Source organism: Streptomyces prunicolor (assembly GCF_045162825.1).
In the GTDB taxonomy this organism is placed as follows: Bacteria; Actinomycetota; Actinomycetes; order Streptomycetales; family Streptomycetaceae; genus Streptomyces; species Streptomyces prunicolor.
Map to the genome: position 1 here is coordinate 2,672,857 of NZ_CP108676.1, position 56,796 is coordinate 2,729,652.

53 protein-coding genes and 1 tRNA gene (2 of these 54 cut by a window edge) are annotated in these 56,796 nt (G+C 69.5%); 26 read left to right on the forward strand and 28 right to left on the reverse strand.

All coding sequences use genetic code 11. From position 1 onward, the window contains the following. Positions 1-612: the 5' portion of a TIR domain-containing protein gene (locus tag OG588_RS12035; RefSeq protein WP_405947270.1), read on the reverse strand. It extends 1,299 nt beyond the left edge of the window; 612 of the gene's 1,911 nt are visible here — the first part of the coding sequence; it begins with the start codon at positions 610-612; the stop codon falls past the left edge of the window. Positions 613-650: 38 nt separating this feature from the next. On the opposite strand from OG588_RS12035, the gene OG588_RS12040 reads away from it, so the two are divergent. From OG588_RS12040 to OG588_RS12055, 4 genes are all read left to right on the forward strand, one after another. Continuing rightward, positions 651-1,328, forward strand: coding sequence for a hypothetical protein (locus tag OG588_RS12040; protein ID WP_405947271.1), 678 nt, complete (start codon positions 651-653; stop codon positions 1,326-1,328). Positions 1,329-1,415: 87 nt separating this feature from the next. Beyond that, the gene (locus OG588_RS12045; RefSeq protein ID WP_405947272.1) at positions 1,416-1,895 is read left to right on the forward strand and encodes a hypothetical protein; all 480 of its coding nucleotides are present in this window, start codon (positions 1,416-1,418) and stop codon (positions 1,893-1,895) included. A 127-nt stretch (positions 1,896-2,022) separates the two neighbouring features. Next, positions 2,023-2,463: a RidA family protein gene (locus OG588_RS12050; RefSeq protein ID WP_405947273.1), complete on the forward strand. Its 441-nt coding sequence runs from the start codon at positions 2,023-2,025 to the stop codon at positions 2,461-2,463. Further along, entirely contained in the window at positions 2,460-2,936 is a 477-nt protein-coding gene (locus OG588_RS12055) for a GNAT family N-acetyltransferase (RefSeq protein ID WP_405947274.1), read from the forward strand. The genes OG588_RS12050 and OG588_RS12055 overlap by 4 nt, the downstream gene beginning before the upstream one ends. Before the next feature lie 36 nt (positions 2,937-2,972). On the opposite strand, the gene OG588_RS12060 is transcribed toward OG588_RS12055, so the two are convergent. The 3 genes from OG588_RS12060 to OG588_RS12070 form a co-directional block, all read right to left on the reverse strand. Beyond that, complete coding sequence (locus OG588_RS12060) at positions 2,973-3,920, reverse strand: glycoside hydrolase family 6 protein (protein WP_405947275.1); 948 nt, start codon at positions 3,918-3,920, stop codon at positions 2,973-2,975. A 344-nt stretch (positions 3,921-4,264) separates the two neighbouring features. Then, positions 4,265-4,978 carry an aspartate/glutamate racemase family protein gene (locus OG588_RS12065; protein WP_405947276.1) on the reverse strand — a complete coding sequence of 238 codons (714 nt, stop codon included), beginning with the start codon at positions 4,976-4,978 and terminating at the stop codon, positions 4,265-4,267. 5 nt (positions 4,979-4,983) lie between these two features. Next, the gene (locus OG588_RS12070) at positions 4,984-6,456 is read right to left on the reverse strand and encodes an NCS1 family nucleobase:cation symporter-1 (protein WP_405947277.1); all 1,473 of its coding nucleotides are present in this window, start codon (positions 6,454-6,456) and stop codon (positions 4,984-4,986) included. 169 nt (positions 6,457-6,625) lie between these two features. On the opposite strand from OG588_RS12070, the gene OG588_RS12075 reads away from it, so the two are divergent. Further along, positions 6,626-7,294 (forward strand): GntR family transcriptional regulator, encoded by a 669-nt coding sequence (locus tag OG588_RS12075; RefSeq protein WP_405947278.1) that lies wholly within the window; start codon positions 6,626-6,628, stop codon positions 7,292-7,294. Positions 7,295-7,309: 15 nt separating this feature from the next. Then, positions 7,310-8,779 (forward strand): LamG domain-containing protein, encoded by a 1,470-nt coding sequence (locus OG588_RS12080; RefSeq protein ID WP_405947279.1) that lies wholly within the window; start codon positions 7,310-7,312, stop codon positions 8,777-8,779. 32 nt (positions 8,780-8,811) lie between these two features. Here OG588_RS12080 and pip read toward each other — a convergent pair whose 3' ends face one another. After that, positions 8,812-9,774 carry a prolyl aminopeptidase gene (gene pip, locus OG588_RS12085; protein WP_405947280.1) on the reverse strand — a complete coding sequence of 321 codons (963 nt, stop codon included), beginning with the start codon at positions 9,772-9,774 and terminating at the stop codon, positions 8,812-8,814. Between the two features lie 18 nt (positions 9,775-9,792). Then, positions 9,793-10,485 (reverse strand): uracil-DNA glycosylase, encoded by a 693-nt coding sequence (locus OG588_RS12090; RefSeq protein ID WP_405947281.1) that lies wholly within the window; start codon positions 10,483-10,485, stop codon positions 9,793-9,795. A gap of 144 nt (positions 10,486-10,629) precedes the next feature. Here OG588_RS12090 and OG588_RS12095 point away from each other — a divergent pair, with 144 nt between their 5' ends. Next, positions 10,630-11,253 (forward strand): RNA-binding S4 domain-containing protein, encoded by a 624-nt coding sequence (locus OG588_RS12095; protein WP_405947282.1) that lies wholly within the window; start codon positions 10,630-10,632, stop codon positions 11,251-11,253. A gap of 77 nt (positions 11,254-11,330) precedes the next feature. Here the strand turns inward: OG588_RS12095 and OG588_RS12100 are convergent, their stop codons facing one another. The 4 genes from OG588_RS12100 to OG588_RS12115 form a co-directional block, all read right to left on the reverse strand. Continuing rightward, on the reverse strand, positions 11,331-11,786 hold the full coding sequence (locus tag OG588_RS12100; RefSeq protein WP_405947283.1) for a DoxX family protein: 456 nt from the start codon (positions 11,784-11,786) through the stop codon (positions 11,331-11,333). 232 nt (positions 11,787-12,018) lie between these two features. Beyond that, positions 12,019-12,150, reverse strand: a complete 132-nt coding sequence (locus tag OG588_RS12105) for a hypothetical protein (protein WP_405947284.1) — start codon at positions 12,148-12,150, stop codon at positions 12,019-12,021. A gap of 153 nt (positions 12,151-12,303) precedes the next feature. Further along, positions 12,304-13,137 (reverse strand): SDR family NAD(P)-dependent oxidoreductase, encoded by an 834-nt coding sequence (locus tag OG588_RS12110; protein WP_405947285.1) that lies wholly within the window; start codon positions 13,135-13,137, stop codon positions 12,304-12,306. Then, the gene (locus OG588_RS12115; protein ID WP_405947286.1) at positions 13,137-13,766 is read right to left on the reverse strand and encodes a TetR/AcrR family transcriptional regulator; all 630 of its coding nucleotides are present in this window, start codon (positions 13,764-13,766) and stop codon (positions 13,137-13,139) included. Before OG588_RS12115 ends, OG588_RS12110 begins: the two co-directional genes overlap by 1 nt. Before the next feature lie 54 nt (positions 13,767-13,820). Here OG588_RS12115 and OG588_RS12120 point away from each other — a divergent pair, with 54 nt between their 5' ends. Next, complete coding sequence (locus OG588_RS12120) at positions 13,821-14,540, forward strand: SDR family oxidoreductase (RefSeq protein WP_405947287.1); 720 nt, start codon at positions 13,821-13,823, stop codon at positions 14,538-14,540. Positions 14,541-14,914: 374 nt separating this feature from the next. Here OG588_RS12120 and OG588_RS12125 read toward each other — a convergent pair whose 3' ends face one another. Both OG588_RS12125 and OG588_RS12130 read right to left on the reverse strand, forming a co-directional pair. Beyond that, positions 14,915-15,649, reverse strand: a complete 735-nt coding sequence (locus OG588_RS12125; protein WP_405947288.1) for a class I SAM-dependent methyltransferase — start codon at positions 15,647-15,649, stop codon at positions 14,915-14,917. A 122-nt stretch (positions 15,650-15,771) separates the two neighbouring features. After that, positions 15,772-16,716, reverse strand: coding sequence for an acyltransferase domain-containing protein (locus OG588_RS12130; RefSeq protein ID WP_405947289.1), 945 nt, complete (start codon positions 16,714-16,716; stop codon positions 15,772-15,774). Positions 16,717-16,786: 70 nt separating this feature from the next. On the opposite strand from OG588_RS12130, the gene OG588_RS12135 reads away from it, so the two are divergent. Continuing rightward, on the forward strand, positions 16,787-17,053 hold the full coding sequence (locus OG588_RS12135; protein ID WP_043259152.1) for a DUF6343 family protein: 267 nt from the start codon (positions 16,787-16,789) through the stop codon (positions 17,051-17,053). A 30-nt stretch (positions 17,054-17,083) separates the two neighbouring features. Here the strand turns inward: OG588_RS12135 and OG588_RS12140 are convergent, their stop codons facing one another. The 5 genes from OG588_RS12140 to rpsA all read right to left on the reverse strand — a co-directional run bounded on the left by OG588_RS12140 (position 17,084) and on the right by rpsA (position 22,657). Beyond that, positions 17,084-17,464, reverse strand: a complete 381-nt coding sequence (locus OG588_RS12140) for a tetratricopeptide repeat protein (RefSeq protein WP_019065290.1) — start codon at positions 17,462-17,464, stop codon at positions 17,084-17,086. Between the two features lie 50 nt (positions 17,465-17,514). After that, the gene (gene coaE / locus OG588_RS12145) at positions 17,515-18,135 is read right to left on the reverse strand and encodes a dephospho-CoA kinase (protein WP_405947290.1); all 621 of its coding nucleotides are present in this window, start codon (positions 18,133-18,135) and stop codon (positions 17,515-17,517) included. Positions 18,136-18,234: 99 nt separating this feature from the next. Next, complete coding sequence (locus OG588_RS12150; protein ID WP_019065292.1) at positions 18,235-19,173, reverse strand: PAC2 family protein; 939 nt, start codon at positions 19,171-19,173, stop codon at positions 18,235-18,237. 135 nt (positions 19,174-19,308) lie between these two features. Beyond that, on the reverse strand, positions 19,309-20,835 hold the full coding sequence (locus OG588_RS12155; protein ID WP_405953098.1) for a flavin monoamine oxidase family protein: 1,527 nt from the start codon (positions 20,833-20,835) through the stop codon (positions 19,309-19,311). Between the two features lie 313 nt (positions 20,836-21,148). After that, positions 21,149-22,657: a 30S ribosomal protein S1 gene (gene rpsA / locus OG588_RS12160; protein WP_405947291.1), complete on the reverse strand. Its 1,509-nt coding sequence runs from the start codon at positions 22,655-22,657 to the stop codon at positions 21,149-21,151. Positions 22,658-23,050: 393 nt separating this feature from the next. Between rpsA and OG588_RS12165 the strand changes: the two genes are divergently transcribed. After that, the gene (locus OG588_RS12165; RefSeq protein ID WP_405953099.1) at positions 23,051-23,875 is read left to right on the forward strand and encodes a class I SAM-dependent methyltransferase; all 825 of its coding nucleotides are present in this window, start codon (positions 23,051-23,053) and stop codon (positions 23,873-23,875) included. A gap of 103 nt (positions 23,876-23,978) precedes the next feature. Beyond that, entirely contained in the window at positions 23,979-26,537 is a 2,559-nt protein-coding gene (gene hrpB / locus OG588_RS12170) for an ATP-dependent helicase HrpB (RefSeq protein ID WP_405947292.1), read from the forward strand. Here the strand turns inward: hrpB and OG588_RS12175 are convergent. From OG588_RS12175 to OG588_RS12185, 3 genes are all read right to left on the reverse strand, one after another. After that, positions 26,527-27,519 (reverse strand): DUF3068 domain-containing protein, encoded by a 993-nt coding sequence (locus tag OG588_RS12175; RefSeq protein ID WP_405947293.1) that lies wholly within the window; start codon positions 27,517-27,519, stop codon positions 26,527-26,529. The genes hrpB and OG588_RS12175 overlap by 11 nt on opposite strands. Before the next feature lie 41 nt (positions 27,520-27,560). Further along, positions 27,561-27,695, reverse strand: coding sequence for an SPW_0924 family protein (locus OG588_RS12180; protein WP_106437209.1), 135 nt, complete (start codon positions 27,693-27,695; stop codon positions 27,561-27,563). A 178-nt stretch (positions 27,696-27,873) separates the two neighbouring features. Next, complete coding sequence (locus tag OG588_RS12185; RefSeq protein WP_405947294.1) at positions 27,874-29,628, reverse strand: lytic transglycosylase domain-containing protein; 1,755 nt, start codon at positions 29,626-29,628, stop codon at positions 27,874-27,876. Positions 29,629-29,890: 262 nt separating this feature from the next. Between OG588_RS12185 and OG588_RS12190 the strand changes: the two genes are divergently transcribed. Continuing rightward, entirely contained in the window at positions 29,891-30,754 is an 864-nt protein-coding gene (locus OG588_RS12190) for a DUF4184 family protein (RefSeq protein ID WP_405947295.1), read from the forward strand. Positions 30,755-30,760: 6 nt separating this feature from the next. Here the strand turns inward: OG588_RS12190 and OG588_RS12195 are convergent, their stop codons facing one another. Both OG588_RS12195 and polA read right to left on the reverse strand, forming a co-directional pair. Beyond that, a complete protein-coding gene (locus tag OG588_RS12195; RefSeq protein ID WP_405947296.1) occupies positions 30,761-31,162 on the reverse strand; it encodes a hypothetical protein in 402 nt (133 codons plus the stop codon). Positions 31,163-31,935: 773 nt separating this feature from the next. After that, on the reverse strand, positions 31,936-34,674 hold the full coding sequence (gene polA / locus OG588_RS12200) for a DNA polymerase I (RefSeq protein WP_405947297.1): 2,739 nt from the start codon (positions 34,672-34,674) through the stop codon (positions 31,936-31,938). A gap of 592 nt (positions 34,675-35,266) precedes the next feature. Between polA and OG588_RS12205 the strand changes: the two genes are divergently transcribed. The 8 genes from OG588_RS12205 (at position 35,267) to OG588_RS12240 (ending at position 44,741) form a co-directional block, all read left to right on the forward strand. Further along, a complete protein-coding gene (locus OG588_RS12205; protein WP_405947298.1) occupies positions 35,267-37,546 on the forward strand; it encodes an FdhF/YdeP family oxidoreductase in 2,280 nt (759 codons plus the stop codon). A 61-nt stretch (positions 37,547-37,607) separates the two neighbouring features. Beyond that, positions 37,608-38,096: a PaaI family thioesterase gene (locus OG588_RS12210; protein ID WP_405947299.1), complete on the forward strand. Its 489-nt coding sequence runs from the start codon at positions 37,608-37,610 to the stop codon at positions 38,094-38,096. A gap of 102 nt (positions 38,097-38,198) precedes the next feature. Next, positions 38,199-38,870 (forward strand): hypothetical protein, encoded by a 672-nt coding sequence (locus OG588_RS12215; protein WP_405947300.1) that lies wholly within the window; start codon positions 38,199-38,201, stop codon positions 38,868-38,870. Between the two features lie 225 nt (positions 38,871-39,095). Beyond that, positions 39,096-40,310: a branched-chain amino acid ABC transporter substrate-binding protein gene (locus tag OG588_RS12220; RefSeq protein WP_405953100.1), complete on the forward strand. Its 1,215-nt coding sequence runs from the start codon at positions 39,096-39,098 to the stop codon at positions 40,308-40,310. A gap of 141 nt (positions 40,311-40,451) precedes the next feature. Further along, on the forward strand, positions 40,452-41,381 hold the full coding sequence (locus OG588_RS12225; RefSeq protein WP_019062221.1) for a branched-chain amino acid ABC transporter permease: 930 nt from the start codon (positions 40,452-40,454) through the stop codon (positions 41,379-41,381). Positions 41,382-41,385: 4 nt separating this feature from the next. Further along, positions 41,386-43,185, forward strand: a complete 1,800-nt coding sequence (locus OG588_RS12230) for a branched-chain amino acid ABC transporter permease (protein WP_405947301.1) — start codon at positions 41,386-41,388, stop codon at positions 43,183-43,185. Positions 43,186-43,191: 6 nt separating this feature from the next. After that, positions 43,192-44,028, forward strand: coding sequence for an ABC transporter ATP-binding protein (locus OG588_RS12235; protein ID WP_405947302.1), 837 nt, complete (start codon positions 43,192-43,194; stop codon positions 44,026-44,028). Continuing rightward, complete coding sequence (locus OG588_RS12240; RefSeq protein WP_405947303.1) at positions 44,025-44,741, forward strand: ABC transporter ATP-binding protein; 717 nt, start codon at positions 44,025-44,027, stop codon at positions 44,739-44,741. The genes OG588_RS12235 and OG588_RS12240 overlap by 4 nt, the downstream gene beginning before the upstream one ends. A gap of 98 nt (positions 44,742-44,839) precedes the next feature. Here OG588_RS12240 and OG588_RS12245 read toward each other — a convergent pair whose 3' ends face one another. Continuing rightward, positions 44,840-45,496 (reverse strand): ANTAR domain-containing response regulator, encoded by a 657-nt coding sequence (locus OG588_RS12245; protein WP_019062225.1) that lies wholly within the window; start codon positions 45,494-45,496, stop codon positions 44,840-44,842. Positions 45,497-45,600: 104 nt separating this feature from the next. Here OG588_RS12245 and OG588_RS12250 point away from each other — a divergent pair. The 5 genes from OG588_RS12250 to OG588_RS12270 all read left to right on the forward strand — a co-directional run bounded on the left by OG588_RS12250 (position 45,601) and on the right by OG588_RS12270 (position 47,683). Next, positions 45,601-45,673 (forward strand) — tRNA-Leu (locus OG588_RS12250). A gap of 105 nt (positions 45,674-45,778) precedes the next feature. Further along, the gene (locus OG588_RS12255; protein ID WP_405947304.1) at positions 45,779-46,525 is read left to right on the forward strand and encodes a helix-turn-helix domain-containing protein; all 747 of its coding nucleotides are present in this window, start codon (positions 45,779-45,781) and stop codon (positions 46,523-46,525) included. Between the two features lie 177 nt (positions 46,526-46,702). Further along, entirely contained in the window at positions 46,703-47,026 is a 324-nt protein-coding gene (locus OG588_RS12260; RefSeq protein ID WP_405947305.1) for an MBL fold metallo-hydrolase, read from the forward strand. After that, a complete protein-coding gene (locus tag OG588_RS12265) occupies positions 46,986-47,390 on the forward strand; it encodes an alkyl sulfatase dimerization domain-containing protein (protein ID WP_405947306.1) in 405 nt (134 codons plus the stop codon). Before OG588_RS12260 ends, OG588_RS12265 begins: the two co-directional genes overlap by 41 nt. Beyond that, positions 47,387-47,683, forward strand: coding sequence for an alkyl sulfatase C-terminal domain-containing protein (locus OG588_RS12270; protein WP_405953101.1), 297 nt, complete (start codon positions 47,387-47,389; stop codon positions 47,681-47,683). Before OG588_RS12265 ends, OG588_RS12270 begins: the two co-directional genes overlap by 4 nt. Here the strand turns inward: OG588_RS12270 and pyk are convergent. Continuing rightward, positions 47,598-49,034, reverse strand: a complete 1,437-nt coding sequence (gene pyk / locus OG588_RS12275; protein ID WP_405947307.1) for a pyruvate kinase — start codon at positions 49,032-49,034, stop codon at positions 47,598-47,600. The genes OG588_RS12270 and pyk overlap by 86 nt on opposite strands. Before the next feature lie 145 nt (positions 49,035-49,179). Beyond that, on the reverse strand, positions 49,180-49,896 hold the full coding sequence (locus OG588_RS12280; protein WP_405947308.1) for an SIMPL domain-containing protein: 717 nt from the start codon (positions 49,894-49,896) through the stop codon (positions 49,180-49,182). 138 nt (positions 49,897-50,034) lie between these two features. On the opposite strand from OG588_RS12280, the gene OG588_RS12285 reads away from it, so the two are divergent. Further along, entirely contained in the window at positions 50,035-51,840 is a 1,806-nt protein-coding gene (locus OG588_RS12285; RefSeq protein WP_405947309.1) for a bifunctional metallophosphatase/5'-nucleotidase, read from the forward strand. A 74-nt stretch (positions 51,841-51,914) separates the two neighbouring features. Here OG588_RS12285 and OG588_RS12290 read toward each other — a convergent pair whose 3' ends face one another. The 3 genes from OG588_RS12290 to pepN form a co-directional block, all read right to left on the reverse strand. Further along, positions 51,915-53,366 carry a lysine N(6)-hydroxylase/L-ornithine N(5)-oxygenase family protein gene (locus tag OG588_RS12290; protein WP_405947310.1) on the reverse strand — a complete coding sequence of 484 codons (1,452 nt, stop codon included), beginning with the start codon at positions 53,364-53,366 and terminating at the stop codon, positions 51,915-51,917. Beyond that, entirely contained in the window at positions 53,363-54,730 is a 1,368-nt protein-coding gene (locus OG588_RS12295; protein WP_405947311.1) for a pyridoxal phosphate-dependent decarboxylase family protein, read from the reverse strand. Before OG588_RS12295 ends, OG588_RS12290 begins: the two co-directional genes overlap by 4 nt. Positions 54,731-55,043: 313 nt before the next feature. Continuing rightward, positions 55,044-56,796, reverse strand: partial view of an aminopeptidase N gene (gene pepN, locus OG588_RS12300; protein ID WP_405953102.1) — the 3' portion only. The gene runs 845 nt beyond the window's last position; the window shows 1,753 of its 2,598 coding nt (coding positions 846-2,598); the start codon falls outside the window, past its right edge; it ends in the stop codon at positions 55,044-55,046.

A 56,796-nucleotide genomic window follows, 5' to 3' on the forward strand; every position in this document is an offset into this window, starting at 1 on the left:
GGCGAGCGCGGACTTGCCGATGCCGGCCATGCCGCGGATCTGTACGGCACGCGGGGCGTCCCGGCCGGTGACGAGGGGCGCGGCATGGGCGTGCAGGGCGGAGTGCACCTGCCAGAGCTCGGAGAGGCGGCCCAGGAAGTCGGGGCACGGTTCCGGCGACCCGAACAGCCATCGTCGTACGGCACGTTCCTGGGTGGCCATGGGGCCGTCGAGACGGGCGACGTGCTCGCGTACGTCGGCCACCAGGGCGGCCGGGTCGTCGGCCGGGGCGTGCCGGGCGTCACGGAGTTCGACGGGGTGGATGTGGTCGGTGGTCGCCTCGGGATTGACGACCATGACGCGACCGCGCGGATCGCCCTCCCCCAGGCCCGCGAGGTAGGCCGTCGTCAACTCCCATTGGCAGGCCTCGCGTTCGGGGTAGCCGGTGGAGTAGTAGGCGAGCAGCGCCTTGGAGCGGGCCAGTTCGCGTCGGATGGTGTCGCTGATGCCGGCGAAGGAGGCGACCCCGGTCTCGTCGGTGAACACCGCCAGCCCGCCGTCGCGCAGCACCCGCGCGAGCGGTCGCACCCGCTCCACGTCGCCGCGGCTGTAGCTGAGGAAGACATCCCACACGACGGCTTACCCTACTGTGGGTACCGGGGAGGGCGATCATGAGACACAGACAGCGCAGGCGGCGGCGTCCGGGCGGTCCCTCGCAGATCACGGCCAGGCTGACGATCCCGTTCGTCGGCGAGATCTCGGGAACCTGGGAACCGGCCGACGCGGAGCGCAGCGCGGCCTGGGAGCTGTACCTGCAGCTTGTCACCCGCGTGTCGGTGGAGGAACTCGGCGACGACGAGGGCTTCCTGCGCGAGGCCCTGTCGTCCTTCTACACGTTCTTCGACACCACCCGCGACATCCTCCGTCGCCACGGGCCCGACATCGCCCCGCCCGTGCCCCCTGGTCACATCAGCTTCGCCGTCCTCGCGGTCACCGTCCTCAACCGCGTCCTGCGCCCGCTGCTCGCGTCCTGGCATCCCCGCCTCGCCGCCTACGAGTCCCAGCGGCCCGAAGGGCACGATCCGGTGGCGTGGGAGCGGGAGTGGGAACACGCGGACGCGCTGCGGGGTGCGATCGCGGAGGTGCGACGTGCGCTGAGGTTGCTGGCGCGGACATTGCAGGAGGTGGCCGGGGTCGGCGACCTCATCGACCTGCCCGCACCGCGCACGCCCGAGGACGCGCCGACAAGGGCGAATCGGGGCACCCCCCCCCGGCGGTTCAAACAGGTCCTGACGCTCCGAACCCTGCTCCGGACGCTTCCGAAGTCTGAGGTCGCTCTCGCCGCGTGAGGCCGGCCGCGTGCGGCCGTCGGGCCGATTGTCAGTGGCACGCGCTTCACTGGAGTGGTCACTGAGAGTCACCACGGGGAGCGGTCGATGGCAGCGCACGGGACGAACGAGAGTGGGCAGGGGCAGGGGCGGGAGCAAGGGCAGGCACAGGGATCGGAGGGCGACGGCGGCTCGGACACCGCCGCCCGTACGCATCTCTCCGTGGCCGGGTTGCGTGCGCGGGGATGGACGGCCGGGATGGTGCGTCAACTGCTCGGTGAACCCGATCGGTTCCGGGTCAATCCGCATGTCCGGGCGGCTCCGCGGATCCGGCTGTACTGCGTCGAACGGGTCGAGGCCGCCGAGCGGAGCGAAGAGTTCCGGGCCGTGTCGGCGGCTACCGCACGGCGGTCCGCCGCGGCGCGGATCGCGGCTCGGCGCAGGCGGCGGGAGGTGCTGGCACGGATCGCGGCCGAGGAGTTGCTCCGGCGGCGGGTCTACGCGGCCATCAACGAGGCGTACCCGCTCCTTGTGCAGGAGTGCGAACGCCAGCTGTCTGAAGGGGAGTTCGGTCCACCTCCCGAATGACATGGCTGGAGACGTCGGCGAGCGGGTGAGAAATTGGAGTGCGGGCGCCGTCGTCGACGTGATCGGGTGATGCCGGTAATGCGCCGCCCGCCGCGCCCACGCCGACGACCCATCCCCGGGAGACCCCGTGCTCGAACGCGTCACCGTCCCCACCCTCTTTCCGCCACCCACGTACTCCCACGTCACCGTCGTCGAAGCCGGTACGAAGCTCGCCTTCCTCGCCGGAGCCGTTCCGCTCGACGGCGACGGCAGGTTGGTCGGCGAGGGGGACGCGGTGCGGCAGGCCGAGCAGGTGCTGGTGAATCTGGGTGAGCAACTGCGGGCGGTCGGCAGCGACTTGGGGCAGGTCGTGGCGACGGACGTGTATGTAGTCAGCAGCGAACCCTCGGTGTTGTCCGCCGTGTGGGAGGTGGTCGAGGCCTCCGGTCTCAGCGCCGGGCCGCATTCGTCCACGCTCGTCGGCGTGGCCTGCCTCGGGTACACCGGGCAGCTCGTGGAGATCACGGCGACGGCCGTCGTACCGGATGAGGAAGAGGGAGAGCGAGAGGGGGAGGTGGCGCGGTCGTGAATCCCGGCTCTGAGGTCGTCGTCACGATCCGTCGGGCGGCCGGCCCCGATGCGCGCCCCGCGGCGGACGTATGGCTGCGTTCGTTCGCCGCCGCGCTGCCGACCGTCGTCAGTCCGCGGTCCGCCGACGACGTGCGGGACTACTTCCGGGACGTCGTCGTGCCGTTGCGGGAGATCTGGGTGGCCGACGCGGGGGACGGCGGCGGGATCGTGGGGCTGATGGTGGTCAACGGCGACGAGTTGTCCCAGCTGTACCTCGAACCGGACTGGCGCGGGCGCGGCCTCGGGGACCGCTTCGTCGCGCTCGCGAAGGAACGAAGTCCAGGGGGCCTGCAGTTGTGGACCTTCCAGGTGAACAAGCCCGCCCACCGGTTCTACGAGCGGCACGGCTTCGGCGCCGTCGAGTTCACGGACGGCAGCGGCAACGAGGAGCGGGAGCCGGACGTGCGGTACGTGTGGGAGCCCGAGTCGTAAGGCACGGGTTGTCGGCGATGGGCTCCAAGTCGTGTGTCAGGGACCGGCGTTGCGAGCCAGTTCCAAGGCGTACGACGGCCACCACTGGCCCGCCGCCGGGCCGCCCCGGCAGGTGCCGTCGGACTCGCCGGGGCGTTTGATCCACAGGTAGGCGTCGAGGAGGGGGTTGTCCGTGCGGGTCGTCGGCGGGGTGCCGAGGGCGCGGCCGGGTGGATTGCACCACGCGTCGGTGCCGGTGTAGGGGCCGTTGCCGTTGCGGCTGGTGTCGATGACGTAGTGCTTGCCGGCGAGGTCTTTGGAGAGCTGATCGCCGTACGTCGAACTCGCCTGGTTTGTTTGGTAGTTGGAGACGTTCAGGGCGACGCCGTCGGCGTGGGCGACCCCGGACGCCTTGAGCGCGGTGACCAGTCGCCAGGCCTCGGGGATCCAGCCGGAGTTGCCCGCGTCGAGGTAGACGTGGGTGTGCGGTTGGCGTTTGAGGCGGTCGACGGCGTGGGCGAGCAGGGCGTAGCGGTCGTTCGCCGCGACCCGGGTGCAGCCGGCGACCACCTGGGCGACCGCGTCGGGTTCGACGATCACGTAGGCGCCCCGGTCGCCGAGCGCGGTCGCGAACTCGTCGATCCAGGCGCGGTAGGCGGCCGCGGTGGGGGCACCGCCGAGGGAGTACTGGCCGCAGTCGCGGTTCGGGATGTAGTACGCCACGAGTACGGCGGTGCGGCCGGCCCGGGTGGCGGCGGCGGTGCGGGCGCGGACGAGTGGGCCGGGGTTGGGGCCGTTGAGCCACTCGGCCTCGGGTCTGGCGGCGATGCGGTCCATCAGCGCGGCGTCGGCTGTTCGGTCGGCCGCTCGCCAGGTGGCTGCCTGCTGTGCGGCTCGGGAGTCGGGGGCGGTCCAGAAGGGTTCCGGTACGTCGCGGGTGGCGCCGGCGCAGCAGAGTCCTGCGAGGAGGGTGGTGAGGAGGGCTCTCGGTACCGGGGTGGGCAAGGGGGGCTCCTTCTCGCCGGTGGTGACTCGTCCTTCCGGGAGTGTGCGGGGCGCTCGCGCTTGGCCTGGCGTGTGGGCTGGCAGGTCGCGGCAAGATCACCCCGACGGGGGGATACGCCGCGACAGGGGGGTGCCAGGTCTGTCGTTTGGCGGGTGCGGCGCCATCGTGACTGGTCGCGCCCACGCGGCGGAGCCGCATATCGATACAGCCCCACGCCCCTAAAAGCCACTACCTCGCCCCCCCTGAATGTCGGACCAGCAGAGGCGCCCTTAAGGGGCGCGGGGAACTGCGCGAGCAACCCCCACGCACCCGCACTCCGAACTCAACCCAGCAGCCCCCCTCCTCAGCGCCCCCACCCCCGCCTCTTCACCACCGGCCTCGCATAACTCCCCGCCCTGCTCGTCGTCAGCCCCAACCCCACCAGCGACTCCGCCAACTTCACCGCCGCCCCCACCCCGTCCACCACCGGCAACCCCAGCTTCTCCCCCACCACCCGCTGCAACCCCGTCATCCCGGCACACCCCAGCACCAACACCTCGGCCCCCGCCGCGCACACCCGTTCCGCCGCCGCGAGGAACGCCGCCTCCGTGCGGGCCTCGTCGCCGCCGAGGTCGAGGACGCTCAGGCCGGTGCCGACCACCGCCGCGCAGTTCCGGCCCACCCCCGCCAACTCCAGGCTGTCCTCGATCTGGCCGCAGGAGCGTTCCAGTGTGGTGACGACGCCGTACCGTCGGCCGAGCAGGCAGGCCAGGTGGGCGGCGGCCTCGGTGATGTCGACGACCGGTGTGTCCACCAACTCCCGGACGCCTTCCCGCCCGTGCTCCCCGAAGCCGGCCATGACGACGGCGTCGTACGCGGGACCCTCGTACGTCCGGAGCAGATCCATGACGGCCGTCGCCGAGAGGTAGCTGTCGAGCCAGCCCTCCGCCGACTCGGGGCCCCACGCCGGGGTCAGTCCGGTCACGGTGGTGCCCGGGCCTGCCGCGGCCCGGGCACCTCGTACGATCTCCTCGGTCATCTCCTGCGTGGTGTTGCAGTTGGTGACGACGATGCGCACGCCGGTCAGACCTCCAGCGGCTCGGGAGCGGGCTCGGCGGCGGCTCGGTCGGTGCGGCAGATCAGTACGTACAGGCCCGCGCCCAGTGCCGTACCGATGAACCACGAATACGGGGCCACGTCGCTGAACGTCTTCACCAGCGCGAGCACCGCCGCGACCGCCGCCGAGGGCAGGAACGCCCACAGCGCCTTGGGGTTGACGCCCTTCCGGTAGTAGTAGCGGGAGCCGGGGGTCGCGTCGAACAGTTCCTGTACGTCGACCCGGCCGCGCTTCACCCAGTAGTAGTCGACCATGATCACGCCGAACAGCGGGCCCAGGAAGGCGCCGAGGCCGCCGAGGAAGTAGTTGACGACGGTCGGGTTGGAGAAGAGGTTCCACGGGGTCACGACCAGCGCGGCGACCGTGCTGATCATGCCGCCGATCTTGAAGGTGATCTTCTGCGGCCAGACGTTGGCCAGGTCGTACGCCGGCGAGACGAAGTTGGCGACGATGTTGACGCCCATGGTGGCGACGGCGAAGGTCAGCGCGCCCAGCACCATCACCCAGGTGTTACCGACCTTGGCGACCAACTCGGCCGGATCCGTGATGGCTTGGCCCCAGACCTCCAGCGAGCCGGCCGTCACGATCACCGAAACGACCACGAACGCCGTGGAGTTGATGGGCAGGCCCCAGAAGTTGCCGCGGCGGACGGTCTTGTAGTCCGGCGCGAAGCGGGAGAAGTCGCAGAAGTTGAGCATCAGCGTGCCGTACGTCGCGAGGATCAGCCCGATCGCGCCGAACCACTGCCGCCACTGCTCCCCGAACGAGACCGGGTGCGGGGTCGAGGTGAGCGAGATCGACCAACCGGCCTTCGCCAGCACCCAGATGGCCAGCGCGATCATCACCAGCCAGATCGCGGGACCGCAGAAGTCCTGGAACTTCCTTACGGATTCCATGCCCTGACTGATGATCACCGCCTGGATCAGCCACAGCGACACGAAGGAAACCCAGCCGAGGGCGTCAAGTCCCAGGAAGGAGTGGTGAGTCCAGGATTCCAGCCCCGGCCAGGCCGCCAGCAGCATCACGTTGACGGCGACGGAGGCGAGGTAGGTCTGGATGCCGTACCACATGATGGCGATCACGGCCCGGATGAGGGCCGGGATGTTCGCGCCCCACACGCCGAAGCTGATCCGGCTGACGACCGGGAACGGGACGCCGTGCGCCTGCCCGATCTTCCCCATCCAGTTCATGCCGACGTAGATGAGCACGAAGCCGACGAGCAGGGAGGTGAAGACCTGCCAGACGTTCATGCCGAGGACCAACAGGCCTGCGGCGAACGTGTAGTTGCCGAGGTTGTGGACGTCCGACATCCACATGGCGAAGAGGTCGAAGACCTTCCAGTTGCGCTTGTCGGCGGGGGCGAGGTCTTCGTTGGTGAGCCGGGGATCGGGGACGAACGCTGGCGTGCCGGTGACTGCGGCACTGTCGGCGAGGGACACGGGGCCTCCAGGGCGAGGGGACGGGAGGGATGAGTGGGATGGGCAGGACGGCTTCCGGTGTCGTTTGGTATACCAAACTGCCGTCATAGTCCTCCCGTCAACCGTTCCGACCGATGTCTCCGTTGTTAACGCTCCGTAAAAGACCCTCGGAGTCGGCGAAGATAAACCCATGAGCTCCACGACAGCGAAGATCGAACCCCTCGGAGCGGTGCGCGAGCGCGTCCTGGCCACCCTGCGGCAGGACATAATCGCCGGTCGCCTCCGTCCCGGTGACCGGCTGGTGGAACGCGAGCTGGCCGAGCGCTTCGGCATCTCCCGGGTGCCGGTCCGCGAGGCGATCCGCGCGCTGGTCGCCGAAGGGTTCGTCCACTTCGAGACCCCGCGGCGCACGGTCGTACGCCGTCTCACCCCGAACGACGTGCGGGAACTCTTCGAACTGCGCGAGGCCCTGGAGGTCTACGCGGCCGGGCTCGCCGCGTCCCGCGCGACCCCGGAGGAGCTGGCCGAGGTGGAGGGACTCCTCGACCGTGCGGCCGCCGCGACCGAGGCGGGGGACGCCGAGGTGATCACGGACATCAACAGCCGCCTGCACGACAGCATCGTGGCGATCGCGGGCAACACGCTGCTGACCGCCGCCCTGGAGCCGGTCGCCGGCCGACTGCGCTGGATGACCCGACGGAACGAGGAGTGGCCCCAACTCCTCGTGGAACACCGCGAGTTGTACGAGGCGATCGCATCCGGCGACCCGGACCGCGCCCGCGCGCACGCACTGGCCCACGTGCGGACCAACTACCGTTCCACGGTCCGACATCTGTTCGGGGACGACGTGCAGCCGTAGGCAGAGGGAGCGAACATGGTCAGCAGACGTGGCCTGTTGAGCAGGGCGGCGCTGGTCGGCGTCGGGGCGATGACGGGCGTGGCACAGGGGGCGGGGGTGGCCGTGGCGGACGTGGCGCTGGACACGCCGTTCACACCGGTCGGCACGCCGCATCTGGCGCAGGCCGAGCAACTGGTGGGATATCAGCGGCTGTTGGCGGCCGGGTATCTGGTGGACGGACTGGTGGGGCACTGGCCGCTGGACGGCTCGGGCGCGGACCGTTCCGGCCACGAGCACCCCGTCACACTCGGTTCCGGTGCGACCTGGTCGGCGTTGCACGCGGGCGGCGAGCTGAGTCTCGACGGGACGTCCGGGGCGTACGCCGCCACCGACTCCGTCCTGGACACGACACTCCCCTTCACCGTCTCGGCGTGGGTGCGGCTGGCCAGCGACGCCGACCCGGCGACCATGTACACGGCGGTGAGCCAGGACTCCGCCACCACCAGCCGCTTCCTCCTCCAGTACGACAACACCGTCGCCACCTGGGCCTTCAAGGTCCGCAGCGAGGACCAGACCACGAAGGTGTCCGCCGTCGCCACCTCACCGGCCGCCCTCGGCGTCTGGACCCAGCTGACCGGCGTCTGGGACGGCACGGAGATCCGGCTGTACGTCGACGGCCGGCCGGCGGGCAGCGCGGCGACGGCCCTTTCCTGGGCGGCACCCGCGGGCCTCTCCATCGGCCGGGCCCGCTTCGACGGCGCGCCCGTCAACCGCTTCAAGGGCGCGATCGACGACGTACGCGCCTACGCCCGCGCCCTGTCCGCCGACGAGATTGCCGTCGTCAGCGGCCGTACGGCCCGCCAGAACAACGTCTACCAGTCGGGCTCGCCCGCCATCCTCACCTGGGGCACGCCCGACGACCCGGCGAGCTGGGTGGCCCGCGCCCGCTGCGCGTCCTTCGTCACCGGCGTCCTGAAGCACACATACGGCTGGGCCACGGACGACTACTTCCTCCAGTACTTCCAGGAGAAGGTCCCGGAGGCCGCCGACTACTGCGCGGCCTTCCTGAACGGCACCGCCGGCCCCCGCTTCCAGCGCGTCCGCAAGGTCGCCGACCTCCGGCCGGGCGACATCATCGCGGTCGACTACAACGGCAGCGACCCCGACAACACCGGCCACATCGTCATGGTCCGCGAGGTCAAGGGCGTCTTCAGCGGCACCGCCGACTTCACCGGCGAGACGCAGTACGCCGTCGAGATCATCGACTGCACCTCCGACCCGCACGGCGTCTACGCCCTGACCAACTACCCCAAGTACCCGGACACCCGCATGGTCGGCAACGTCACCGGCGAGAACCTCCAGGGCGTCGGCATCGGCCACATGATGTTCTACGCCTCCGACACCACGGGCGAGTTCTCGCGGTACCGGTGGAGCGTCAACTCGTCGAAGAGCAGCGGGACTTACGACGTGACGGCACGACCGGTGGCGACGGCGCGAGTCGGCTGAGCAACCGGGCCGACGACGGGCTACCAACTGGACTAGCGCCGCGCGTACTTGTCGGTCGCCGCCACCAGCGCCTCCACGACACCCGGCGCGCCCGTGTTGTGCCCGGCCTCGTCCACGATCACCAACTCGCTGCCGGGCCAGGCGTGATGGAGCCGCCAGACGACACCGAGGAGGTTGCCGAGGTCGAGGCTGCCCTGGACGAGAGTGCCGGGGATGTCTTTGAGGAGGGGCGCGTCCCGCAGCACGACGCCCTCCTCGTTTCCCTCTCCCAGGAAGTGGTCGTCGCCCCAGTAGTGCGTGACGGTCCGGGCGAAGCCCATCCGGAACTCCGGGTCCTCGTACCGCTTTTCGGAGCGTGGTGGGGCAGGGATGATCGCCGTTTCCCAGTCGGTCCAGGCCCGTGCGGCCCGCTCCCGCACCGCCCGGTCGGGCGACTCGATGAGCCGGTTGTAGGCGGCGGCGAGGTTCCCGTCCCGTTCATCCATGGGCAGTTCACCGACGAACTGCTCGAACGCCTCCGGGAACAGCTTCCCAAGTCCCCTGGTCAGCAAGGTCACTTCGGGATCGGACCCGGTGGCGACACAGGTCAGCACCAGCTCCGACACCACCCCCGGATGCGTCTGCGCGTACCGCAGCCCGAGCACCGACCCCCACGACGCGCCCCACACCAGCCACCGATCGATCCCCAACTCCCGCCGCAGCAGCTCCAGATCGGCGATGAGGTGGGCCGTCGTGTTCACGCTCATGTCGGTGTCGTACGCGCTCGCGTGCGGTGTGGAACGTCCGCACCCGCGCTGGTCGAGCAGCACGATCCGATAGACGGCGGGGTCGAAGTAGCGCCGGGAACGGGGAGAACAGCCCGACCCCGGGCCCCCGTGCAGCACGACCGCGGGCTTGCCGCGCGGGTTTCCCCAGGTCTCCCAGTAGACGCGGTTACCGTCACCGACGTCGAGCATGCCGTGGTCGTACGGTTCGATCTCCGGATACAGGCCCATCCGCCGACCCTAACCTCACTACGGCGTGGTCGGCAGCCCCGCCGCCCCGGCCGCCGTGCGCAGGACGTCCCGCAGCATCGCGGGGGTGAGTTTGCCGGTGAAGGTGTTGCGCTGGCTGACGTGGAAGCAGCCGAAGAGGTCGAGGCCGCCGAGGGAGACCTGTGTCCCGTGCCCGAACGCGGGCCGTGGGCGCGGGACTTGCCACCCCGCCGCCGCGAACGCGGGCAGCGCCGCCTGCCAGCCGAAGGCGCCGAGTACGACCGCGGCTCTCAACGTCGGCCGCAGCAGGGTCAGTTCCTCGACGAGCCAGGAACGGCAGGTGTCCCGCTCCTCGGGGGTGGGCTTGTTGGCGGGTGGGGCGCAGCGCACCGGCGAGGTGATGCGCACGCCGTACAGCTCAAGGCCGTCGTCGGCGCTCACGGCGGTCGGCTGCGAGGCGAGGCCGATGTCGTAGAGGGCCTCGTACAGGACGTCCCCGGAACGGTCGCCGGTGAACATGCGGCCGGTGCGGTTGGCGCCGTGCGCGGCCGGGGCCAGGCCGATGATCAGGAGCGAGGCGTCGGCGGGACCGAAGCCGGGTACCGGGCGGCCCCAGTACGTCCAGTCGGCGAAGGCGGCGCGTTTGGTACGGGCGACCTCCTCGCGCCAGGCGACCAGTCGGGGGCAGGCCCGGCAGCCGGTGATCCGATGGTCGAGGTCGGACAGGTTCATGCCCTCACCGTAGGGCGACCACGTGACAGCGACACCGGGAGCCATGAAGCGCGTGCCGCATCGAACCCCGAGGAGCGTCCTCCGGCTCAGCTCGTCGGCCGAAACCCGCCGGAGCCGCCCGCCTCGGGGGACTAAAGTCGAGGCATGGCTTCCGAGGGTGCGGACGAGACCGACGGCGACAACGGAACCGGCACGACGACCACGACGAGCCGGAACACCGACGCGCCCCAGAGCCCGGCGGCCGAGCCGCAGAGCGACGCCGTGGCCGCCGCCAGGGCCGCCGGTCCCTCGAACGGTGAGAGCGTCCGCGTCGACAGCTGGATCTGGTCCGTCCGCCTGGTCAAGACCCGCTCCATGGGCGCCGCCGCCTGCAAGGGCGGCCACGTCCGCGTCAACGGCGAGCGCGTGAAGCCCGCCCACTCCGTCCACGTCGGCGACGAGGTACGCCTCCGTCACGAGGGCCACGAGCGCATCGTCATCGTGAAGCAGGTCATCCGCAAACGGGTCGGCCCTCCGGTCGCCGTCCAGTGCTACGTGGACAACTCCCCGCCGCCCCCGCCCCGCGAGGCCGTCGCCCCGGCCGGCATCCGCGACCGCGGCACCGGCCGCCCCACCAAACGCGACCGCCGCGAGATGGAGCGCCTGCGCGGCCAGCCCACCGCCGACGCCGGTCCCGCCACCACTCCCGACGCTTCCCGGGACCGGGACACCCACCACGACTCACGCCGCGACTCACGCCGCAGCACACACCGCGACCGGCAACGGTGACCTCCGGCCCGGGCCCCTCGGCCCACCGGATGCCACCGTCACCCTGTGCTCGGCTGTGATCAGCCGTACCGCACGGATCACGCCCGTCGTCGTACCACTCGCAGCAACTCCTTGTTCTGCCCCCGCCGTGCCCAGGCGATCAGGGCCAGCGGGATGATCAGGATCAGCGGTGTCGCCGCGTTCTCACCGTGGAACACGGTCATCTGCACGACGAACGCGCCCACCATCAGCGCGCTGAGCGCCGTCGCCGCCACCGACTGCAGCAGCGGGACCAACAGCCCGACGGCACCGGCCAGTTCGAGCGCGCCGATGGTGTACATGGCCCCGCTGCCCCAGCCGATCCGGTCGAAGGAGTCCACGGCCGACGGGTCCGCGATCAGCTTGGGCAGCGAGCTCGCGACGCCGTAGAACAGGGCGATCAGCACTTGGAGGGCGCGCAGCGCGATCCGGGCACGGCGACCGCGAGTGGTCGCGGACTCGGCAACGACGGGGCGGGGGTTCGCGGAGGCCAGGGAAGCGGTGGTCTCGGACATGAGGTTCTCCTGTGGGAAGCGGTGGGAGCGCCGGGAAGCGGTCCGTGTTGCTGTCACAGGGGTAGACCGGCCGTCGTCCTCGAACTCATCGCCGCCGCCCGCGATTTCCTTCGCTGAGCGGTCGGTTCCGGAAGTCTTTCTGGGGTTGATCAAGCTGCCGGCACGACGGAGGATTCTTCCTGTCGATCGGCGGGCGTGTGCCGGTCGAGTCCGGCCGGCAGAGGCGCCAGGGTCAGGTGGCAGCGCGCCTGAATGGAGGTCTTCTTGTCGAGGTCTTCTCGTCGCTGGAGCTGACGTACTCGTCCTCGCCCAGCGGTTCGCCGCCGAAGGTACGGGCGTACAGGTCCAGGACCGGTGCGGCCAATGCTTGATCGCGTCCTGGTGCAGCCAGTGGCGCCCCGTGGACGCCGAGCTTCTTCAGTAGGTGCCGCTCGGAGGCGGCCAGGACGATGGGACGGGCGGCGGCAACGAGCCGCCAGACAGGCCGATCACGAGAAGTGGATCACTCCGGCGGCACTCAACACAGGGGACTCTCGGCTTTGGTGAGTTGCAGGCTCGCCTGCCACAGGCGCTGTCGGGCCACGCTGTCGTATGCCTGGGAATGAGCGCGTGCGTCGCGGGTGCGGTCGTAGAAGCGTCCGGTGGTACCGGCGCGTGCCGGATCGGTGACGAGCCGGCGGGTGGCGGTCACTCCTTCTTCCAGAGTGTCGATGCTGTATCCGATCTCGGCCAGGACGATCTTGGTCGGCATATAGGTCGCGGGGTGCAGGCTGTTGACCGTGACCTCGTCGGCGGGCAGGTGTGCGGCGAGCTCGAAGCCGGACATGATCTGGGCGAGCTTGCTCTGGCCGTAGGCTCGGACGCCGTCGTAGTCGCGCTCCAGCATCAGATTCTCGAAGTCGAGCGGGTGCTGGCCGATGGAGGCGACGTTGACGATGCGGGCCGGCGCCGACGCGCGCAGCAGCGGCAGGAGTTCGAGGGTGAGCAGGAAGCCGGCGAGGTGGTTGACGGCGAAGCGCAGCTCGTGGCCGTCCGCGCTGGTGCGGCGGGTGCGGCCGTCCGGTTGGCCGCCGCCGATGCCGGCGTTGTTCACCAGGACGTCGAGTCGGTCCACCGATGCGCGAAGCTCAGCGGCCATACGCCGGACCTGGTCGAGGTCGGCGAGATCTGCGGTCACGGTCCGGGGCCTGGACTCGCTGTGGGCCGTGAACTGGTCCGCGATGCGGTCGAGTTTGGCCTGGTTGCGGCCGTGCAGGATCAGGTCGGCGCCGTCGGCTGCCAGGCGTTCGGCCAGGGCCAGGCCGAGGCCGTCGGTGGCGCCGGTGATGAGGATGGTGCGGGGAAGGCTCATTACTGGTCTCCCAGGTCGATCGCTGTGTCGGTCGGGGGTTGTGCAGCCTGCGTGAGGGTGGCCGTGAGGTCCTCGACGAGGTCGTCGCCCATGGGCCGGCGCGTGGTCAGAAAGCGGTACCACAAGGTGCCGAACACGATGTCCAGGACGGTTGACGCAGTAGGACGGGGCGGCAGGTCACCCCGTGTCCGGGCCCGATCGAGGACGACCTGGAGCGCGTCGCGCCGCCGCTGCAGAAAGGAGCTGCGGAAGAGTTCGCCGAACTCCTCGTTGATCTGGGCCTCCGCCATCAGAACGCGCAGGATGTCGACGACGCGCCGCTGGCGGCTGAGCCGGAACGTGTCCTCCAGGAAGGCCCGTATGTCGTCGGCATAGGAGCCGTGGTCGGCGTTCGTGATGTACAGATCGGCTTTCACTGCGAGCGCTTCGAGGAGAACGTGGGCCTTGGAGGGCCACCAGCGGTAGATCGTCTGTTTGCCGCATCCGGCGCGGTTGGCGATTCCTTCGATCGTCAGGCCCGCGTAGCCGACCTCACCGACCAGTTCGAACGCCGCGACCAGGATCGCCATCCGGCTCTCCTCGCTGCGCTTGCGTCCCGGGCGTGACTCCGAGGGGGGTTGCTTGTCCATGACCATGGAGGCTAGCTTAATTCGAGACGCAGCGGTTCGAAATGAGGAGACGCCATGTCCCAGCGCACTGCCCTCGTGGTCGGGGGAACGTCCGGAATCGGGCTCGCGACGGCCCGCCTGCTCCAGGCACGTGGCGCCACGGTGCACATCGCCGGCCGCAGCAAGGAGCGCCTTGACGTCCTTGCCGTCACCGACGCCGAACTGGTCGGGCACCAGGCCGACGCCGGAAACCCTGACGAGATGAGCGCACTCGCCGAGGCGACCGGCAGCATCGACTGGCTGGTCCTGGCGGCCGGCGGAAGCGAAGGGCCGGGGCCGGTGGCCGATCTCGACCTGACCATGCTGCGACGCGCGTTCGAGGCCAAGTTCTGGCCCCACGTCACCACGATCCAGGCGGTCCTGCCGCACCTCGCACCGGACGGATCCATCACCCTGCTCAGCGCCATCACCGCGCGGACCGGCATGCCGGGAACCGCCGGCATCGCCGCCCTCAACGGTGCCATCGAGGCCCTGGTCAAGCCGCTGGCCGCGGAACTCGCTCCGATACGGGTGAACGCCGTCTCCCCCGGGCTCGTCGACACGCCCTGGTGGAACGGCCTGCCGGAAGATGCCAAGCGCGAGTACTTCGCACAAACCGCTGCCACCCTGCCGGTCCGCCACATCGCCTCGGCACAGGAGATCGCCGAGGTGGTGGCCCTGACCGCCACCAATGCCAACCTCACCGGCACCATCATCGAGACCGATGGGGGCGCGCGTCTGGTCTCGCTCGGCTGACCCGCTCACCGCGCCGTGGTGTCCTGCCCATACCGCCTCGGCAGGGGCAGGACACCGACACTCAAGCCCAACACCGGGGGCCCCGGGAGCAGTTCACGCTCGGCAAAGACCCTCTTGGCGACGAGGGTGGCGTTGATGGACCGCGGCATCGCGCAGCGGACGGTCTGGTGAAGCAGCACTTCGGCGATCTCGGAGGTGGCAGGTCGACGTTGAGTGCGGCGTTGGCGCGTACTTCGAGTTCGATCTCACAGCTGCCGAGCGCGGCGAGCCGAGGTGCCCAGCGGCCAGTCGCGCACCAGCCGATACCACCGGCAACACCGGCAAGACCGGCAAGACCGAATGATCGACCCCCGAAGAACTTCCAGGCGAGACCGCTAAGCCACTTCCGCTCCCTCTTCCTCCGGCACCTCTGCCGCCACTGTCACCGCCACCGCCCTCACCCATATCCGGTCCGGCGTCAGATAGCTGTCCACCTTCAGTCCCACCTCCGCCAGCGCCTCCTCGAACTGGTCCTTCGTCAACGGCCGGGACAGGAACGTCTGGGTCCAGACCGCGTCCGGGAACACATATTCCGCATGCACCGAGTCGACCCCGTCCCCGACCGGCTCCGCCGACACCATCCGCACGGTGAAGCCACTGGGGTCGATCCGCTCGCGCGGCAGGTTCGAGTGGTAGTCCTCGCCCTCCCGCTGGATCAGCACGCAGCCGCCCGGCGCGACATGCCGTACACAGGTCCGCAGCAGTCCGCGCCGCACCTCGGCGTCCCCGGCGTGCACCAGGAACGACGCGAGCATCACCACGTCGAAGGTCTCGCCCAGATCGAGGTTCTCGATCGGACCGCATATCGTGCGCGCTCCCTGAACCCGCTCCAGCATCTCGGCGGACTCGTCGACCGCCGTGACCGTGAACCCGCGCTCCAGGAGGGGGTGGGTCATCCGCCCCACCCCGCTGCCCAGCTCCAGGATGCGCGCACCCGCCGGCACGGCCGCGGCGATGATGTCCGGCTCCTGGCCGATCGACAGCCGCGAGTACAGCTCGACCGCGCAGCCGTCCGGGGTGATTGCCCCGGGTCCTGTCCCCTCGTACCCCTCACGCATTTCGATTCGCATGCCCGTCCAACGGACCACGCCCGCACAGCCGTTCCCGACTCGTACTGGTTCACCCGTACGAGTCAATTCCCTTCAGGAAGGCAACTGTTGGCGACTATGGGAGGTCGGAGGCGAGCCGGGGATCAGAGCGGAAACCACCCGTGCCCGAGGTACCAGTGCCCACCCGCCCGCAGATGATCCCCGACGGCCCGCTCCACGGACGTACCCCTCGGCAGACCCTCCACCGGCTGATCGGGACGGCCGAAGACGAACTGGACGGGATCGGTGTCGACCGGCTCCATGTCCTCGCGGATCACTCGGAACCGTTCCTGGAAGCGGACGATGTTGGAGTCGGCGGAGAGATACCGCTTCAACTGCGGGTCCAGCAGCCAGGAATGGCAGGTCGCGACCTCGTGGCGTTCCTCGGGGAAGTACCGGGCGAAGAACGTGCGGGCCAGCTCCAGCGAGCGGTCGCAGGCGGCCGGTGTGAGCGGCCCGGAGTAGTCGGGGATGTGCAGGTTCAGGCAGGGCGTCCCCGGCTCCGCGTCCAGCCCGGCCGCCGTGAGTGCCCGCGCGGTGCGCTCGCCGAGCCGCGCCCGCTCGAACTGCAGCCGCCCCAGCTGGTACAGCTCGCCGCGGAAGTGCGGGACGAGCCACTGCGGGAACGGCAGCCCACCCCCGCCGAACCGTCTGTGGTGCACCGCGATGTTGCGCCCCAGGTCGGCGAGGGTGCGCCGGGAGACGTCGGCGGGGATGCCGCGTTCGTGGTGGTACGCGCGCGTGTAGGGCAGCGCGGCGACGAACACGTACACGGGCAAGTAGGCGCCGACCTCGGCCGGCGCCTCGGGCAGCCGGGCCAGGAGCAGCTCCGTGAGCCGGGTCCAGTGGCCGTGCTCCCCGATGTCCTTCACCAGTTCGCCGACGCACTCCTCCAGGAGCCGCGTCGCGTCGGTGTCCCGGGTCAACACCCGGCGCAGTCGCACCAGTTCGTTGATGTCCTCATGGGGTACGGCGAGGTCGAGCAGGACCTCGGGCAGTTCGTCGGCGTCCGGCAGCACGGTGCGCTTCCCCTCCCTGTGGAGCCTCATGGAGCCCGGTGGAGCCCTGTGGAGAACGTCCGCCCCGAAGAGTACGTTGCAAGCAGGAGTAGTGATCCTGATGCGTACAGGCAGTGAGCCGACGACAGCGCGCAGTCCGCTGCGGACACGGTTCTGGCTGAGCGTGTGGGGGCTGGTCTGGACGATCTTCGGCACGGTCGCGTTCGTGCTCGCCGGTCGCCCCGGGTGGGCGGCGGCCTGCGCGGTGCTGTGGCTGATCGTCACGGTCGACATGGCCATGATCCTCAGACACATGCGCCAGGGCCCGCACTACCAGCCGGGCCCGGACGTCCCGCCGTACCGCCCGCCGGAGCACCGCAACCCCTGACGTGCACAAACGCGTTCTACAGGCGTGCGCCTACTCCTCGAACCGGGCCGCCTTCAGGTACTGCGGTGTGGGGTCGAGCGCGGCGGCCAGCCGGAAGTGGCGTTTGGCCTGGTCGGCGCGGCCCTGTCGCTCGTAGGTGCGGGCGAGCGCGAAGTGCGCGAAGGCGTTGTCCGGCTCGCGCTCCAGGACGATGGTGAACTCCAGCTCGGCTGGGCGCAGTTGCGCTGCCGCGAAGAAGGCACGCGCGCGCAGCAGGCGCGCGGCGGTGTTCTCCGGGTGCGCGTCGATGACGCGGTCGAGCAGCTTCACCGCGCCCCGCGGGTCCCGCGCGTCGAGCAACTGCTCGGCGGCACGGAAGTCGATGACATGCGTCTCCGGAGTACGTCCGGTCGTTCCGCTGTTCTCGGGCACGGCAAAGTCCTTCCCTCACTTGGACGTTTCAACGCCCGCGGAAAGGGCCGCTATTCCTGGGGTGGCTGTTGGGGCGCGTGCGCCCTGCGCACGAGTTCGGCCCATACGTCCCGTACGCGCCGCTCCAGCGTCTCCAGGGGTACGTCGTTGTCGATGACGATGTCCGCGATGGCGAGCCGCTTCTCGCGCGTCGCCTGGGCGGCCATACGCGCGCGTGCGTCGTCCTCGGTCATCCCCCGCAGCCTGACCAGCCGGTCGAGCTGGGTCTCGGGGCTCGCGTCGACGACGATCACCAGGTCGTACAGCGCGGCGAGGGCGTTCTCGGCGAGGAGGGGGACGTCGTGGATCACTACGGAGTCGTCGGCCGCGGCGGTTTCGAGTTCACGGGAGCGCCTGCCGACCAGGGGGTGCACGATCTCGTTGAGAACGGCCAGCTTCTCGGGGTCGGCGAAGACGATGGAGCCCAGCTTCGGCCGGTCCAGGGCGCCGTCCGCGTCGAGCACGTCCGCCCCGAAGGCCTCGACCACCGCCGCCAGCCCGGGAGTTCCGGGCGCGACGACCTCGCGCGCGATGCGGTCGGCGTCGATCAGGACGGCGCCGTATCCCACGAGCAGCCGCGACACTTCACTCTTACCGGCACCGATGCCCCCGGTGAGGCCGACCTTCAGCATGGACCGAAGCCTACGGCCTGTCACCGACAGGGCACCCGGTGACCGTCGGCAACCACTCAGGGCCTGTCCGGCGGACAGGCCCTGATCGTCACCCGCGCGTCAGCTGTCGCCCTCGCGCTCCGCCAGGAAGCGCTCGAACTCCTGCCCGATCTCGTCCGCCGACGGGATCTCGACCGGTTCGGCGAGCATGTTGCCGCGGCTCTCGGCGCCCGCGGCGGCGTCGTACTGGTGCTCCAGGCCCTGGACGAGCGCCACGAGCTCCTCGTCGCCCTCCTGGATCTGGCGGTCGATCTCGGTCTGGGTGCGGTGGGCCTCGGTGCGCAGGGAGTGCGCGATGCCCGGGAGGACCAGTCCGGTGCCCGCCGTGATGGCCTCCAGGACGGTCAGGGCCGCGTCCGGGTACGGGGAGCGCGCGATGTAGTGCGGGACGTGCGCGGCGACGCCCAGGACGTCGTGACCGGCCTCCATGAGGCGGTACTCGACGAGCGCCTCGGCGCTGCCGGGGACCTGTGCCTCGTCGAAGGGGCTGCGGTGCCCGGGGACGAGGTCGTTGCGGTTGCCGTGCGGGGTGACGCCGACGGGGCGGGTGTGCGGGACGCCCATGGGGATGCCGTGGAAGTTCACGGACAGCCGGACGCCGAGCCGCTCCACGATCTGCTGGACGGCCGCGGCGAAGCGCTCCCACTCCACGTCCGGCTCGGGGCCGGAGAGGAGCAGGAAGGGGGCTCCGGTGGCGTCCTGGACCAGTCGCACGTCGAGCGTGGGCTCCTCGTACTCGGTCCAGCGGTCCCGCTTGAAGGTGAGCAGCGGGCGGCGGGCGCGGTAGTCGACGAGCCGGTCGTGGTCGAAGCTGGCCACGAGCTGGTGGGGCAACGTGTCGAGCAGACGTTCGACGATCTGGTCGCCTGTCTCGCCCGCGTCGATATATCCGTCGAAGTGGTAGAGCATGACAAGACCGGCCGACTCCTGTGCGAGCGCCATGTCGACGACTGCCAGGCCCTTCGGCTCCCATGCGTACAAACCCTGCGGATCAAGCACAGTGACCGCTCCTCCTCGTGTTCGTACTGCACAACGCCCTCCAGGGCATGGGCATTCCCGCCCATGCCCCTGATCAGGCACCTCTTACGGGCTTTTCATGCGCCGTGCCCCCGTGTCACCGGGCGGGCGTCCACGTCACGAGGACAGCACGCGCGCGTGGAGTGCGGTCACGGCCTTGCGGGCGGAGGAGAACGCGCCGTGCTGCCAGGCGTCTGTGTAGCTGAGCCAGTCGCCGGCGAAGTAGACGCGTCCCGTGGGGTCGTTGAGCGGCTTGTAGCGGACGTCGTCGGGGCCGCCGGGGGTGTCGTGCCACGCGGCCTCCAGGTGGGGCGTCTGACGCCAGTGGTGGGAGAAGGACGATGCCAGTTCGCTGCGGTACTTCTCCCCGTAGATCTTCACGCCCACGGCCACCGCCCGCTCTTCCCGCCCCTTGGGGGTGAGCTTCGCGTAGGAGTCCGCGTCGTCGTCGTAGTTGTAATACCCGATGAGGACGCCCCGCTCACCGTGGAAGCCGTAAGAAGGGTGCCAGATGTGGGTGACGTCCTGGTCGGTCTCGGTGATACCGCCGTAGATCCGGTGATCCAGCTCCCACCAACGGGACTTGTACTCCAGGCCGATCTTCGCGGCGGACGACGGGGTGATCGCCTCCAGCGCGGTCTGGACGCCGCTGCCGAGGTTGTGCGGGATCTTGGCGAGGATGTTGGGCGGCAGGGCGCCCACGCAGTAGTCGGCCTCGACGACCTTCGTACGGCCGCCCTGGGTGTAGGTGACCGAAACACCACTCCCCTTGTCGGTGATTTTCGAGACGACCGCTCCCGTACGGATGCGGTGCGCGCCGATCGCCCGGGTGAGGGCCTTCGGTATCTGGTCCATGCCGCCGACCGGCTGGAACATCAACATGGCCTGATCGAAGCCGAATTCGAAGGAGAAGTAGCGGCCGACACCGCTGGCGAGGACCTCGGAGGCGGTGGGCACGTCCCCGAGCAGCACGCCAGGAGTACCCGCGGCGGCCGGAATGGTCGAGTACCCGCGAAAGTCACCGCCTTCATAGGTCAGTTTGTCCCCGAGCTCTCCCCAGCCCTTGAGGAACTCGACGAGCCGCTCCTGGTCGGTGGCGGTCAACTCCTTGTCCAGGGCGCCCTTGTCGGTGGCCTTGGCGAGCAACTCCGAGACGTAGCCGTAGACATCGGCCTTGGCGGTGCGGTAGCGCTCGGGCTTGGTCATGCCGGTGGACTCGTTGTAGATGTACGCGTCCGCGTTGACGTTGGTGAACACCTGGATGGGGACGCCGAGTTCACGGCAGTAGTCGAGGGTGACCATCCACTGCGGGATCCGCGCGGGGCCGCAGTTCATGTAGTGCCCGTCGGCGAAACGGGCGGTCTGCCGGTTGCCGTAGAGGTCGGTCGTGGTGTCGCCGCCGCGGACGGTGAAGTTGCGGCCGCCGGTACGGTCTCTGGCCTCCAGGATCGTACAGTCGTAGCCGGCCTTGCCGAGTTCGTACGCCGTGGTCAGTCCGGCGATGCCACCGCCGACGATGACGACCTTGGCCGCACCGCGTCCGGTGAGGTGGAAGTCGCTCGTGTTCAGGGCGCGAAAGGGCTGTTCCCGCTGGGCGGCCTGCGCGGTCGGGGCGAGTCCGAGGGCCCCCATGGTGGCGAACATCGTGCCCGCGCCACCGGTGAGACCCACGTTCCGCAGAAATGCACGTCGGCTCTGGTTCGTTGCCATGGTCCGGCTCCCCTTCTCCGATCATGAATGACCGAGGCAGGGTCCCAACAACCGGTTACGGCACGGCAGTTACTGATGTATCTCACAAGTTTCTGCAAGGCCGAGGAAACGCGCCCTGAAGGGGCGCGGGGAACTGCGCGACCAGCCACAACGGACCGGCAGCCGAAGTACATCCGAACACGACTGAGGGGCCGCACCTCGAAAGGTACGGCCCCTCAGCTAACCGCTAAGCCTCAGCGGCAGGCGATCAGCTCTGGCCGCCGGCCAGCTTCTCACGCAGGGCAGCAAGCGCCTCGTCGGACGCCAGGGCGCCAGACGTGTCCGCACCCTCGGAGGAGTACGAGCCGCCGCCGCCACCGCCGGCCGCGGCCGGAGCCGCACCCGCCGTGTCGACGCCCTCGGCCGCCGCCTGGGCGTCGGCCTCGCGGGACTTGATGACCTGCGCCTGGTGCTGCTCGAAGCGCTGCTGCGCCTCGGCGTACTGGGTCTCCCACACCTCGCGCTGGGATTCGAAGCCCTCGAGCCAGTCGTTGGTCTCGGGGTCGAAGCCCTCGGGGTAGATGTAGTTGCCCTGGTCGTCGTACGACGCGGCCATGCCGTACAGCGTCGGGTCGAAGTCGACCGTGGCCGGGTCGGCACCGAAGGCCTCGTTGGCCTGCTTCAGCGAGAGGCTGATGCGACGGCGCTCAAGGTCGATGTCGATGACCTTGACGAAGATCTCGTCGTTGACCTGGACGACCTGCTCCGGGATCTCCACGTGGCGCTCGGCCAGCTCGGAGATGTGCACCAGACCCTCGATGCCCTCGTCCACGCGGACGAACGCACCGAACGGAACCAGCTTCGTGACCTTTCCGGGCACGACCTGGCCGATCTGGTGGGTGCGGGCGAACTGCTGCCACGGGTCTTCCTGGGTCGCCTTCAGCGACAGGGAGACGCGCTCGCGGTCCATGTCGACGTCGAGGACCTCGACGGTGACTTCCTGGCCGACCTCGACAACCTCGGAGGGGTGGTCGATGTGCTTCCAGGACAGCTCGGAGACGTGGACCAGACCGTCGACGCCACCCAGGTCCACGAAGGCACCGAAGTTGACGATCGAGGAGACCACGCCGGAGCGGACCTGACCCTTCTGGAGGGTCGTGAGGAAGGTCTGGCGGACCTCGGACTGAGTCTGCTCCAGCCAGGCACGGCGGGACAGGACCACGTTGTTGCGGTTCTTGTCCAGCTCGATGATCTTGGCCTCGAGCTCCTTGCCCACGTAGGGCTGGAGGTCGCGGACACGGCGCATCTCGACGAGAGAAGCCGGCAGGAAGCCACGGAGGCCGATGTCGAGGATGAGACCACCCTTGACGACCTCAATGACGGTACCGGTGACGATGCCGTCCTCTTCCTTGATCTTCTCGATGGTGCCCCACGCGCGCTCGTACTGTGCGCGCTTCTTCGAGAGGATCAGGCGGCCTTCCTTGTCCTCCTTCTGGAGAACAAGGGCTTCGATCTCGTCGCCGACCTTGACGACCTCGTTCGGGTCGACGTCGTGCTTGATCGAGAGCTCGCGGCTCGGGATGACACCTTCGGTCTTGTAACCGATGTCGAGGAGAACCTCGTCCCGGTCAACCTTGACGATGACGCCATCGACGATGTCACCATCGTTGAAGTACTTGATCGTCTCGTCGATCGCGGCGAGGAATGCTTCCTCGTCACCGATGTCGTTGACCGCAACCTGCGGGGTGGTGGCGGTGGTCTCGGTGCTGCTCGTCATGTGGGAAAGGGCTCCGGTACGGACATTGAAGTCGTAGGTACTGCTCACGCCGAGAGCCGTTTTCGCTTCGCTCTGCAGAAGGCCGGACAGCCAAGGAAGCGCCAGTCCGGAACATTAGGATGTCCGGTTGGCGCCTCGAAAACCGAGGGGTCATACATACAGATGCGAGCGCAACCTGCTACGTCTGAGGTGCGCAGGCCCGCAGCGCAACTTGTAGCATACGGGGGCAGCCAGGCAGGGTCAATGCGCGAAGGCGCACACCCGGGGCGGATCGCCGCATACCCGGCACAAAACGTGTCCCGCGAGGCCACGCAGGCCTGAACCACCCCTTCAGTGACGCCGCCGGGGACAGCCGCACCGTAGAGGTGACGGAAGAGTACGACGAGGGAGCCGATCATCCAAGAGCCCGATGCGTTCGAGCCGGAAGCCACCCGACGTGATGCCGACGTCACCGAGAGTTCTCGGGCCAACCGGGGCTGGTGGGACCGGAACGCGGACGACTACCAGGTCGAACACGGCACGTTCCTCGGCGACGACCGCTTCGTGTGGGGCCCCGAGGGCCTCGACGAGGTGGAGGCCGAACTGCTCGGCCCGCCCGAGGAGCTGAAGGGCAAGGACGTCCTGGAGATCGGTGCCGGCGCGGCCCAGTGCTCGCGCTGGCTGACCGCCCAGGGTGCCCGCCCGGTCGCCCTGGACCTCTCCCACCGCCAGCTCCAGCACGCGATGCGGATCGGCGGATCGTTCCCTCTGGTGTGCGCCGACGCGGGCGCGCTGCCCTTCGCGGACAACTCCTTCGACCTGGCCTGCTCGGCGTACGGCGCGCTGCCGTTCGTCGCCGACCCGGTGCTGGTGCTGCGCGAGGTGCGCCGGGTGCTGCGGCCCGGCGGCCGGTTCGTCTTCTCGACCACGCACCCGATCCGCTGGGCCTTCCCCGACGAGCCGGGCCCCGAGGGCCTGACGGTCTCCGCCTCGTACTTCGACCGCACGCCGTACGTCGAGCAGGCCGACGACGGCCGCGCGGTCTACGTGGAGCACCACCGGACGATCGGTGACCGCGTCCGGGACATCGTGGCCGCGGACCTGCGCCTGGTGGACCTGGTCGAGCCGGAGTGGCCGTCCTGGAACACCGCCGAGTGGGGCGGCTGGTCACCCCTGCGCGGCAACCTGATCCCGGGGACGACGATCTTCGTGTGCGAACGCGACCGCGAAAACACCTGAGGGGCCTGAACAACTGAGGGGCTGCTTGAACAACTGAGGGGCTGAACGGAACGCGGGCACGCGCGCGTAGAGGTCGTTTCGCACGGCGTACGACACTGGGGTCGTGATCCGCTACGACGCCCTCGACGCGCTGCCCGTCCGCAGTGCCCTGCCCGGACTCGACTCCGCCCTGGAGGCGGGCGGTGCGGCCGTGCTCGTCGCGCCGCCCGGCACCGGTAAGACGACGCTGGTGCCGCTCGCGCTGGCCGGGCTGCTCGGCGAGGGGAACGAGGGGCCCGCGCGGCGGGTGGTCGTCGCCGAGCCGCGGCGGATCGCGGCGCGGGCGGCGGCCCGCCGCATGGCGTGGCTGCTGGGCGAGAAGGTCGGCGAGAGCGTCGGGTACACCGTGCGCGGCGAGCGGGTCGTCGGACGGCACGCACGCGTGGAGGTCGTCACGACCGGCGTGCTGCTCCAACGGCTGCAACGGGACCAGGAGTTGGCGGGCGTCGACGCCGTGATCCTGGACGAGTGCCACGAACGCCACCTCGACGCGGACACGGTGGCCGCCTTCCTGGTCGACGTAAGGGAGGCGCTGCGGCCCGAGTTGCGGCTGGTCGCGGCGTCCGCGACCACCGACGCGCTGGGCTGGGCCCGGCTGCTCGGCGATGCGCCGGTCATCGAGGCGGAGGGTGTCGCATACCCGGTGGAGGTCGTCTGGACGCCTCCGGCACGTCCCGTACGGCCGCCGCACGGGATGCGCGTGGACCCGGCGCTGCTCACGCACGTGGCCTCGACGGTACGGCGGGCGCTGGGCGAGCGGGACGGTGACGTGCTGTGTTTTCTGCCCGGGGTCGGCGAGATCGCGCGCGTGGCCGGGCAGTTGGGCGACCTGGGCGGGGTCGAGGTGCTCCAGGTGCACGGGCGCGCACCGGCCGCCGTACAGGACGCGGTGCTGTCCCCGGGGGCGCGGCGGCGGGTGGTGCTGGCGACGTCCGTGGCGGAGTCCTCGCTGACAGTTCCTGGTGTGCGGGTTGTCGTCGACTCGGGGTTGGCGCGGGAGCCGCGGGTCGATCACGCGCGCGGGCTGAGCGCGCTCGCGACGGTACGGGCGTCGCAGGCGGCCGGGCGGCAGCGGGCGGGGCGGGCCGGGCGTGAGGCACCGGGAGCGGTGTACCGGTGCTGGGCCGAGGCCGAGGATGCGCGTCTGCCGCGTTTTCCGGCGCCGGAGATCAAGGTGGCCGATCTGACGGCGTTCGCGCTTCAGGTGGCGTGCTGGGGGGATCCTGGGGCGTCGGGGCTGGCGTTGCTGGACGCGCCTCCCTCCGGGGCGATGGCGGCGGCTCGGGGTGTTCTGGCGGCCGTGGGTGCCGTCGACTCGGGTGGGCGGGCCACGTCACGGGGTGTGCAGTTGGCTCGGCTGGGGCTCCATCCCCGGCTGGGGCGGGCCCTGTTGGACTCGGGTCCGGCCGGCGCCGAGGTTGTCGCGCTGCTCAGTGAGGAGGCGCCGCGGGCCTACGGGGATGATCTTGCCGGGGCTTTGCGGAGTGCCCGGCGTGGAGGGGACGCCTATGCCGGGCGGTGGCGTGCGGAGGTTCGGCGGCTGCGGGCCGTGGGGGCGGAGATTTCCCATCCACCCACCCGAAACCCTGCGCCGACAAAGCCGATAAAGCCGATAAAGGTGAATGTTGAGGCTTCGGCGGGTGTCGTGAGTGACGACGTACTCGTCGGACTCGTCGCCGCCCTCGCCTACCCCGAACGTGTCGCCAAAGCCGACGGCGGTTCCTACCTCCTCGTCTCCGGCACCCGTGCCGAAGTCGGTGACGCCAGTGCCCTCCGAGGTGCGCCCTGGATCGCTGTCGCCATGGCAGACCGGCCGATCGGCAAGGGGCACGCACGCGTGCAACTCGGAGCTGTGGTCGACGAGGACGTCGCCCGGTTCGCGGCCGGGGCGCTGCTCAGTGAGGTGGACGAGGTCCACTGGGCCGACGGCGACGTGGTGGCCCGGCGCGTCGAGCGGCTCGGGGCCGTCGAGTTGGCGGTGCGGCCTCTGAAGAACGCCGACCCCGTTGCCGTACGGGATGCGCTTGTTGAAGGGCTGCGGCAGGAGGGGTTCGGGTTGTTGCGGTGGTCCGCCGATGCTCAAGTGCTGCGGCAGCGGCTCGCCTTCCTGCATCTGCACCTCCGAGCACCCTGGCCCGATGTGTCCGACGAAGCGCTCCACGCGCGCGTGGACGAGTGGTTGGAGCCGGAGTTGGGGCGGGCGCGGCGGCGGGGGGATCTGGGGCGGATCGAGGCGGGGCAGGGGCTGCGGCGGTTGTTGCCGTGGGCCTCGGGGGACGCGGGGCGGTTGGACGAGTTGGCTCCGGAGCGGTTCGTCGTGCCGAGTGGGTCCAGGGTTCGGATCGACTACGGGAACCCTGAACAGCCCGTGCTCGCCGTGAAGTTGCAGGAGATGTTCGGGCTTCACGAGTCGCCGACCGTCGCCGGGGTGCCGGTGCTCGTGCATCTGCTGTCCCCCGCCGGGCGGCCCGCCGCCGTGACCGCCGATCTCGCTTCCTTCTGGAAGGACGGCTACAAGGGCGTGCGGGCGGAGTTGCGGGGGCGGTATCCGAAGCATCCGTGGCCCGAGGACCCGGCGACCGCCGAGGCCACGCGGTTCACCAACGCGCGGCTCAGGCGGTGACCGGTTCCGGTTCGTGGACCTCGGTGGGGGCGGGGTCTCCGGGGCGCCTGCTGCGGGCCTCCAGGTAGAGGGAGAGGGCCAGCAGGAGGAGGCCGAGGGTCAGGAAGCCCCAGGGGAGGTAGGAGACCATCAGCAGGACGAGGGTGCGGTTGGACTTCACCAGGGCGACGGTGTGCTTGATGTAGTCCTCGCGCATCTTCACGTCACCGGCGAACGCCGTCACCTTCGCCCGGTCGCCCAGGAGGGTGCCGCCGCGCAGCTCTTCCTTGTGGAGCTCTTCGCCGTAGACGGGTGCTCCGGTGACGGGTTCGACCCAAAACTTGCGGACCGTGGTGTACCAGCGGGTGGTGCCGGTCTTGGCGACGGACTCCGGGGTGATGCCCTTGACGGGCATCGTCTTCGGGAAGGGGACCTTGGTCCAGGGGATGGTCTGCTCGAAGTAGTAGACCTTGACGCCGCGGAAGTTCTCGGTGCCCTTGTAGTGGATGGGGTTGGTGGTGCGGGTCTGCGCGTCGAAGTACTCGTAGTCCCGTTTCTGCGTCAGGAACGGCCACTTGAACTCGATGCCGTCCCGTTTCACCGGGTCGCCGTCGACCATCTCGCCGGTGGCGTGGACGGGCTCCTGGGTGTGCGCGTCGAAGATGTAGCGCTCGGGGATGGAGGAGACCATCTTGCCGTCGGGCCCCTGGACGTAGGACAGGCCGTCCCAGACGACGACGTCCCGGCCGGCGGTCTTGTCGATCTTCTTCGCGGCCTCCACGTCGCCCTTGAGGGTCTGCACGATGGTGACCTTGGGGACCGTCTTGGCCTGCATGGTGCCGTAGTCGAGGAGGGTGGCGTTCTTCGCCTCCAGGACCATGTCCTGGTATTGGTTCGCCGGGATCTTGGCCAGGCGCGGGAAGGCGTACCAGCGCAGCAGCGGGGACAGTGCCGTGAAGAACACGGCGAGGGCGAGCAGGATCAGGCTGGCCTTGCGGCGCATCTCGGCCTCCTTCCCTAGCGGTTAAACGCTTGCGCAATCGTTTACGGGTGCGCGGGCACCGTCGTCAGCAGCGGTTTCGGGGAGGTCTTGCCCATCGGTGAGCCCATCGCGGTGATGGTCAGGACCAGCGCGAACGCGAGCACGAGTCCGGTCGCGGCGGCGATCAGGGCACGCATGCCGGCCTCCCGACAGGCAGAAACCGAAGGGGCAACTGAACCGACCCAGGAACTGATAGGTCGTCAGGTCCGGCACCGTAGCAACGCACGGGCGAGATGAGAACACGTTGCACACACGACAAAGGCGCCCATCCGCCGAAGCGGAGAGGCGCCCTCGTCCTACGGTCGTGCAGCCGGACTACGCGCTCGGTGATGCGGACGTGCTCGCGCCGGCACTCGGGCTCGGGCTGGCCGAGGAGGTGTCGGTGGCCGCCGCCACGGTCAGTTCGACCGTGAGGGTCGCGCCGCCCGTGGTGGTGATCTGGAGCAGGAAGGTGCCGGTGGTGTCGTCGGCGTACAGCTTCGGCAGCTTCAGGAGGCCGTCGGCGTCCGTGGCCAGGCCCGTGAGGGTGCGGATGGTCTTGCCGTCCGCGTCCTTGAAGTAGGGGCCCTTGTCGTTCTCGGTGGTGTCGTCGGCAGCCTTGATGAGGGTGGCGGTGGCCCCGACCTTGTCGGCGACGGCGCTCTTGTAGGTGGCCTTCACCTCGACCTGGTCGGCGAACTCGCCGCCGGGGGTGCAGGTCAGCGCGGTGGTGCTGGTGCGGGCGAGGGTGTCGGCGACGCGGGGCGTGACGCTGGCCGTGTAGTCGAGACCGGCGATCGCACGACCGACGAGGGTGGCGCGGACGGTGAAGTCACCGGTCGTCTCGCCGGCCTGCAGAGCGGGCGCGACGGCCACACCGGAGGCATTGGTGACGACCACGGCGACCTTCTCGCCGCCGGTGAACGTCGCGTCCGTGTCCCCGACGATCGTGAACCGGATCCTGACCTTGGCGACGGTCTTGCCGGCCGAGGTCTTGGCGCTGGTGCTGATCTTCTTGCTGAACGCGTCGCCCGCGATCGCGGTCAGCTTCGCCGTACCCGCGTCCGCCAGCTTGGCCACCGTGTCGGTGGGCGTGGGCGTGGGCGTGGGCGTGGGGGTGGGCGTCGGCGTCGGGCTGGTCGGCGCGGAGGGGGTGGTGGTGCCCGGCTTGCTCGGAGTCGGGTCAGGGCTCGGCGACGGGGTGGCCGGAGTCGTCGGCGAGGGCGAAGTCGTAGGACTGGTCCCGGAGTTGTCGTCGCTGCGGCCCGAGGGCAGGGTGCCCGTGCCGTCCGGGACCGAGTGGGTGCCCTTGCGGTAGTACTCCAGCCAGGACAGGACCGTGTTCAGGTAGTCCGTCGAGTTGTTGTAGCTGAGGATCGCGCTGCGCAGGCCCGCGTCGGTCGACAGGTTCCAGTCGTTGCGGCACAGGTAGTGGCCGGCGGCGAGCGCGGCGTCGTAGATGTTGTTGGGGTCCTTCTTGCCGTCGCCGTTGCCGTCGCGGCCCGCCCAGGCCCAGGTGGACGGGATGAACTGCATGGGTCCGACGGCCTGGTCGTACGTGCTGTTGCCGTCGTAGGCGCCGTTGTCGGTGTCCTTGATGAGCGCGAAGCCGTTGCCGTCGAGCGCGGGGCCCAGGATCTTCGAGGTCGTGGTGCCGCTCGCGTCGACCTGGCCGCCGCGGGCCTGGCCGGACTCCACCTTGCCGATGGCGGCGAGGAGTTGCCAGGGCAGGTTGCAGCCGGGCTTGGAGGCGGCGAGTTCCGTCTCGGCCTTCTTGTAGGCGTCGAGGATGGTCGCCGGGATGCCGGCCTCGGCCTCGCCGACCGAGACCGGGGTCCCTATGGACGGCGACTGACTGTCGCTCGGGCTCGGGAGGGGGCTGCTGAGCGGCGGGAGGTCCGTGTAGTACGGCGAGTCCCCGGTGGCGCTGTGGTCGGTGCTCCCGTCGGGCGTCGTCTGGCCGGCGGCGGTCGGTCTGTCGTTGCCGGTCACCGCCGGAGCCTGGGACGCGGACAGTGCCGCGACCGCTGCCGCGGCCACCGCCGTCGTCGCCGCACCCTTGCGCAGCCGCCTGCCGAAATGCGCCGTCATGGAGTGAACCCCTCCCAGGGACGCCCGAGCGCCCGTCCTTGTCTGTTGCCTCTGCGCCTGTTGTGACGGTCGAGCCGCGCCACAGGTTGCCCTCGTGCTGCTTTTCGGATGTTCTGTACGCTTGCTCCGCTCTGCGCCCGACCGCGCGCTCCCCCGCGCGGCAACCCAGGCGACCCTACGACAACTTGCTTTGCACGGGCACCCGTTCGTGACCGTTATTCACCGCTTGGCCATATGCCGATGTCTCCTACGGGGAGCCCTGTTGCCGTTCACCTTGAGTCACGCCGCCGCCGTACTGCCCGCCGTGCGCGGCGACGGTAGGGGGCGCGGGCGTCTCGTACCGGCGGTACTGGTGGCGGGTTCCTTCGCCCCCGACATGACGTACTACGCGGCGAGTGCGGTACCCAGGGCGATGGAGTTCGGGAACGTCACGCACTCCTTCCCGGGCGTCTTCACGGTCGACGTGGCGATCACCTGGGCGACGGTCGCCCTGTGGCTGCTCCTGCGCGAACCCCTGGTGGCCCTGCTCCCGCGCGCCCGCCAACCCCGGACGGCGACCCTGTTGCGCTGCGGCACTCCACGCGCGCGTGCGACCCCGTCTCTGGCTCTCTGGTGGTACGTCTCCGCGGTGCTCGGCGGCCTGACCCACGTCGTGTGGGACGCGTTCACGCACCACGACCGGTGGGGCGTACGCCTGTTCCCCGTCCTCGACCGACAGTTGGGCGGCAGGCCCCTCTTCTCGGCCCTGCAGTACGGCAGTTCGGCGCTCGCCGCCCTGCTGATCACCGCGTTCGTGGTACGTGCGCTACGACGGGTTCCGGCCGCCGAGCCGGTGGGGGTGCCCGTGCTGTCGGTACGGGACCGGTGGGCGGCCGGGGTCGTCCTGGCCGTCTGCGCCCTGATCGCGGCGACGGAACGGGCGTCGACCTGGTGGGCCTACTGGGGCTCGACGGCAAGCCCCTGGGACCTGATCCCGACCCTGTGCTTCGGAGCGGGGGCGGGCCTGGTGCTGGGCGTGCTCCTGTACGCGGTCGGCGTCCGCGTATGGCGTCCGGCGCCACCCGGGATGCCTGGCGACCCGGAGGCGGTCAGCGCGGGGCGGGGCCGTAGTGCCGGCTCGCCCTGAGCACGGTCATACGGAGCTGTCCGGCGGGGTCGCGATGAACACCGTCATGGTGTGCGCGGAGGGTGACTTCGGGAGCCGGCTGAGGACGAGATCCAGGTAACTGCGCCCCAGGTCCGCCCAGAGCCGCCAGACCGGGGTGCCGGTGGGGGTGGTGGCGGGCCCCTGCGGGTGTCTGGCTTGTTCCCGGGGGTCTACGGCCGTGTCGTCCCGACGCGTCAGCCGGCGCCGGAGGCCTGCGGCCGTGTGCTGGACGGCCATCGCGAGGTCGGCGGGAATGCGGGCGGTACTCGCGCCGACCGCGAAGGCCGGGACCGGCGCGCGAGGCGTCACCTGGGCGGCAGCGGCGTCCGCTGCCTGTATTCGGGTCCGCGCCCGACCCGTCCGGCGATGGAGCATGCGTATACCCATGCCCGCATCCTTACGGCCGCGGGGGGCGGGGGGCGTCTTCGCGGGGGCCACGCGGGTGACGGGCCCTCCGGGGGTTGGGCGGGGGTGGTCGTTGGCGGGGGTGGTGTTGGCCGGGGGTGGGTTTCGGTTGGCGGGGTTGGTGTGGTGCTGTGCGGGCGGCCCGGGAGGGGTGGGGGCGTGCCGACGGCTGGGGTGGGAAGCGGTGCGGGTGCCCTGCGGGCGGCACGAGGAGGGTTGGGGTGGGCTCGGCACCGCCGGGATGGGTTGTGGTGGGTGCTCGCCGTTGCGGCGGGAATTTGTGCGGGTCGGAACGAAGGGCCTGGCGGGCGGTAGCGGCGGGAGCAGTGCGCTACTGGCGAGAGCAGCGCTGTACCGGCGGCTGCGCCGCAGTGGGTGTTCGCGGCGTCGCGTGGCGGGGTCTTCGTGCCGGGCAGGTCAACGAACCGGGGAGCGAGGCAACGTCAGCAGGCACGTCGTGAGGGAGGGAGGCGCAGGAGGCGACCTGCCCCCGCCACGCCACCCGGGCCGACACACGGCTGAGAGAAGAGCTTCGCCTGCCACCCCTTCCGGCCGGCACACGGACGGGAGACGACCTGCTCCCAGCACCCCACCCCGGCCGGCACACGGACGGGAGAGGACCAGCCGCCCCACCCCCGCCGACACACGCGCGGAAGACGACCAGCCCCACCCACCACCTCGCCCCACCCCGGCCGGCTCACCCCCACCCCCGACGGCAGGAACCCCCCGCACACCCCCCGCCCAACCGCCGGAGGCTAGTGCGCGGCCGACTCCCAGTCCGGGCCCACGCCCACCGAGACGTCCAGTGGTGCCCGGAGGTGGACCGCGCCGGCCATCGCGTGGCGGACCAGTTCCTCCGTGGCCGCTCGTTCCCCGGGGGCGATTTCCAGGACGATTTCGTCGTGGACCTGGAGGAGCATGCGGGACTTGAGGTCGGCCTCGCGCAGGGCGGTGTCGACCTTGAGCATGGCCATCTTGACGATGTCCGCCGCGGTGCCCTGGATGGGGGCGTTGAGCGCCATGCGCTCGGCGGCCTCGCGGCGTTGGCGGTTGTCACTGTTGAGGTCGGGGAGGTAGCGGCGGCGGCCGAAGAGAGTCGCCGTGTAGCCCGTCGCCCGTGCCTCGTCGACCGCGCGGCGCAGATAGTCCCGTACGCCGCCGAACCGCTCGAAGTACGTGTCCATCAGGACTCGCGCCTCGCCCGCGTCGATGTTCAGTTGCTGAGAGAGGCCGAACGCCGACAGGCCGTAGGCGAGGCCGTACGACATCGCCTTGATCTTGCGGCGCATCTCCGCGTCGACCGCGGAACCTTCGACCGAGAACACCTGGGAGGCGACCGTGGTGTGCAGGTCCTCGCCCGAGGTGAACGCCTCCAACAGGCCCTCGTCCTCGGAGAGATGGGCCATCACACGGAGCTCGATCTGGCTGTAGTCCGCGGTCATCAGGGACTCGTAGCCCTCGCCCACCACGAAGCCCCGGCGGATCGCCCTGCCCTCGTCCGTGCGGACCGGGATGTTCTGCAGGTTCGGGTCCGTCGAGGAGAGGCGGCCGGTCGCCGCCACCGTCTGGTTGAACGTGGTGTGGATGCGGCCGTCCGCCGCGATCGTCTTGATCAGACCCTCTACGGTGACGCGCAGCTTCGCCTGTTCGCGGTGGCGGAGCATGATGACCGGCAGTTCGTTCTCGGTCTGGTTGGCCAGCCAGGCCAGGGCGTCCGCGTCGGTGGTGTAGCCGGTCTTCGTCTTCTTGGTCTTGGGCAGGCCCAGTTCGCCGAAGAGGACTTCCTGGAGCTGCTTGGGCGAGCCGAGGTTGAACTCGTGCCCCGCCGCCGCGTGCGCCTCCTTCACCGCCTGCTGCACGGCGCCGGCGAACATCTGCTCCATCGCTTCGAGGTGCGCCTTGTCGGCCGCGATGCCGGACCGCTCCAGGCGGGCCAGCAGGATCGACGTGGGCAGCTCCATGTCGCGGAGCAGGTCCGCCGCGCCGACCTCCTGGAGGCGCTCCCCGAAGGCATCCCCAAGGTCGAGGATCGCGCGGGCCTGCACCATCAGGGCGTCCGCCTCGGCGCCGTCGTCCGCGCCGAAGGCGAGCTGGCCGTCGGCCGTGGCCGCGGGGGCCAGTTCGCGGCCGAGGTACTCCAAGGACAGCGCGTCCAGGTCGAAGGAGCGGCGGCCGGGCTTCACCAAGTAGGCGGCGAGCGCGGTGTCCATGGAGACGCCGGCGATCGTCCAGCCGTGCTCGGCGAAGACCCGCATCGCGCCCTTGGCGTTGTGGAACACCTTGGGGCGGTCGGCGTCGGACAGCCAGGCCGCGAACGCGTTCTCGTCGCTCTCGTCCAGCTCGGCGGGGTCGAACCAGGCGGCCGCTCCTCCGGCGGTGGCGAGCGCGACCTCGGTCACCGAACCGGAGCCGAGCGCCCAGGTGTCGACGGTGGCGACGCCGAGCGGCTCGGTGCCGTAGTCGGCCAGCCAGCCGGTCAGTTCGCCGGTGGAGAGGACCGAGCCGTCGACCGCCACACCGCTCTCGGCGGGCGGGGTCGCGTCGGCCTCCTCGTTGCCCGGGTCGACGGCCAGCAGGCGCTCGCGCAGCGAGGGATTGCGGATCTCCAGGGTGTCGAGAACCATCGCGAGGGCGGTGCGGTCGTAGGGAGCGCGCTCCAAGTCGAGGACTGTCTTGGGCAGTTCGACGTCCTTGACCATCTCGGTCAGGCGGCGATTGAGCTTGACGGCGTCCAGGTGGTCGCGGAGGTTCTGCCCGGCCTTGCCCTTGACCTCGTCGACGCGCTCCACCAACTCCGTGAACGAACCGAACTGGTTGATCCACTTCGCGGCGGTCTTCTCGCCGACGCCGGGGATGCCGGGGAGGTTGTCGGACGGGTCGCCGCGCAACGCCGCGAAGTCGGGGTACTGGGCAGGCGTCAACCCGTACTTCTCGACGACCTTCTCCGGAGTGAACCGGGTCAGCTCGGAGACGCCCTTCGTCGGGTACAGGACCGTGGTGTGGTCGGACACCAGCTGGAACGAGTCCCGGTCGCCGGTGACGATCAGCACGTCGAAGCCCTCGGCCTCGGCCTGGGTGGCGAGCGTGGCGATGACGTCGTCGGCCTCGAAGCCGTCGACCGCGAACCGCGACACGTGCATCGTGTCGAGCACCTCGCCGATCAGCTCGACCTGGCCCTTGAACTCGTCCGGGGTCTTGGAGCGGTTCGCCTTGTACTCGGTGAACTCCTCGGAGCGCCAGGTCTTGCGGGACACGTCGAAGGCCACCGCGAAGTGCGTCGGCGCCTCGTCACGCAGGGTGTTGGCCAGCATCGACGCGAAGCCGTAGATCGCGTTCGTCGGCTGGCCCGTCGCGGTCGTGAAGTTCTCCGCGGGCAGCGCGAAGAACGCGCGGTACGCAAGCGAGTGCCCGTCCATCAGCATCAGCCGTGGACGGTCTCCGCCGGAGGTGTTCCCGGAGGTCTTGTCGGTCTTCTTCGATGCTGTCTCTGCCACGACCCCGATCCTGCCACGCCCCACTGACAGTCGGAGTCACGGTCACCGCGTCGGAGGTCACGGTCGCGACGGTGGGCTCGCGCCGGAGGTGGCGGAAGTCGCCGCCGCGACGGCGGGAGCGGTAGCCGAATTCGTCGTGGCCCGTGGCGCGGAGGCGCATGCCAAGGCGGGGGTGGAGGCAGTCCGCGGAAGGCGGAGGTCGTGAGCCCGGTCGCCTCGCGGCAACGGTCGTAGGGCAACCGGCCCCCGGGGCCACGCGCGCGTGAAGAAGTCACCGTCGCCGCAGCGGACCCGGCCGGACACGCCCCGCCCCGCCCCGCCGCCGTGAAAATCGGACGGACCGGCACCGCCCACCACAGCACAGGCCGGACGGCCGGCAGCACCCCCAGTGGCGAGAAGCCGGACAAGCCCGCCCCGCTCCTTCCCTACCCCACTCCACCCCCGCACCACTCCACCCCCGCACCCCCTCACACACCCACCGGCCCCTCCCACCCCCGAACCCATAGATCCCACGAACCGACCTCGGCGCTGTCACTGCCCCGTGCGAGGATCGGAGATGTAGTGCACATGTGCCAGTGAAGGAGGGCCCGCGATGGCCACGAAGCCGCCCAAGGGTGATCCGGTCCAGGACGCCCCGCAGGTCACCGAGCCCAAGCACGCCGCGGCCGGACTGCCGGCGATCGGGCACACGTTGCGCATCGCCCAGCAGCAGATGGGCGTCAAGCGCACCGCGTTGACGCTGCTGCGGGTCAATCAGAAGGACGGCTTCGACTGCCCGGGCTGCGCCTGGCCGGAGCCGGCACACCGGCACGCGGCGGAGTTCTGTGAGAACGGCGCGAAGGCGGTCGCCGAGGAGGCCACCCTGCGCCGGGTCACCCCGGAGTTCTTCGCGGCCCATCCGGTGGCCGATCTCGCGACCCGCAGCGGGTACTGGCTGGGGCAACAAGGGCGTCTGACGCATCCCATGTATCTCCCCGAAGGGGCCGAGCGCTACGAACCGGTCTCCTGGGAGCGTGCCTTCGACATCGTCGCGGAGGAGATCGCCGCCCTCGGCTCACCGGACGAGGCGCTCTTCTACACCTCGGGCCGCACCAGCAACGAGGCCGCGTTCCTGTACCAGTTGTTCGCGCGGGAGCTGGGCACCAACAACCTGCCGGACTGCTCGAACATGTGCCACGAGTCGTCGGGTTCGGCGCTGACCGAGACGATCGGCATCGGCAAGGGCAGCGTCCTGCTGGAGGACCTCTACCAGGCCGACCTGATCGTCGTCGCCGGCCAGAACCCGGGGACCAACCACCCGCGCATGCTCTCCGCCCTGGAGAAGGCCAAGGCCAACGGCGCGAAGATCATCAGCGTGAACCCGCTGCCCGAGGCGGGCCTGGAGAAGTTCAAGAACCCGCAGACCCCGCAGGGCATGCTCAAGGGCGCCGCCCTCACCGACCTGTTCCTGCAGATCCGCATCGGCGGCGACCAGGCCCTCTTCCGCCTCCTGAACAAGCTCGTCCTGGAGACGGAGGGTGCGGTCGACCAGCCCTTCATCGACGAACACACCCACGGCTACGAGGAGTTCGCCGCCGCCGCGCGGGACGCCGACTGGGACGAGACGCTCCTCGCCACCGGGCTGACCCGCCCGGAGATCGAGAAGGCCCTGGAGATGGTGCTCGCCTCCGAGCGCACCATCGTGTGCTGGGCGATGGGCCTCACCCAGCACAAGCACGCCGTCCCGACCATCCGCGAGGTCGTCAACTTCCTTCTGCTGCGCGGCAACATCGGCCGCCCCGGCGCCGGCGTGTGCCCGGTGCGCGGCCACAGCAACGTGCAGGGCGACCGCACGATGGGCATCTTCGAGCGCCCTGCACCGGGCTTCCTGGACGCCCTGGAGAAGGAGTTCGGCTTCGCCCCGCCGCGCGAGCACGGCTACGACGTCGTCGCCGCGATCCGCGCCCTGCGCGACGGCGACGCGAAGGTGTTCTTCGCCATGGGCGGCAACTTCGTGTCCGCCTCCCCCGACACCGAGGTCACCGAAGCCGCCATGCGGCGCGCCAGCCTCACCGTGCACGTGTCGACGAAGCTCAACCGCTCGCACGCCGTCACGGGCGCGCGTGCCCTGATCCTGCCCTGCCTGGGCCGTACCGAGCGCGATCTCCAGGGCGGCGGCGAGCAGTTCGTGACCGTCGAGGACTCCATGGGCATGGTGCACGCATCGCACGGCCGCCTGGAGCCCGCGAGCAAGCACCTGCTGTCCGAGCCGGCCATCGTCGCCCGCCTCGCCCGCCGTGTCCTCGGCGCCGCATCCCGCACGCCCTGGGAGGAGTTCGAGAAGGACTACGCGACGATCCGCGACCGCATCGCGCGCGTGATCCCCGGCTTCCAGGACTTCAACAAGCGTGTCGCGCACCCCGGAGGCTTCGCCCTCCCGCACGCCCCGCGCGACGAACGCCGCTTCCCGACCACCACCGGCAAGGCCAACTTCACCGCCGCGGCCGTCGAATACCCCGAACTGCCCGAAGGGCGCCTGCTGTTGCAGACGCTGCGCTCGCACGACCAGTACAACACCACGATCTACGGCCTCGACGACCGCTACCGGGGCATCAAGAACGGCCGCCGGGTCGTCATGGTCCACCCCGACGACGCCGCCCGGCTGGGGATCGCCGACGGGTCGTACGTCGACCTGGTCGGCGAGTGGAAGGACGGGGTGGAGCGGCGGGCGCCCGGTTTCCGGGTCGTGCACTACCCGACCGCGCGGGGCTGCGCCGCCGCCTACTACCCCGAGACCAACGTCCTGGTCCCCCTGGACGCCACCGCCGACACCAGTAACACCCCGGCCAGCAAGTCCGTCGTCGTACGTCTGGAACAATCGACCACCGACTGAGCGTTCGCTCAGCCGTCGGTCAGGTGCACCAGCCAGGCGTAGGACGAACGGAGTCGGCCCCATGGGCGAGCAGCAGCACGGGAAGTTCCCGCAGGACGTCATCGACGAGTACTCGGCACTCGGCATCGACCTGGTCGCCCTCTTCTCCGCGGGGCACCTCGGCACCCGGATGGGCGTGGAGATCGTCGAGGCGTCCGCCGAGCGCGTCGTCGGCACCATGCCCGTCGAGGGCAACACCCAGCCGTACGGGCTGCTGCACGGCGGCGCCTCCGCGGTGCTGGCCGAGACCCTCGGCTCGCTCGGGTCGATGCTGCACGGCGGCAGCACGAAGCTCGCCGTCGGCGTCGACCTGAACTGCACCCACCACCGCGGCGCCCGCTCCGGCCTCGTGACCGGCGTCGCCACCCCCGTGCACCGGGGCCGCTCGACGGCGACGTACGAGATCGTGATCAGTGACGAGGACGGGCGACGGGTGTGCACCGCGCGGCTGACGTGCATGCTGCGGGACGTGAAGCCGGGCGACCCCATCCCCGCGAACACCACCGGCTGACGGCTCCTCCCACGCCGCGAACCGGCTCTGAACCGGAGGATCTTGACCCCGTCTTCCGCACCCCCGTCCGCTCCCCTACCGTTTCCCCATGAGGCTGCCGGCATGAGCGGTATCGGGCCCGTCGAATCCGTCGACTCACCGGAGATCGACGGGAGTTGTGACGTCATCGGGGGCGACTCGCCCCGCCTGAGCGACCATTGGCACACCCTTCCGCAGCGCACCCGCAGGGCCGTGCTCACCGCGGGCACGGTCACCGCCGTCGCCGTCGGAGCCGTCCTCCTGCCGCCCTTCCACGACAGGCGGCAGGACGAGCCGGCCCCACCCGTCCCGTGGCCCGCGAACATCACCGAGTGGCGCTACACCGGGCTCGCCCAGACCACCGACACCCCCACCACGACCGGCTTCTTCCGCTTCGCGGTCACCGTGGAAAGCGGACCTCCGGTCGCCATAAAGGTGACCGGCGCCGCCTTCGACGGGCTCACCGCCCAGGCCCTCCCCGATCCTTCCTTCACCGTCCGCACCGGAGCGACCCGCCGCGTCACGGTGGAGATTTCGGTTTCCGACTGTTCGGGACTGCCCCTGAATGCGGACCTCGCCTTTCTGGACGTAACGCTGCGTAACACGCGCGCAATACAACACCACAGTTTCATCTTCGGCAGCGCCTACTCCAACGACCTTTCCCAGCTCCTCCACAGGGCCTGCGGCACGACAAAGGCCAGGCCAGGCCCACGGCCAAGCGGAAGTGCAGGTTCTCAAAATGTGGACCGAAGCTGAACTCCGCCAAACCGGCCGAGACCCACCCTCCACGAAGCCCGCCAACCTGTACGTCATAACAAGAAAGTCACAAGCCAGCGCACGACGATGCCCATGCCCACAGACCGGGCTTAGAGTCACGGCCAGTCACCGCTCCATCGGGAGTTGGGTACCAGCGCAGCACCTTGCCGCTCCAAACGGGGGCGACTGTGCCTGCGGAAAGGACTGATTGTGCGACAGCGTTCTTTGGTGATACTGACCTCCGTTCTCACGACCGGAGCTCTGACCCTCACCGCCTGCGGCTCCCGGGACAGCGGTAGCAAAAGTGACAGCGGGTCGACCACCCTGACCATCGGTGTCGACGCCCCGCTGTCCGGTGAGAACTCCACCACCGGTCTCGGCATCCAGTACGGCGTCCAGATCGCCGTGGACGACGCCAACAAGAACAACTGGGTCCCCGGCGTCAAGTTCAAGGTCAAGGCCCTGGACGACAAGGCGCAGCCCGCCACCGGCCAGTCCAACGCCACGGCCTTCACCGGCGACAGCAACGTCGTCGGCGCCGTCGGCCCGCTGAACTCCGGCGTCGCCCTCTCCATGCAGAAGGTGTTCGCCTCGGCCAACATGGTCGAGATCTCCCCCTCGAACACCGACCCCAGCCTCACCCAGGGCAAGAACTGGGCGACCACCAAGACGCGGCCGTACAAGACGTACTTCCGTACCGCCACCACCGACGCCCTCCAGGGTGGCTTCGCCGCCGACTACGCGTTCAACGGCCTCAAGAAGAAGAAGGCCTTCGTCGTCGACGACAAGCAGACCTACGGCGCCGGCCTGGCCGGGATCTTCAACAGCGGCTTCAAGAAGCTCGGCGGCACCATCGCCGGTACCGACCACGTCAACACCGGCGACACCGACTTCAGCTCGCTCGTCACCAAGATCAAGAACTCCGGCGCCGACCTGCTCTACTACGGCGGCCAGTACGACGAGTCGGAGAAGATCACCAAGCAGCTCAAGGCCGCCGGCGTCAAGATCCCGCTGTTCGGCGGTGACGGCATGTACGCCACCACCTACATCCAGACCGCCGGCAAGGCCGCCGAGGGCGACCTCGCCACCTCGGTCGGCGTCCCCGTCGACACCCTGCCCGCCGCCAAGGCCTTCGTCGAGACCTACAAGGCCAAGGGCTACAAGGGTGACTACGGCGCCTACGGCGGCTACTCCTACGACGCCGCCTCCGCCATCATCAAGGCAGTGAAGGCCGTCAAGGACGCCAACGGCGGCAAGCTGCCCGACAGCAACGACCTCCGCTCCAAGGTCGTCGACGCCGTACAGAAGTCCGACTTCGAAGGCATCACCGGCAAGGTCACCTTCGACCAGTACGGCGACACCGGCAACAAGCAGCTCACCGTCTACCAGGTCACCAACGGCGCCTGGAAGGCCGTGAAGACCGGTACCTTCACCGGCTGATCCCAGCCTCAGCACCACAGCACCACCGCACCACGGGCCGCGCGGAAGGAGGATCCCGACCGCGCGGCCCGTTGTCACACCCCCCCACCCCCAGGCACGCGATCTGTGCACACGACCACCAGCGACAATGGAGGCCACGCGGTGAACACCCTGCCGCAGCAGCTGGCCAACGGGCTGCTCCTCGGCTCGATGTACGGGCTGATCGCCATCGGCTACACGATGGTGTACGGCATCGTCCAGCTCATCAACTTCGCGCACGGCGAGATCTTCATGACCGGCGCCTTCGGCGCCCTCACGGTCTACGCCTACATCCTGCCCGACGGCACCTCGATGGTGGTCGCGGTACCACTCATGCTGATCGGCGGCGGAATCGTCTCCGTCCTCGTCGCGGTAGGGGCCGAACGATTCGCCTACCGCCCCCTGCGGCAAGCACCACGGCTGGCGCCCCTCATCACCGCCATCGGCCTCTCACTGGCGCTCCAGGAAGTCGTCCGGAACTTCTACCCGGGCGCCGACAAGGACCGCTCCTTCCCCAGCCTCGACGGCAGCCACGACATCGGCTCGGTCACCATCACCGACGCCGACATCTTCCTCGTGGTGGCCGCCATCGTCTGCATGTCCGGCCTCGCCTGGTTCGTCCGCAAGAGCCGCACCGGCCGCGCCATGCAGGCCACCGCCCAGGACCCGGACACCTCCCAGCTCATGGGCATCGACACCAACCGCATCATCGTCATAGCTTTCGCCATCGGCGGTTTCTTCGCCGCCGTAGCGGCCGTCTCCTACGGCCTGAAGTACGGCAACATCGGCTACCGCATGGGCTTCCTGATGGGCCTCAAGGCCTTCACCGCGGCCGTCATGGGCGGCATCGGCAACATCTACGGAGCCATGCTCGGCGGAGTCGTCCTCGGGGTCGCCGAGACCCTCGCCTCGGCCTACATCAACCACATCCCCGGCATGCAGCAGCTCGGCGGATCCGGCTGGGCCAACGTCTGGGCCTTCTGTCTCCTCATCCTCGTACTGCTGTTCAGGCCACAAGGCCTGCTCGGCGAACGCGTCGCGGACAGGGCGTGATCACATGACCGAGACGACCGAGAACCCTCAGACACCGGCCACCGCCCCCGCGGCACAGCGTGGCCTCATCCCGCTGCCCCTCGCGGCCGCCCGCGCTCTCCTCCTGGCCGGCGGCATCCTCACCACCGCCTCCACCTTCCTGCGCTGGACCTGGACCTCCGACTTCCCCGGCGACCTCACCGTCAACGGCTACCCCGGCGGCCTCCAGGTCCTCACCCTCATCGCCGGCATCATCACCGCCCTCTTCGCCCTCTCCACCTACGGCGTCCGAGGACTCGGCTGGCTCCTGCCCGCCCGCAACAACGCACCTCTCGTCCTCACCGCCCTCAGCGGCTTCGCCGTCACCTGGTACACGGTGATCTCGATCGCCGCCGAACTCGGCGGCATCGTCAACTGGGAACCCGGCACCTACATCGCCGCCGTCGCCTCCCTGCTCCCCGTCATCGGCGCCCTCGCCCTCCCGCAGGACGCCACCGACAGCACCAAGGAAGCGCTCAAGGCGTACATCGCCAAGGCCGACCGCGTCCCGGCCCCCCAGGCCACCGCGCCCTGGATCCAGCGACTCGCCATCACCATCGTCGCCGCCCTCGGCCTCACGGTCTTCGCCTACGGCATCGACGCCGAGGACGAACTCTTCATCGGCTTCCTCATCGTCGTCGTCTTCACCGCCTGGGCCCTGCAGACGGCCGGTCTCTTCGACCGCTTCAGCCGCCTCACCGCCGACAACCGCAGCTTCGCCCTCGCCATGGGCTTCGTCGCCGCGATCGGCTTCCCCTTCACCCAGACCAACGACCACTACGCCAACCTCGGCGTCAACATCCTGATCTTCGGAACCGTCGCCCTCGGCCTCAACATCGTCGTCGGCCTCGCCGGACTCCTCGACCTCGGCTACGTCGCCTTCCTCGGCGTCGGCGCCTACACCGCCGCCCTGGTCTCCGGCTCCGAGTTCTCCAAGTTCTCCGGCGTCCAGTTCCCCTTCTGGGCCGCCGCCCTCACCGGTGCGGCCGCGTCGCTGGTCTTCGGCGTCCTCATCGGCGCCCCGACCCTGCGTCTGCGCGGCGACTACCTCGCCATCGTGACCCTCGGCTTCGGAGAGATCTTCCGCATCGCCGTCAACAACATGGACGGCGTCTCCGGCCCCGACATCACCAACGGCCCCAACGGCATCCCGTCCATCCCCGACCTGTCGTTCTTCGGCTTCGACTTCGGCCAGAACCACGACATCGCCGGATTCACCATCGGCCGGTTCGCCAACTACTACCTGCTCATGGTCCTGATCAGTGCCCTCGTCGTCACGATCTACCGCCGCGCCTCCGACTCCCGCATCGGCCGATCCTGGATCGCCATCCGCGAGGACGAGACCGCCGCCACCGCCATGGGCATCAACGGCTTCCGGGTCAAGCTCATCGCGTTCGCCCTCGGCGCCACCCTCGCCGGCCTCGCCGGCACCGTCAGCGCCCACGTCACCTACAGCGTGGTGCCGAACCCGTACCAGTTCGCCGGAGCGGCCCCGCCCAACTCCGCGTTCCTGCTGGCCGCCGTCGTCCTCGGCGGCATGGGCACCGTCTCCGGACCCTTCCTCGGCGCCGCCCTGCTCTACCTGCTCCCGGAGAAGCTCGTGGCGCTCCAGGACAAGTCGCTGCTCGCCTTCGGCATCGCGCTCATCCTCCTGATGCGCTTCCGCCCCGAGGGAATCATCCCCAACCGCCGACGCCAGCTGGAATTCCACGAGACCGGCCAACTCGACGTACCGGACACCACGACCCTGACCGACGAACCGGCCATCACCAAGGCAGGGGCGTAGAGAGCCATGACGACACCTGTACTCGAAGCCCGTGACGTCACCATGCGCTTCGGCGGCCTCACCGCCGTCCGCTCCGTCGACTTCACCGTCAACGCCGGCGAGATCGTAGGCCTCATCGGCCCCAACGGCGCCGGCAAGACCACCTTCTTCAACTGCCTCACCGGCCTCTACGTCCCCACCGAGGGCACGGTCTCCTACATGGGCACGGTGCTCCCGCCGAAGCCCCACCTGGTCACCAAGGCCGGCATCGCCCGCACCTTCCAGAACATCCGCCTGTTCGCCAACATGACGGTCCTGGAGAACGTGCTGGTCGGCCGCCACACCCGCACCAAGGAAGGCCTCTGGTCGGCCCTCCTGCGCGGCCCCGGCTTCAAGAAGGCCGAAAAGGCGAGCGAAGAACGCGCCATGGAACTCCTGGAGTTCATCGGCCTCGCCCACAAGCGCGACCACCTGGCACGCAACCTCCCCTACGGCGAACAGCGCAAGCTGGAGATCGCACGCGCCCTGGCCTCCGAGCCGGGTCTCCTGCTGCTGGACGAACCGACGGCCGGCATGAACCCCCAAGAGACGCGGGCGACCGAGGAGTTGGTCTTCGCCATCCGCGACAAGGGCATCGCCGTCCTCGTCATCGAGCACGACATGCGCTTCATCTTCAACCTCTGCGACCGCGTCGCCGTCCTCGTCCAGGGCGAGAAACTCGTCGAAGGCACCTCCGATGTCGTCCAGGCCGACGAACGCGTCGTGGCCGCCTACCTCGGCGAACCCTTCGAAGGCGCCCCCGAGGACACCCAGCCCGCGGCGGAGGCGGAGAGCACCACCAGCACCAAGGGAGAAGCCCAGTGACCGCACTGCTAGAGGTCGAGGACCTCAGGGTCGCCTACGGCAAGATCGAAGCCGTCAAGGGCATCTCCTTCAGCGTCGAGGCCGGCCAGGTCGTCACCCTCATCGGCACCAACGGCGCCGGCAAGACGACCACCCTGCGCACCCTCTCCGGCCTGTTGCAGCCCTCCGGCGGCAACATCACCTTCGACGGCAAACCGCTGAAGAACGTCCCCGCACACAAGATCGTCTCCCTCGGGCTGGCCCACTCCCCCGAAGGCCGACACATCTTCCCCCGCCTCACCATCGCCGAGAACCTCCAGCTCGGTGCCTTCCTCCGCAAGGACAAGGAAGGCATCGAGAAGGACATCCAGCGCGCCTACGACCTCTTCCCGATCCTGGGAGAGCGCCAGAAGCAGGCCGCGGGAACCCTCTCCGGCGGTGAGCAGCAGATGCTGGCGATGGGCCGCGCGCTCATGTCCCAGCCGAAGCTGCTGATGCTGGACGAACCGTCCATGGGTCTCTCGCCGATCATGATGCAGAAGATCCTGGCGACGATCGTGGAGCTCAAGGCCTCCGGCACGACGATCCTCCTCGTCGAACAGAACGCCCAGGCAGCCCTGTCGCTAGCCGACCAGGGCCACGTCATGGAGGTCGGCAACATCGTCCTCTCCGGCACGGGCCAGGACCTGCTGCACGACGAGTCGGTACGGAAGGCGTACCTCGGCGAGGACTGAGTCTTCGTCTTCCGGTCGCTTCCGGTTGTTTCTCTACGACGAGGCCCGCGCCCCCAGCTTCGGGGGCGCGGGCCTCGTCGTAGGTAACGTCGCGGGTGTCAGCCCTTCGAGGACTTCTTCTCGTCCGCGTCCTGGATGACCGCCTCGGCGACCTGCTGCATGGACATCCGACGGTCCATCGACGTCTTCTGGATCCACCGGAACGCGGCCGGCTCGGACAGCCCGTACTCAGTCTGGAGAATCGACTTCGCCCGGTCGACCAGCTTGCGGGTCTCCAGCCGCAGCGTGAGGTCGGCGACCTCCTGCTCCAACTGCTTGAGCTCGGTGAAGCGCGAAACGGCCATCTCGATCGCGGGCACGACGTCACTCTTGCTGAAGGGCTTCACGAGGTACGCCATCGCACCGGCGTCCCTCGCCCGCTCGACGAGGTCACGCTGCGAGAAGGCGGTGAGCATCAGTACGGGAGCGATGCCCTCCTCGGCGATCTTCTCGGCCGCGGAGATGCCGTCCAGCTTGGGCATCTTCACATCGAGGATCACCAGGTCGGGCTTGTGCTCACGGGCCAGCTCGACGGCCTGCTCACCATCACCGGCCTCACCGACGACGGTGTACCCCTCCTCCTCCAGCATCTCTTTGAGATCGAGCCGGATCAGGGCCTCGTCCTCGGCGATGACGACACGGGTCGTCAGCGGAGGCACGTGCGACTTGTCGTCGTCGGGCGCGTCTACGGGCTGGGGCGACTCGGGGGCGGTCACGGGGGCTCCTCGTTCAGGGCACGGGGGTAGTGCTGACAAGAGCCTACCTAGCTGCGATAAGGTGGGGGCACAGCGGGAGACCGCTGACCTTGGTTTCCGAGGGAGCCCCGGTAGTCCAGCGGTAGAGACAATGGATTCAAAACCCATCAAGCGTCGGTTCGAATCCGACTCGGGGCACTTTTCCTTCAAATCGAAGGCGAACATTTAAAGCGGAGGTTCACGTTCGTGTGAACCTCCGCTTTTTGCCGCGTGTCGCGACGATCACTCTCGCAGGGTGATCGCATGTACGACATCAGCACACGCAAGCGAGCAATCGCGCTGGTCGAGCAGGGCCGCAGCCTGAACTCCGTGAGCCGCGAGACCGGCATCTCCCGTGCCGCGATCCGCTCCTGGCAGGACCGACTTGAACCCCTGCCCAGCATCGCAGCTCCGGCCCCTGGGCCACCTGCCGACGATCACGCCTACGCCTACCTCCTGGGCCTCTACCTCGGCGACGGCTGCATCAGCGCCCACCCTCGCGGCACCGGCTACTACCTCAGGATCGCGTGCGCCGACGCGTGGCCCGGGCTCATCCAACTGTGCCGCGAGGCCATAGCGAAGGTGCGCCCCGACATCGGCGTCTTCGCACTCCAGAAGGAGGGCTACACGATGGTGACCAGCTACTACCGGCACTGGCCCTACCTCTTCCCCCAACACGGCCCCGGCGTGAAGCACAAGCGCGAAATCGCCCTCGAACCCTGGCAGTTGGACATCGTCGACGCCCACCCCTGGGAGTTCATCCGGGGTCTCGTCCACTCCGACGGCTGCCGCATCATCAACTGGACGACCCGCCTCGTCGGCGGTGAGACAAAGCGCTACGAATACCCCCGGTACTTCTTCACCAACCTCTCCACGGACATCAGGCGGCTCTACACCGACACCCTCGACAAGGCCGGCGTCAGCTGGAAGCAGGCGAACGCCCACAACATCTCCGTCGCCCGCAAAGCCTCAGTCGCCCTCATGGACACCCCCGTAGGCCCCAAACACTGACCCCACCCACGATGTTCGGCCGCATGACACCCCTGATCAGACAAGGTTTCGCCGCGGCCGCCACAGGCGTGAGTCCGGAATCCGCCGGGATTCATCGCCGCCCCGACACCCGGCATCGTCAAGAACGCGGCCGGAGAAGTCATCTGGGACAACGACGCCTACGCCAGCCTCTGGCGCATGTCTCAACTCACCGGGAAACAGGGGCTGTTCAAGGTCACCGGCCTCATCTACACCCACCCGCACGTCGACCACTACGGCGGCTGCCGAGGCGTCCTCCCGGACGGCGCCGGTGATGTACCGATCATCGCCCCCGAGGGCTTCATGGAGCACGCCGTCTCCGAGAACGTATACGCAGGCACGGCGATGACCCGCCGTTCCATCTACATGTACGGCGCCCAACTCCGGTCTCGCGGCCCGCGAAATCGCGGAGGAGTTCCAACTGGCGCCCGCGCTTGCGGAAGTGTGGGCGAACCGGGGTTATTGCGGGTCCATCAGCCATAACGCGAAGGGGATTTATCAGCGGTGCATGGGGTGGTTCGACGCCAATCCGGCTCATCTTTGGGAGCATTCGCCGGTCGCGGAGGCGAAGCGATACGTCAAGGCGTTGGGCGGCATCAGCTCCGCCGTGTCGATAGCCCGCGAATTCGTCCGCGACGGCGATCTCCGTTTCGCCGCCACTCTCCTCAACCATTGCGTTTTCGCCGAGCCCGATCACGATCGCGAGAAACTCAAGCAACTCCTCGCCCAGGTCTACGAAATGCCGGCGTACGCGACGGAGAACGCGGTCCGGCGGAACTTCCATCTCACGGGTTCGCCATTGACCGGTATCTGCCGGGGCAGGCCACGTACTGGCATCTCCGGCTGAAGCACGGTGTGTTGACGCGTACGTCGGGTGCCTCGCCCAACCCCTTCGCCGGGCCGACTCTCACCATGAACAAGGTGCGGTTGTTGCGGCTGTTGGCCGGGAAGGGGTTGGGGACGATTCAGGTGTCCGGGGACGTCACGTTGCTCACCACGTTGTTCTCGGTGGTCGTGACTCCTGCGGCGGACTTCAACATCGTTACGCGTAGGGCTACTTGGGGCTGTCGTCCTCGCCGACGTGGTGGACGCGGACGAGGTTGGTCGAGCCGGCGACTCCGGGGGGCGAGCCGGCCGTGATGACGACGATGTCGCCCTTCTCGCAGCGGCCGTACTTGAGGAGGAGTTCGTCGACCTGGTCGACCATGGCGTCGGTGGAGTCGACGTGGGGGCCGAGGATGGTCTCCACGCCCCAGGTGAGGTTGAGTTGGGCGCGGGTGGCCGGGTCCGGGGTGAAGGCCATGACCGGGATCGGCGAGCGGTAGCGGGAGAGGCGGCGGACCGTGTCGCCGGACTGGGTGAAGGCGACGAGGTACTTCGCGCCGAGGAAGTCGCCCATCTCGGCGGCGGCTCGGGCGACGGCGCCGCCCTGGGTGCGGGGCTTGTTGCGTTCGGTCAGCGGGGGCAGGCCCTTGGCGAGGATGTCTTCCTCGGCGGCCTCGATGATGCGGGCCATGGTGGTGACGGTGGCGATGGGGTACTTGCCGACGCTGGTCTCGCCGGAGAGCATCACCGCGTCCGTGCCGTCGATCACGGCGTTCGCCACATCGGAGGCTTCCGCCCTGGTCGGGCGGGAGTTCTCGATCATCGAGTCGAGCATCTGGGTGGCGACGATGACCGGCTTGGCGTTGCGCTTGGCCAGCTTGATCGCGCGCTTCTGGACGATCGGGACCTGTTCGAGGGGCATCTCCACGCCGAGGTCGCCGCGGGCCACCATGATGCCGTCGAAGGCGGCGACGATGTCGTCGATGGCCTCGACCGCCTGGGGTTTCTCGACCTTGGCGATGACGGGGAGGCGGTGGCCCTCCTCGTCCATGATGCGGTGGACCTCGTCGATGTCCTTGCCGCTGCGGACGAAGGACAGCGCGATCACGTCGAAGCCCGCGCGCAGGGCCCAGCGGAGGTCGTCCTCGTCCTTGTCGGAGAGGGCGGGGACGGAGACGGCGACTCCGGGGAGGTTGAGGCCCTTGTGGTCGGAGACCATGCCGCCTTCGACGACCTCGGTGTGGACGCGGGGGCCGTCGACGGAGGTGACTTCGAGGCAGACCTTGCCGTCGTCGACGAGGACGCGTTCGCCGGGGGTGACGTCGGTGGCGAGGCCGGCGTAGGTCGTGCCGCAGGACTGGCGGTCGCCTGCCGCGCCTTCTTCGACGGTGATGGTGAAGGTGTCTCCGCGTTCAAGGAGTACGGGGCCTTCGGTGAAGTGGCCGAGTCGGATCTTCGGGCCTTGAAGGTCGGCGAGCATTCCGACGCTGCGGCCGGTCTCCTCGGCGGCCTTTCGGACGCGCTGGTAGCGCTCCTCGTGTTCGGCGTGGGTGCCGTGGCTGAGGTTGAAGCGGGCTACGTCCATTCCGGCTTCGACCAGGGCTTTGATCTGGTCGTACGAGTCGGTTGCGGGGCCCAAGGTACAGACGATTTTTGCTCGGCGCATGGTTTGAGCCTAGACCTTACCGATGGGTAGGGAATTGGCCGTGCATGACTACTCAACAACCTTTGGGTGAAGGCTTATTGACAAGGCTTGAATGTGCGGCGGGGTGCTCCAATGAGCGTTCGCACGGTCGAATTGAAGGGTGGGCTCATAGGCGCGGCGGCGCCATCGTGAAGCGTGCGTTGACCTGGGCGTAGACGGTCTGCCGTTGGGGTTCGAGGTCGAGGGGCGCCGCGGTGGTGTCCTCGCCTCCACCGGCGGCGAAGGACATGGAGCGCATACGGCTCTGGGGTGCGCCGTAGGTCTGGGCGTTCTCGGCGCCGATGTCGGCCAGCTCCACCAGAGCGGCCAAGGTCGTACCCAGCGCCTCGGCGTATTCGCGGGCGCGTTGGACGGCTTCGTGGACTGCTTGCTGGCGGGCCTTGCGGTGGACGGGCGAGTCGGGGCGCAGGGCCCACCAGGGGCCGTCGACGCGGGTGAGGTCGAGGTCGGCGAGGCGGGTGGTGAGTTCGCCGAGGGCGGTGAAGTCGGCGAGTTCGGCGGTGACGTTGACTCTGCCGTGGTAGCGGTGGACGCGTTCGCCGCGGCCGTGCTTGGTGAGTTCGGGGGTGATGGAGAAGCCGCCGGTCTCCAGGCGTTCGACGGCCTCGCCGTAGCTCTTGACCAGGTCGAGGACGGTGGCGTTGCGGCGGGTGAGGTCGTCGAGGGCGGTGCGGCGGTCGGTGCCGCGGGCGGCGACGGTGATGCCGATGCGGGCGATCTCGGGGTCGACTTCGAGGCGGGCCTCGCCGCGGACGGCGATGCGGGGGGCGTCGGGGGTGCCGTAGGGGACAGGGGGTTGGGGTTCGTCTGTGGGCGCGGTCATGTGTCCCACTGTGTCATTCACCGGTGGGTCACAGCTTGTGGTGGTCATCAGATCGAAACCTGCGGGGGCTGTTGCGCCAGGTAAGAAACGGGTCAGAATCTACGCGCGTTGTTGACCGTTTCCCGAGGAGATCCAGACATGCCCTTGAACCGCCGGAAGTTCCTGAAGAAGTCCGCCGTGACGGGCGCCGGGGTCGCGCTGGCCGGTGCGGCGGCGGCTCCGGCGGCGCAGGCCGCGGAGAAGAAGAAGCCGGGCAGGCACCCCAAGCGGTACTCGCTGACCGTCATGGGCACGACGGACCTGCACGGGCATGTCTTCAACTGGGACTACTTCAAGGACGCGGAGTACGCGGACGCCAAGGGCAACGCGATGGGTCTGGCGCGGGTGTCGACCCTGGTGAACCAGATCCGCCAGGAGAAGGGGCGGCGGAACACGCTGCTGCTGGACGCGGGCGACACGATCCAGGGCACCCCGCTGACGTACTACTTCGCGAAGGTGGACCCGATCACCGCCAAGGGCGGGCCGGTGCACCCGATGGCGCAGGCGATGAACGCGATCGGGTACGACGCGGCGGCGCTGGGCAACCACGAGTTCAACTACGGCATCGAGACGCTGCGGAAGTTCGAGGACCAGTGCCGCTTCCCGCTGCTCGGGGCCAACGCGCTGGACGCGAAGACGCTGAAGCCCGCGTTCCCGCCGTACTTCCTCAAGAAGTTCCAGGTGCCGGGTGCGCCCCCGGTGAAGGTCGCGGTCCTCGGCCTCACCAACCCGGGTATCGCGATCTGGGACAAGGCGTATGTGCAGGGGAAGTTGACGTTCCCGGGGCTTGAGGAGCAGGCGGCGAAGTGGGTGCCGAAGCTGAAGTCGATGGGGGCGGATGTCGTCGTCGTGTCGGCGCACTCCGGGTCGTCGGGGACGTCGTCGTACGGTGATCAGCTGCCGTACGTGGAGAACTCGGCGGCGCTCGTCGCGCAGCAGGTGCCGGGGATCGACGCGATCCTCGTCGGGCACGCGCACGTGGAGATCCCGGAGTTGAAGGTCACGAACACGGCGACGGGGAAGACCGTCGTGCTGTCCGAACCGCTGTGCTACGCCGAGCGGTTGAGCGTCTTCGATTTCGAGTTGGTCTTCGAGAAGGGGCGTTGGACCGTCGAGTCGGTGGCCGCGTCGCTGCGGGACGCGAAGACGGTCGCGGACGACCCGAAGATCACGCGGCTGCTGAAGGACGAGCACGCGCTGGTCGTGGAGTACGTCAACCAGGTGGTCGGTACGGCGACGGCGACGCTGACGACGGTCGACGCGCGGTACAAGGACGCTCCGATCATCGACCTGATCACCAAGGTCCAGGAGGACGTGGTGAAGGCGGCGTTGGTGGGGACGGCGTACGCGTCGCTGCCGGTGATCGCGCAGGCGTCGCCGTTCTCGCGGACCTCGGAGATCCCGGCGGGCAACGTGACGATCCGGGATCTTTCGGGTCTGTACGTGTACGACAACACGCTGGTCGCAAAGTTGCTGACGGGTGCTCAGGTGCGGGCGTACCTGGAGTACTCGGCGGAGTACTTCGTGCAGACGGCGGCGGATGCGGTGGTCGACACGGAGAAGCTGACGAACGCGAACGGCCGCCCGGACTACAACTACGACTACGTGTCCGGGTTCTCGTACGACATCGACATCGCGCAGGCGGCGGGTTCGCGGATCAAGAACCTCACCTACAACGGTGCGGCGCTGGACGACGCTCAGCAGTTCGTGCTGGCGGTGAACAACTACCGGGCGAACGGCGGCGGTGCGTTCCCGCATGTGGCGTCGGCGACCGAGGTGTGGTCGGAGTCGACGGAGATCCGGACGCGGATCGCGGAGTGGGCGACCGCGAAGGGTGTGCTGGATCCGGCCGACTTCGCCTCGGTGGACTGGAAGTTGACGCGCAACGGGACGCCGGTTTTCTAGAGGCTCCGGTGTTCTAGAGGCTCGGGTTTTCTCGGGTGGGGGTCCGGCGGTTCTGGTTGCCGCCGGGCCCCTTCCTAGCGTCCTTCCACGAGTGGGGTGAGGGTGCGGGTGGCCTGGCGGGCCGGGGGGATCTGGACCTGGGGGTCAAGGCCGAAGGTGGTGAAGGCGGTTCGGCCGGGGAGGGGGTAAGGCTCCTTGCCGGTGAGGGAGTTGAGGATGGTGGCGCTGCGCCAGGCGGCGAGGCCGAGGTCGGGGGCGCCGACGCCGTGGGTGTGGAGTTCGGCGTTCTGGACGTAGACGTGACAGCCCGCGCCGGTGACGGAGGGGTCGAGCACGAGCCTGAACTGGTCGTCGATGCGCGGGCGTTCGGCGCTGTCGCGGCGCAGGTAGGGGTCGAGTCCGGCGAGGATGCGGCCGAGGGGGCGTTCGCGGTAGCCGGTGGCGAGGACGACGGCGTCGGTGGTGAGGCGGGAGCGGGTGTTCTGCTGGAGGTGTTCCAGGTGGAGCTCGACCTTGGTGGTCGCGATGCGGCCCGCGGTGCGGACGCGGACGCCGGGGGTGAGGACGGCGTCGGGCCAACCGCCGTGCAGGGTACGGCGGTAGAGCTCGTCGTGGATGGCGGCGATGGTGTCGGCGTCGATGCCCTTGTGGAGTTGCCACTGCGAGGTGACGAGGCGGTCGCGGACGGGTTCGGCGAGGGCGTGGAAGTAGCGGGTGTAGTCGGGGGTGAAGTGCTCCAGGCCGAGCTTGGAGTACTCCATGGGCGCGAACGCCTCGCTGCGGCCGATCCAGTGGAGCTTCTCGTGTCCCGCGGGGCGGTGGCGGAGCAGGTCGAGGAAGACCTCGGCGCCGGTCTGTCCCGATCCGATGACGGTGATGTGGTCGGCGGCGAGAAACGTTTCGCGGTGGGCGAGGTAGTCGGCGGCGTGGATGACGGGGACGCCGGGGGCTTCGACGAGGGGCTTGAGCGGGTCGGGGACGTAGGGGGCGGTGCCGACGCCGAGCACGATGTTCTTGGTGTACGTCCGCCCGAGGGCTTCCGCTTCTCCATCGCTGTCGAGCTGGGTGAAGTCGACCTCGAACACGTCGCGTTCGGGGTTGAAGCGGACGGCGTCGACCTGGTGGCCGAAGTGGAGTCCGGGGAGGCTGTCGGCGACCCAGCGGCAGTAGGCGTCGTACTCGGCGCGCTGGATGTGGAAGCGCTCGGCGAAGTAGAAGGGGAAGAGCCGGTCGCGGGCCCTGAGGTAGTTGAGGAAGGACCAGGGGCTGGCGGGGTCGGCGAGGGTCACCAGGTCGGCCAGGAACGGGACTTGGACGGTCGCGCCGTCGATGAGCAGGCCGGGGTGCCAGTCGAAGCCGGGGCGCTGTTCGTAGAAGGCGGTGTCGAGTTCGCTGAGGGGGTGGGCGAGGGCCGCGAGGGAGAGGTTGGACGGTCCGATGCCGATGCCGACCAGGTCGCGGGGTGGATCGGGTTCGTGGTGTGGGGGGTTGGGGGTCTGGGGGTGACCCGTCGGGGGGTGGCTCATCGGGGGGTGTTTCCTTCCACCAGTTTCAGGAGGGCGGCCAGGTCGTCGGGCCGGGCGTGGGGGTTGAGGAGGGTGACCTTGAGCCAGAGCCGGCCGTCGAGCGCGGCCCGGCCGAGGACGGCCCGTCCGTCGGTGAGGAGTTGACGGCGTACGGCGGCCACGGCGTCGTCGGTGGCCTCGGCGGGCCGGAACAGGACGGTGCTGATGACGGGCGGGTCGTAGAGCTCGAAGCCGGGGTGGTTGTGGACCATGGCGGCGAACTCCCGTGCCCGGGCGCAGACTTGGTCGACGAGGGTGCCGAGTCCGGTGCGGCCGAGGGTTTTCAGGGTGACGGCGAGCTTGAGAACGTCGGGGCGTCGGGTGGTGCGCATGGAGCGGCCGAGGAGGTCGGGCAGGCCCGCTTCGGTGTCGTCGTCGGCGTTGAGGTAGTCGGCGCGCTGGGTGAGGGCGGCGAGGTCGCGGGGGTGCCGTACGGCGAGGAGGCCGGCGGCGACGGGTTGCCAGCCGAGTTTGTGCAGGTCGAGGGTGACGGTGTGGGCGCGGTCGAGGCCGGCGAGTTTGTCGCGGTGCCGGTCGCTGAAGGTGAGGCCTCCGCCGTACGCGGCGTCGATGTGGAGGCGGGCGCCGTGGGCGGCGCACAGGCCGGCGATCTCGGGGAGTGGGTCGATGAGTCCGGCGTCGGTGGTGCCCGCGGTGGCGGCGACCAGGACGGAGCCGCGGGAGCCCGGGAGTGCGGTGAGGGCTTCGTCGAGGGCGGCGGGGTCGAGGGTGCCGGTGGGGGCGGGTACGACGACGGGGTCGGGCAGGCCGAGGAGCCAGGCGGCGCGGGGCAGGGAGTGGTGGGCGTTGCTTCCGCAGACCAACCGCACGCTGCCGCCGTTGGCTTCGCGGGCGAGCAGCAGGGCGAGTTGGTTGGCTTCGGTGCCGCCGGTGGTGACGAGGGCGTCGGCGAGGCCGATCTCGTGGGCGAGGGTGCGGGTGACGAGGGCTTCGAGGGCGGAGGCGGCGGGAGCCTGGTCCCAGGAGTCGAGCGACGGGTTGAGCGCGCTGACGGCGAGGTCTGCGGCGGTGGCCACGGCGAGCGGCGGGCAGTGCAGGTGTGCCGCGCACAGCGGGTCGGCGGGGTCGGCGGCGCCTTCCGCCAGCGCGTGCACGAGCGTGCGCAGGGCGTCGGGGTCGCCGTCGTCCGGGAGTACGTCCCCTACGGCGTCCCGCATACGGGCGGCGACCGCGTCGGGGCCACCCGCGGGGAACGGGCCGCCGCGGGCCCGGCGTCCGGTGCCGAGGGCGTCGAGGACGGTGTCGAGCAACGGCCGCAGGGCGTCGGGTCCTTCGGGGCCTGAGGCGAGGGGGGCGCTGCTCATGCTGTCCTCCGGGGCGCGTGGCATGGGGAGTTCCAGCTTGTACCTGGATGAGTCGACGCGCCCGGGGAGAACAACGATCGGAACCCGAAAGGGTGTTGTTCAGGGTCCGGTGTGGGTGTTGGTGCGGGTGCCGGTGTTGGTGCGGGCGTTGCTGGGGGCTGCGCCCCCAGACCCCGCTGCGCCCCCAGACCCCGCTTCGGCCTGAACGGCCTCGTCCTCGAGCGCCGGACGGGCTGAGTCTGTGCGGCCTGCGTCGAAAGGGTGCCGGACGGGTGGATGATGCCGCCCGGCGCCTAAGAAGTCGCCGCTTCCGTCACTCCACCCCGCGTACCCGCAACGCCCGCCCCAGGTCGTCGAGTTGGTCGGCCAACTTGCGGCGCAGGGACGGGATGAGGTCGGCGTCGCGCAGGCACTCCTCGCCCAGGCGGAGGGTTTCGGGGTCGACGGCGTGGGTGGGGAAGGCCCAGCGGCCGGCGGCGTCGGCCATGGCGGGGCCGCGGCGGGCGGCGAGGGCTACCGCGTCCTCGTAGAAGCGGGGCACGTACTCGCTCACCAGGTCGGCCTGTTCGGGTTGCCAGAAGCCCTGGGCCGTGGCGGTGAAGAGGTAGTTGGAGAGGTCGTCCGTGGTGAACATCGCGTCCCAGGCCGCGCGTTTGGCCTCGGGGTCGGGGAGGGCGGCGCGACAGCGGGCGGCGCCTTCCTGGCCGGTGGCGGACGGGTCGCGTTCCAGTTCGGCGGCGATGGCGGACTCGTCGGTGGCGCCGAGGACGGCGAGGCGGGCCAGGACGCGCCAGCGGAGCTCGGGGTCCAGTTCCGGGCCGCCGGGGACGGTGCCTTCGGCGAGCCAGGCGGCGATGGTGTCCGGGTGGGCGGCGACGTCGATGAAGTGGCGTACGGCGATGAGGCGCAGGCCGGGGTTGGAGCCGTCCTCGGTGCGGCGGATGAGGTCGCGGCACAGGGCGGTGAGGGTGGCGAGGGCGACCGGGCGGGCCTCGGGGGTGAGGTAGCGGTCGGTGACCTGGGCGGAGGCAAAGGCGAGGACGCCCTGGACGAGGGCGAGGTCCGTCTCGTGCGGGAGGTGGGCGCGGGCGGCGTCCAGGTAGGCGGAGGCGGGGAGTTGGCCGTCGCGGACGGCGTCGCGCAGGGCGTTCCAGACGACCGCGCGGGTGAGGGGTTCGGGGAGGCCGGAGAGGCTGGTGCGGACGGTCTCCAGGGACTCGGCGTCGAAGCGGATCTTGGCGTAGGTGAAGTCGCCGTCGTTGAGGACGACGAGGGCGGGGCGGGGGCCCATGGTGCTGGTGATGCTGCCGTTGGGGGTGGCGGCGAGGTCCTTCTCGATGCGGCCGCGGAGGATCAGCCGGCTCGCGTCGTGCAGGTCGTGGTCGTAGAGACCGATGGTGATGCGGTGCGGGCGGGTGCCGCCGGTTGATACGAGGGTGCTGAGGTGGGTGAGTCCGTCGTGGTCCAGGGAGGGGTCGCGCTTGGACAGGACTCCAGGGCTGCCCTCGTGCCGGATCGTGTAACTCCAGTGGCCGTCACCGGCGTCGACTTCGGGCGTGAGGGTGTCCACGCCCGTCGTGCGCAGCCACGCGTCCGCCCACGCGTGGACGTCGCGTTCGGTGCCGGAGGCGAGGGAGTCGATGAAGTCGGCGAGGGTGGCGTTGCCGAACTTGTGGCGGGCGAAGTGGGTGTTGATGCCGGCGAGGAAGTCCTTCTCGCCGAGCCAGGCCACCAACTGCCGTAGTGCGGAAGCCCCCTTGGCGTACGAGATGCCGTCGAAGTTGAGGAGGGCGGACGCGGTGTCGTCGACGTTCTCCGGGGCCACGGGGTGGGTCGAGGGGCGCTGGTCGGCGTCGTAGCCCCAGGCCTTGCGGACGACGCCGAAGTCGGTCCAGGTGTCGGTGAAGCGGGTGGCCTCGGTGAGGGTCTGGTAGCCCATGTACTCGGCGAAGGACTCGTTCAGCCAGATGTCGTCCCACCACTGGAGGGTGACGAGGTCGCCGAACCACATGTGGGCCATCTCGTGGGCGATGACCATGCCGCGGGTCTGCCGCTCGGTGTCGGTG

Bases quoted from the DNA above. Each gene is read 5' to 3' on its own strand.
- OG588_RS12230 (WP_405947301.1), top strand. From the start codon at position 41,386: ATGACCGAGACGACCGAGAACCCTCAGACACCGGCCACCGCCCCCGCG.
- OG588_RS12255 (WP_405947304.1), top strand. From the start codon at position 45,779: ATGTACGACATCAGCACACGCAAGCGAGCAATCGCGCTGGTCGAGCAG.
- OG588_RS12115 (WP_405947286.1), bottom strand. From the start codon at position 13,766: ATGGACAAGCAACCCCCCTCGGAGTCACGCCCGGGACGCAAGCGCAGC.
- OG588_RS12130 (WP_405947289.1), bottom strand. From the start codon at position 16,716: ATGAGGCTCCACAGGGAGGGGAAGCGCACCGTGCTGCCGGACGCCGAC.
- OG588_RS12090 (WP_405947281.1), bottom strand. From the start codon at position 10,485: ATGAACCTGTCCGACCTCGACCATCGGATCACCGGCTGCCGGGCCTGC.
- coaE (WP_405947290.1), bottom strand. From the start codon at position 18,135: ATGCTGAAGGTCGGCCTCACCGGGGGCATCGGTGCCGGTAAGAGTGAA.
- OG588_RS12095 (WP_405947282.1), top strand. From the start codon at position 10,630: ATGGCTTCCGAGGGTGCGGACGAGACCGACGGCGACAACGGAACCGGC.
- pip (WP_405947280.1), bottom strand. From the start codon at position 9,774: ATGGGCCTGTATCCGGAGATCGAACCGTACGACCACGGCATGCTCGAC.
- OG588_RS12040 (WP_405947271.1), top strand. From the start codon at position 651: ATGAGACACAGACAGCGCAGGCGGCGGCGTCCGGGCGGTCCCTCGCAG.
- OG588_RS12045 (WP_405947272.1), top strand. From the start codon at position 1,416: ATGGCAGCGCACGGGACGAACGAGAGTGGGCAGGGGCAGGGGCGGGAG.
- OG588_RS12100 (WP_405947283.1), bottom strand. From the start codon at position 11,786: ATGTCCGAGACCACCGCTTCCCTGGCCTCCGCGAACCCCCGCCCCGTC.
- OG588_RS12290 (WP_405947310.1), bottom strand. From the start codon at position 53,366: ATGAGCCACCCCCCGACGGGTCACCCCCAGACCCCCAACCCCCCACAC.
- OG588_RS12110 (WP_405947285.1), bottom strand. From the start codon at position 13,137: ATGAGCCTTCCCCGCACCATCCTCATCACCGGCGCCACCGACGGCCTC.
- OG588_RS12080 (WP_405947279.1), top strand. From the start codon at position 7,310: ATGGTCAGCAGACGTGGCCTGTTGAGCAGGGCGGCGCTGGTCGGCGTC.
- OG588_RS12135 (WP_043259152.1), top strand. From the start codon at position 16,787: ATGCGTACAGGCAGTGAGCCGACGACAGCGCGCAGTCCGCTGCGGACA.
- OG588_RS12180 (WP_106437209.1), bottom strand. From the start codon at position 27,695: ATGCGTGCCCTGATCGCCGCCGCGACCGGACTCGTGCTCGCGTTCGCG.
- OG588_RS12210 (WP_405947299.1), top strand. From the start codon at position 37,608: ATGGGCGAGCAGCAGCACGGGAAGTTCCCGCAGGACGTCATCGACGAG.
- OG588_RS12260 (WP_405947305.1), top strand. From the start codon at position 46,703: ATGTCTCAACTCACCGGGAAACAGGGGCTGTTCAAGGTCACCGGCCTC.
- OG588_RS12215 (WP_405947300.1), top strand. From the start codon at position 38,199: ATGAGCGGTATCGGGCCCGTCGAATCCGTCGACTCACCGGAGATCGAC.
- rpsA (WP_405947291.1), bottom strand. From the start codon at position 22,657: ATGACGAGCAGCACCGAGACCACCGCCACCACCCCGCAGGTTGCGGTC.
- pyk (WP_405947307.1), bottom strand. From the start codon at position 49,034: ATGCGCCGAGCAAAAATCGTCTGTACCTTGGGCCCCGCAACCGACTCG.
- OG588_RS12285 (WP_405947309.1), top strand. From the start codon at position 50,035: ATGCCCTTGAACCGCCGGAAGTTCCTGAAGAAGTCCGCCGTGACGGGC.
- OG588_RS12075 (WP_405947278.1), top strand. From the start codon at position 6,626: ATGAGCTCCACGACAGCGAAGATCGAACCCCTCGGAGCGGTGCGCGAG.
- OG588_RS12235 (WP_405947302.1), top strand. From the start codon at position 43,192: ATGACGACACCTGTACTCGAAGCCCGTGACGTCACCATGCGCTTCGGC.
- OG588_RS12280 (WP_405947308.1), bottom strand. From the start codon at position 49,896: ATGACCGCGCCCACAGACGAACCCCAACCCCCTGTCCCCTACGGCACC.
- OG588_RS12185 (WP_405947294.1), bottom strand. From the start codon at position 29,628: ATGACGGCGCATTTCGGCAGGCGGCTGCGCAAGGGTGCGGCGACGACG.
- OG588_RS12125 (WP_405947288.1), bottom strand. From the start codon at position 15,649: ATGCGAATCGAAATGCGTGAGGGGTACGAGGGGACAGGACCCGGGGCA.
- OG588_RS12195 (WP_405947296.1), bottom strand. From the start codon at position 31,162: ATGGGTATACGCATGCTCCATCGCCGGACGGGTCGGGCGCGGACCCGA.
- OG588_RS12175 (WP_405947293.1), bottom strand. From the start codon at position 27,519: ATGCGCCGCAAGGCCAGCCTGATCCTGCTCGCCCTCGCCGTGTTCTTC.
- OG588_RS12295 (WP_405947311.1), bottom strand. From the start codon at position 54,730: ATGAGCAGCGCCCCCCTCGCCTCAGGCCCCGAAGGACCCGACGCCCTG.
- OG588_RS12155 (WP_405953098.1), bottom strand. From the start codon at position 20,835: ATGTTCGCCACCATGGGGGCCCTCGGACTCGCCCCGACCGCGCAGGCC.
- OG588_RS12205 (WP_405947298.1), top strand. From the start codon at position 35,267: ATGGCCACGAAGCCGCCCAAGGGTGATCCGGTCCAGGACGCCCCGCAG.
- OG588_RS12120 (WP_405947287.1), top strand. From the start codon at position 13,821: ATGTCCCAGCGCACTGCCCTCGTGGTCGGGGGAACGTCCGGAATCGGG.